This window comes from Parabacteroides timonensis, assembly GCF_900128505.1.
Taxonomy (GTDB): Bacteria; Bacteroidota; Bacteroidia; order Bacteroidales; family Tannerellaceae; genus Parabacteroides; species Parabacteroides timonensis.
Map to the genome: position 1 here is coordinate 980,416 of NZ_LT669941.1, position 57,671 is coordinate 1,038,086.

Below are 57,671 nucleotides of genomic sequence, written 5' to 3' on the forward strand. Positions count from 1 at the left end.
GTATATCCGCGGCCTGATCAAACGAAATGCTTTTTTTAAACCGTTCCGCAAACTGATTACAGTCCATACGGTAGACGGTTTTCAGGGACAGGAACGGGATGTGATCATGATCAGCCTGGTACGTGCCAACGAGCAGGGAAACATCGGTTTCCTGAACGACCTCCGGCGTATGAACGTCGCGATTACAAGAGCTCGCATGAAACTGATTATCCTGGGAGATGCCTCTACCCTGACAAAGCATGCCTTTTATAGAGAATTATACAAATATATCATAGCAAACGGTCTTGTGATAAAACAAAATATAAAATGAAATACAAGTTATTAGTCCTCGATCTGGACGGAACATTAACAAACAGTAAAAAGGAAATAACTCCTTATACCCGGGATACACTGATAAAAGCGCAGGAACAAGGTCTCCACCTCGTTTTGGCTTCGGGACGTCCGACCTACGGAATCGTTCCGCTGACTCAGACACTGGAGATGGAACGGTTCGGCGGCTTCATTCTTTCTTTCAACGGAGGCAAGGTGATCGAAGTAAAAACCGGCAAGGTTTTCTACGAACAGGCATTGCCGCCGGACATGATGCCGCTGCTGTACCAACGTTCGCACGAAGCCGGATTGACCATCCTTTCCTACAACGGAAAATATATCCTGACGGAAAACAAGGAAGACAAATATGTCAAATATGAATCTTTCCTTACTAAAATGAAAGTGAAAGAGACGGATAATTTCCTGCGCGACCTGCAGTTGCCTGCCGATAAATGTCTGATCGTTGGCGAGCCCGAAGACCTGGTTCCGCTGGAAGAAGGATTACGCCAGGAAGTCGGGGCACGTATCAATGTGTACCGCTCGGAAGCCTTTTATCTGGAAGTCGTACCCAAAGGAATAGACAAAGCAGCCTCCCTGGCTCGCCTTTTGGAACGTGTCCGTATAAAAAAGGAAGAAGTCATCGCCATCGGAGACGGATATAATGACCTTACGATGATCCAATTTGCAGGTCTCGGAGTCGCAATGGCAAACGCCCAGCCACCCGTAAAAGCAAACGCTGACCAGGTTACTCGATATACGAATGATGAAGACGGGGTTGCACATTTCATTGACGATTTAATGAAAGCGTAATCGGTATTTTCGTATATTTGTCATCTAAACAAAAAAAACAGCAAGCCATGAAGTACAAATTATTAGTTTTAGACGTAGACGGGACATTGCTCAATAGTAATAAAGAGATAACTGCCCGTACCCAGGCTGCTTTACTGAAAGTACAGCAGATGGGAATACATATTGTATTGGCATCCGGCAGACCGACCAACGGGGTCATGCCGCTGGCTAAGGCTCTGGAACTGGATCACTACGGTGGTTTCATTCTTTCATATAACGGTGGACAGATCATCAATGTACAAACAGGTGAATTGCTTTTTGAAAAACGTATCAATCCGGAAATGTTGCCCTATCTGGACAAGAAAGCAAAGAAAAACGATTTTGCCATTTTCACTTACCATAAAGATTATATCCTGACCGACAAACCCGACAACAAGCATGTGAAGGAAGAAGCAGCCCTGAACAATATGCGTGTGATCGGTGTCGATAATTTCCCGGAGGCTGTCGACTTCAGTCCCTGCAAATGTGTCCTCGCCAGTGACAACGAAGAGGAATTGGTTGGTTTGGAAAATCATTGGAAGAAACGGTTGGATGGCGTACTGGACGTATTCCGGTCGGAAGATTATTACCTGGAAGTGGTTCCCCAGTTCATCAACAAAGGGAACACCCTGGGCGTATTGATGGAAAAGCTGAAAACAACGACTGAACAGGTTGTTGCCATCGGCGACGGTATTGCCGACGTTCCGATGTTGCAGCTTGCAGGCACCAGTGTTGCGATGGGTAACGCCCGCGATTCAGTGAAGAGTTGTACGGACTTTACCACCTTGCCTAACGACATGGACGGTGTGGCAGTAGCTGTGGAGACTGCGATCCTGGCAGCCATAAAACCGACAGAGGTTCCTTTGGACCAGCTGAATATGCGTGCCAAACATGCCTTGATGGGTAACCTGGGTATTCAATATACCTATGCCTCCGAGGATCGTGTGGAAGCAACGATGCCAGTCGACGAACGTACACGCCAGCCTTTCGGCATCTTGCATGGTGGTGCCACACTGGCTCTGGCTGAAACGGTTGCCGGACTGGGTTCCATGATCCTGGCAAAACCGGACGAGATCGTTGTCGGCATGCAGGTCAGCGGCAACCACATGTCGTCGGCCCATGAAGGAGATACCGTTCGTGCCGTAGGGACTATTATCCACAAAGGCCGTTCTTCACATGTATGGAACGTGGATGTGTTTACCTCTACCGACAAACTGGTATCTTCCATACGTGTAGTGAATAGTATATTAAAAAAGAAATGATTTCAGAGGAAACAAATAAGTACCAAATTATTGATACACTGATCAGGCAGGGCCGGAGTTTTGCAATTTATCGGATTCCGGGAGAAGATTCTCCCAAGTTCGTCATGCAAGCTTCCGGTTCTGCCTGCCTTTTATATGATATCGAAGACCTGAACGAACAGCAGGGTTTCGTCATTGCTCCCTTTCGGGTAAGCCAGGACTGTCCGATCGTACTGATCCGGCGCGATTATTCCGAGTTACCGGAGAGCTGTCCGAATGACTCCATCCGAATGGATTTAGAGTTTCATCCGAATGAAACTGAAATTTCATCCGAGAGAAAGACAAAAGACAACTATACCGATTGTTTCGGTTCCTTTATCAAACCTTTGCAGGAGAAAACGCTCGATAAACTAGTCCTTTCACGCAGTCTGACACTCGACAGGAAAGCCGGCTTCTCTCCTGCCAAAGCGTTTTACAAGGCTTGTGAACAGTACATCCGTTCGTACGTCTATCTCTGTCATACTCCTCAAACAGGAACATGGTTGGGAGGAACTCCCGAAATTATTCTCTCCGGAGAGCAAGGCGAATGGCACACAGTCGCTCTTGCCGGAACACAGCCTCTGCAAAACGGGGAACTGCCGACCTATTGGGACGAAAAGAACATACGTGAACAACAGTTAGTGTCTACTTATATTCACGATCAACTGACTTCACTGGGTATCGACTCTACGATGGAAGGTCCTTATTCGGCACGTGCCGGAGCTCTATGTCATCTGAAAAGCGATTTCAGATTCAAACTGGACAGCAACCGGAAGTTGGGTAGCCTGCTCAGTCTGCTCCATCCCACTCCTGCCGTTTGCGGACTTCCCAAAAAGGACGCTTATCGCTTTATTCTCGACCATGAGGGATACGACCGACGTTACTATTCCGGTTTCATCGGTTGGCTGAATCCGGAAGGCAGAACGAATTTATATGTTAATCTGCGTTGCATGAATATCAAGGACGATACATTCACGCTTTATGCCGGTGGGGGACTACTGTCTTCATCGGAATTAAGTGACGAATGGCAAGAAACAGAAGACAAACTACAAACAATGAGAGCTTTGTTGTAAAAGTATTTATTAGCTTCAGATTACAAAAGCAATTGTTTTCATATGATGAGACAATTGTTTTTGTTTATTCTTAATTATAATATGTAGTTTTTCAGGATACTTTTATCAGAAATAAATGTATATTGCGCAAGCTTATTCACAAAAAAAGCATGCCATGAAAACTACTCCTTTTTTATATTCCTTACTATTAATGGTTATGGCCGTATGTTGCCAAACGAATGAAACAAATCTGGATTTGAATCTGGATTTTGAACAAATAAAGGAGCAAAAACCTGTTAAATGGAATAATTTCGGTAGCCACGATTACCTAGTCTCTCTGGATTCCATCAGCAAAAAAAGGGGAAAATATGCTGCTGTTATAGAATACGAAAAAGGGGAATCGGATTTTAAAGCCTTGTCACTCACACTACCTCATAATTATGAGGGGAGCAAAATAACCTTATCGGGTTATATAAAAACAGAAAATGTGACAGACGGTTACGCTGGGTTATGGATGCGAATCGATCCGAGTATTGCTTTTGACAATATGTATCAACAAGGAGTGAAAGGAACAACTGACTGGCAAAAATATGAGATAACGCTGAATATGATCCCTGACGAGACCAAACTGATTGTAGTCGGTGGGATGCTGACCGGAAAAGGAAAAATGTGGTTAGATGATCTGAAAATTACCATCGACGGGAAAGATATAAGTAAACTGAAACCTTATGAGCAAAAGCTCTTACCTGCCGAACAGGACAGGGAATTCGATCTTGGTTCGAAGATACTCATTCCAGATCCTGATGAAAACCAAATAGTTAATTTAGAATTACTCGGGAAAATATGGGGATTTTTGAAATATCATCATCCTGAAGTCGGAAAAGGTAATTATAACTGGGATTATGAGCTGTTCAGGATGTTACCCGGCTATATTGCGGTGACTGACCATGCCCAAAGAGATAAAGTTCTTTTGGAGTGGATAAAAAAATACGGTAAAGTTCCAGAAGAAAAAACAAACAAAAAAGTTACCTTCGATGCCTATATAAAACCAGATATATCCTGGATTGATGCAAGCGATATGAATGCAGAATTGAAAGAAATGCTGCATCATATCTATTCCAATAGATATCAGGGACATCATTTCTATATTCGTATGGCACTCGGTGTCGGAAATCCAGTATTCCGGCATGAGAAAGCCTACGCCAATCCTTCATACCCTGATTCTGCGTTCAGATTATTATCTTTATACAAATACTGGAATATGGTATACTATTTCTTCCCTAATACATACATTACAGATAAAGACTGGAACAGTGTTTTGAAAGAATATATTCCACTGTTCATTCAGGCAAAAGACGAACTGGAATATGAATTAGCCACCGTTCAACTTATCGGGGAAGTAAACGATACACATGCAAACCTGTGGAATGGAGCTGATAAAATATATCAATGGAAAGGAATATACTATCCCCCATTCCATACAAGATTTATTGAAGGAAAACTGGTTGTAACAGATTATTACAATTCGGAACTAGAGGAAACAGCAGGATTGAAGATCGGTGATGTGATCACACACATAAATGGAAAAACGATAGAAGATCTGATAAAAAACATAAAGAAATACTATCCTGCATCCAACGAAGCTGCAAGGTTAAGAGATATCTCTGTAGATATTTTAAGATCGAACGACCAAACAATCCGATTACAATATATTGCTTCCGGACAGTCCAAACAAAAAGACCTTAAATTATACCCGAGGAATGATCTGAAAATTTTCCATTGGTATAAAAACAGTACAGACAAAAGCTACAAGTTGCTGGATGAAAATATTGGTTACATAACACTGGCAACGATCAAAGATGAGGATATTCCGGCTATCAAAGATACATTTAATAAGACAAAAGGCATAATAATCGATATTCGCAATTACCCTGCAACTTTTGTTCCTTTCTCGCTGGGTTCTTATTTTGTTTCAGCACCAAGCCCATTCGTGAAATTTACCACCGGCAATAGTATCAACCCTGGAGAATTTGTTTTTACTCCTCCAATAGAGATACAACCGGCTGATAAAACTTATCAGGGAAAACTGGTAGTACTTGTCAATGAACTAACCCAAAGCCAGGCCGAATATACGTCGATGGCTTTCAGAGCAGGAAGGAATACAACTATTATAGGAAGTACGACAGCCGGTGCCGACGGCAATGTTTCTTCCATTATGTTACCTGGAGGTTTACAAACTATGATTTCCGGAATAGGAGTCTATTATCCAGACGGAACTCCAACCCAGCGGGTCGGGATTGTTCCCGATATTGTCGTCGAACCGACGATCAAAGGTATACGGAATAAAAAAGATGAATTATTGGAGAAAGCTATTGAAATCATCAACAAACAATAGGCAATGTAAGGTTGATTTGATACATATCCTTATTATTAAATCAGATATTATGGTTACTTTTGCATATAAACTCCAATATGAGAATTTGATATGTATTCAGATAAAAAGAATATTCTTCAACTCGTTGCTCTGTTGAAAGAGCATAACATCAGTAAAGTCGTATTGTGCCCGGGAAGCCGTAACTCTCCAATCGTTCATACATTGGCAAACCATCCGTCCTTTTCCTGTTATTCCGTTACCGACGAACGGAGTGCCGGATTCTTTGCACTCGGACTGGCCTTGCACGGAGGAAAGCCGGCAGCAGTCTGCTGTACTTCAGGTACGGCCCTGTTGAATATACACCCAGCCGTGGCGGAAGCTTTTTACCAGCAAATTCCTCTGGTGGTCATTTCCGCAGACAGACCTGCTGCCTGGATCGGACAAATGGATGGGCAGACATTACCACAGCCCGGTGTGTTCGGCTCACTGGTAAAGAAATCGGTTAACCTGCCGGAGATACACACGGATGAAGACGAATGGTATTGTAATCGTTTGGTAAATGAAGCATTACTGGAGCTGAACCATCACGGGAAAGGACCGGTACATATCAATATTCCGATCTCCGAACCTCTGTTCCGGTTCACAACGACAGAGTTGCCAGAAGTGCGCGTTATCACCCGCTATCAGGGATTGAATGTGTACGACAGAGAATATAATACGTTGATCGAACGGCTGAACAAATACAATAAACGCATGATCGTTGTCGGCCAGATGAGTCTGATCTATCTGTTTGAGAAGAAGATTTCGAAATTGCTCTATAAGCATTTCACCTGGCTGACCGAACATACAAGCAATAAGACAATACCCGGTATTCCTGTCAAAAATTTCGATGCTGCAATCTATGCACTGCCGAAAGATACACTGGATAAGATGGTTCCCGAGCTGGTAATTACCTATGGAGGACACATCGTCTCCAAACGTTTGAAGAAATTCCTCCGGGAAAATCCTCCTAAAGAGCATTGGCATGTTTCGGCCGATGGTGAGATAGCCGACCTGTATGGCTCAATGACTACTGTAATCGAGATGGACCCGTTCGAGTTTCTCGAAAAGATCGCTTATCTGTTAGAAAATAAAACGACCGAGTTTCCGCGAGTATGGGAAAACAATACCAAAGGGCTTCCGGAACCGGAGTTCGCTTATTCCGAAATGGCAGCTATCGGTACACTGATCAAGTCCTTACCCACTCCGTGTGCCTTACATTTGGCAAACAGTTCGACAGTTCGTTATGCACAATTGTTTACTTTACCGGAAGAGGTCGAAGTTTGTTGTAATCGGGGAACCAGCGGTATCGAAGGCTCTCTGTCTACTGCGATCGGCTATGCCGTAGCATCGGATAAACTGAATTTTGTCGCGATAGGCGATCTTAGTTTCTTCTATGATATGAATGCTCTTTGGAACAGTAACTTCGGCTGCAACCTGCGTATCCTGCTACTGAACAATGGCGGAGGCGAGATATTCCAGGCTTTACCCGGTTTATCCATGTCGGAAAAGACACACCGCTATGTGACTGCTACACATAAAACATCTGCACAAGGCTGGGCAACCGAGCGTGGTTTCCTTTATCAGGGCGTACATAATACGGAAGAACTGGAAGAGGCGATGAACATTTTCACAGATCCCAATCCTGTCAATCGACCGATATTGATGGAGGTCTTCACCGACAAAGATGAAGACGTTCGTCTATTGAAAGAATATTATCATCAATTAAAGCAAAAATAATATGTCAACTACAAGAGAATGGACTACAATAAAGGAATACGAAGATATTCTGTTTGATTTCTATAAAGGAATTGCCCGCATCACGATTAATCGCGAACGTTATCGCAACGCCTTCACTCCTACTACGACAACCGAAATGAGCGATGCTCTCTATATTTGTCGTGAACGTCCGGATATTTGTGTAATCGTACTGACTGGTGCAGGCGACACAGCTTTCTGTGCCGGAGGCGATATGAATGTAAAAGGTCATGGCGGTTATATCGGTAAAGACGGGGTTGCCCGGCTGAATGTACTCGATGTACAAAAACAGATCCGTTCGATGCCTAAACCGGTTATCGCGGCAGTCAATGGTTTTGCCATCGGTGGAGGCCATGTGTTGCATGTTGTTTGCGACTTGACGATTGCTTCCGAGAATGCGATCTTCGGACAGACAGGTCCTCGCGTAGGTAGTTTTGATGCAGGTTTCGGTTCCTCTTACCTGGCCCGTATCGTGGGACAGAAGAAAGCACGCGAAATCTGGTTCCTCTGTCGTAAGTATAACGCTCAGGAAGCACTTGATATGGGATTGGTGAATAAAGTTGTCCCCTTGGATAAACTGGAAGACGAATACGTTGAATGGTCTGAAACCATGATGATGCATAGCCCGCTCGCCCTCCGTATGATCAAAGCAGGCCTGAACGCCGAACTGGACGGACAAGCCGGTATACAGGAATTGGCCGGTGATGCGACCATGCTTTATTACATGACAGACGAAGCTCAGGAAGGTGGCAAAGCATTCCTTGAAAAGCGCCGCCCACGGTTTGAAGATTATCCTAAATTTCCGTAATCAACGATGTCCTATCACATACAAATTATACCGAAAGTTTTACACTTCAAACAACCGGCAGGAACCTCCCGGGGAACTTACGTCACACGCAAAAGCTGGTATCTTCTTCTAACATCTGATGAAGTTCCCGGACGATATGGTATTGGAGAATGTGCCCCATTACCTAAATTAAGTTGCGACGATCTACCGGATTATGAACATCTACTTACAGATATTTGTCGACAAACAGAGATAAACAGTGGTCCGGACCCCGAAGTTCTCCGTCCATATCCTTCTATCTTGTTCGGACTGGAAACAGCCTTCCGGCATTTTCATGCTGGAAGCTTCGCTTTATGGAATACACCCTTTTCACGAGGTGAAACTGGTATTCCCATTAACGGCCTCATCTGGATGGGTGATTATAAAAAGATGCTGGAACAGATCGAAGCGAAAATGCAATCCGGTTTTCGTTGTATCAAGCTGAAGATCGGAGCAATCAACTTTGAGGAAGAATTGGCTTTATTAAAACATATCCGTGCACATTTCTCTGCTGAAGAGATCGAACTGCGTGTGGATGCAAACGGAGCTTTCTCTCCTACAGATGCATTAAATAAACTACATAGGCTTTCCGAACTGAATTTACATTCTATCGAGCAACCTATCCGTGCCGGGCAATGGGAAGAAATGGCACGACTTACAGCCGAAACACCATTACCCATTGCATTGGATGAAGAATTGATCGGCTGCAATACCCTACAAGGAAAGAAAGAACTTTTATCTGTAATCAAACCGCAATATATTATCCTGAAGCCCTCTCTACATGGGGGAATCAGTGGCGGGCAAGAATGGATAGATGAGGCTGAAAGACAAAAGATCGGTTGGTGGATTACTTCAGCACTGGAATCCAATATCGGACTGAATGCTATTGCCCAATGGTGTGCTACATTCAATAATCCGCTACCACAAGGACTCGGTACAGGAGCTTTGTTTACAGACAATATAGAAATGCCTTTATCCATCCGTAAAGATTGCTTATGGAGTAACTCCTTCCCCTCTGGAGAGGGGGCAGGGGGTGTGTTAAAGACAGAGGCGAAAGAGTTTCTTACAGATCATAGTAAACAAAAGTTGCATTTGGAGAATGGAATGATCTGTAATGCCGATAATATACAACAACTAATTAGTGAGGTATCTGACAACACGCCCCAAATACAACGGGACCTTTATAACTTCCTGGCCGATTGGTTTAACGAATCCCCTTACATAACAGTATACACATCCGGTTCGACCGGAACGCCGAAAGAGTTCACTGTCCGTAAAGAACAAATGATGCAAAGTGCCATACTGACCTGCTCTTTCCTCCATCTATACAAGGGAGATAATGTACTGCTTTGTATGCCTTTGCAATATATTGCCGGAAAGATGGTAGTTGTTCGGGCACTTGTAGCCGGGTTAACTCTTATTTTGCGGACACCATCCGGACATCCGTTGGCAGATGTCGATATTCCGCTCCGCTTCGCTGCAATGATCCCTTTACAAGTATACAATACCCTCCAGGTAAAAGAAGAGAAAAAACGTCTTTGTCAAACAGAAATACTGATCATTGGCGGCGGAGCTATTAATAAAGAACTGGAGGAGGAGATACAACAACTGCCTAATATAGTCTACTCGACTTATGGCATGACAGAAACACTTTCACACATTGCCTTACGAAGATTGAACGGAGCAGAAGCCTCACAGGTTTACACACCGTTTTCGTCTGTGAAACTCTCTTTATCACCGGAAGGAACCCTTATCATAAATGCCCCTTTAGTCTGCGATGAAACATTGGTAACCAATGACATAGCCCAAATACATCCGGACGGGACATTCACCATTCTGGGAAGAAAAGACAATATCGTCAATACCGGAGGAATAAAAGTTCAAATTGAATGTGTAGAAGAGACACTACGTTCAATTATTTCTACTACCTTTGCGATAACGGCCATTCCACATCCCGGATTAGGAGAAGCCATCGTATTATTGGTGGAAAAAACGACAGATACAGAAAGGCTACCGGATCTGATAGCCTCTCTCCTGCCGAAATACCAACAGCCTAAATACATTCGGAAGGTAGACGCCATCCCACTTACCGGCAGTGGAAAAACAGACCGGAAGGCCTGTCGCCAGTTAGCGGCAAATCTGATCTGACTATCATTTAAAACACTATACTTATGAGGTATTTTACACTTACCGTATTATCATTTCTAGCCCTCTCGTCCGCCTACGGACAGAGTGGAGAAAGTTGCCGGTTCGCACCGGACCCGACGCTTCAAAAGCCGGAGGTTTATGCCGGATACGATTGCGTAAACCTGCTGGACAGTACTTCTGTAACCGTGCAACCGACCGGTTCCGGTTCATTCTCTGTCTGCAAAACAATCAAGATCCAAACACCCCGGGGAGCTGTCAATAACCGCATCATTAAATATGATTACGATCCGCTGACTGCTTTTGCCCGGTTCAAAAGAGCCACGGTGTATCGTGCCAATGGCGATGTGATCAATCTGGATGTTACCCAGGCCTGCGACTATGCAGCTCCTGCTCGTGCCATCTATTGGGGAGCCCGCCAGATCATGCTGGAAGTGGGCCAACTAACCCCCGGTGATATTATTGAATACGAAATCGATAAGAAAGGTTTTACTTATGCATTGTTGGCAGATGGTGGCGACGACGAATCACGCTTCATCCCTCCTATGCGCGGACAGTTCTACGACATCGTACCTTTCTGGGTAACAGAACCGACTGTTCGTAAAGTATACAAAGTATCTATCCCGATGGAAAAAGAAATGCAGTTCCAGTTCTATCAAGGTGACTGTGCTTCCTCCATGCGCTACGAAGACGGTCGGAAAGCCTACACCTTCTCGACAAACGACGTAATGCCGGCCAAACGTGAACCGAATATGGTCGATCTGTTCGATGCTGCCCCTAAACTAATGATGTCATCCACTCCGAAATGGCAGGATAAGTCATTATGGTTCAACAAAGTTAACGAAGATTACGGAAGCTTTGCTCCACTACCGGAAGCCCAGAAGAAAGTGGACGAACTGATCAAAGGAAAGAAAACAGAAATGGAAAAGATTGCCGTTCTCACCCACTGGGTAGCCGACAATATCCGGTATTCCGGTATCTCTATGGGGAAAGGCGAAGGCTATACCCTTCATAATACAAAAATGAACTATACCGATCGTTGCGGCGTATGTAAAGACATAGCCGGTACACTGATCTCCTTCCTCCGCATGGCAGGCTTCGAAGCCTATCCGGCTATGACAATGGCAGGAAGCCGGGTAGAAAGTATCCCCGCCGACCATTTCAACCATTGTGTAGCTGTCGTTAAACTTTCCAGCGGAACCTATATGCCGCTCGACCCGACCTGGGTACCTTTCTGCCGCGAATTATGGAGCAGTGCCGAGCAACAACAAAACTACCTGCCGGGGGTTCCCGAAGGATCAGACCTTTGCCTGACTCCGGTTTCCGCTCCCGAAAACCATTACTTACGCATCAAAGCAAACAATAAACTGGATGCTAAAGGAACACTGACCGGGCAATTCATAATCACAGCCGAAGGACAATCAGATAGCAATATTCGTGGGATGTTCACCCGTGGCTGGCAGTCACAATGGAAGAACATGCTCGAAAGCCAGTTATTGAATGTATCTCCCAAAGCACGCCTGATCAGTGTCGATTATGGTAAAGACCCGAAAGATTATCAAGCTGCTCCCATCAAGATCACATTCCGTTATGAAATACCGGAATATGCTATACCAGGAAAAGAAGAGTTGGTATTCAAGCCGATGGTTATGAACAATCTCTACAACCAGGTAAAGAGCTACCTCCGTATCAATACCGACCTGGCTGAACGCCAATATGGTTTCAAAGATGCCTGCTCACGCCTGGTAGAACTGGACGAAACCATTCAGCTCCCGAAAGGTTATACCTTGCTGAATGAAGCTAAACAAGACAGCAAACAAAGTGATGCTGCCGATTTCGAAGGTTCATTGCGTCAGGATGGTGATAAGATAACAATCAGTCAGAAACTGGCTCTGAAGAAACGTGTATATGAAGCTGCCGACTGGGATGGTTTCCGTTCAGCAGTCAATGCACATAAAGGTTTCGGTGATTATCTAATTATTAAAAAATAAAAGACAATGACTAATATAATAAATAAATTTACACTGCTTCTTTGTCTATTGGCTCTTACGGCATCTGTATTCGCCGCATCGGAAGCCGAATACAAGAAGTTGTCGAAAGCATATACACTGAATGCAGACGGAAGCCAGGAGTTCCGTTACAATATGGAACTTACACTCTTCACCCATACTGCCATGAATGGTACTTACGGGGAAAGTTTTATCGTTTACAACCCAGACTATCAGGTATTGAAGATCAATTCTTCTTATACAAAACAGAAAGACGGGAATATCGTAAAAACTCCCGATAATGCCTTTGTAGAGGTTCTTCCTCGTACTGCAGCCGATGCACCGGCCTACAATAATCTGAAAGAAATGGTCGTTGTCCATACCGGTCTGGAACTGGGCGCCACCATTTATCTGGATTATACATTAACTTCCAAACCGGGTTATCTGCCGGAATTGGATATCTACGACGAGTTGTTGCAGACTTCTCCCGTAAAAGAATATACGATCAGCCTGTCGGTTCCCGAAAGCAAGCCGTTATTCTACACTTTGCAGAATAGCAATACAAAGCCTGCTGTTTCTACTGTTAACGGCATGAAAACTGTTACCTGGAAACTTACTGATCTTCCGGCATCTTCCCGTGACCCGTTCGTATCAACAGCAAATGGCGATGTTCCTTTCCTCACAGCTTCTTCCTATGCATCCAACGGGGATGCTTTGAAAGCCCTGTACACACAATTTACTCCGGCAAACGATGTTCAACTAACAGCCATCGCCGAAAATATTACAGAAGGGAAGAAAAATGATACGGAAAAGTTGCAAGCGATACTGAAACATGTAAACGAGAACCTGGGGTATAGTAGACTTTCATTGCAAGATGCCGGATACAAAATCCGTTCATCCAACGATGTGATCTATTCCGCTTATGGAACGGAAGCTGAAAAGGCAAACTTACTGAATGGTCTGTTGAATGCTACCGGCATCAAAGCCGAAGCTGCTGCAGCTTATCGCGTAAAAGCCGATCCGGCCAGTTGTGGATTGAGCGCAATAAGCGGATTGTTGGTTGTAGCCTATGTAGACGGTAAACAATATATCATGTCGCCTATATCCAATAAAATGGCGGCAATAGGTTGGAACGATGCAACTCCGGTTATAAGCCTGACAAACGCAGGAACACCTGTAGCGGTCAACAGCCCGGCAACAGATATCAATTATAAGGTTAACCTTGCCGTCTCTCCGGAAAAAGCAGATGCACAAGTCAATGCTACGATCGGCAATGCTTATTTGCCTTATTATGGTTCTTATCTCTCTACTTTTGCCGGAGGAGACAAAGAGGCCACCGAGTCTAAAGCCCAAAACAATACGACAATATCTTATAAGACATCTCAGAGTCTGAAAGCGAACAATGGTTATGTGATGGTTTCGCTGCCCGATGCACCTGTCGGGATGGCTCATAGCTACTATTGCAATATGAACAGTACCCGTAAGGAAAACCTGATGATGCCTTGTAAAGTGAACGAACAGTATACCTATACAATCCAACTGCCGGCAGAAATGAAGCTATCTACTCCTGAAACAGTTAAGACTATCGAGAACGCTGCCGGCAAAGTCGTTATTTCCGTTAAACAAAATGGTAATACAGCCGAAGTAGAACGCAGTCTGCAACTGAATAAGCAGTTATATACACCTGCTGAATTCAACAACCTGCGTAATTTACTTACTGAATGGGGTAACCCATCCAGCCAGACTCTGTTATTGTCTATTAACTAATAAGACAATCTGATAAATTAAACAAGGATGGGATGACATAAATATGTCGTTTCATCCTTGTTTTTTGACTGAATCTTAATAACTTTACCCTCATAATTAATTCATAAAACCTTTGATTTATGCAAAAACTATCTAATCTACTCATTACCCTGTTACTATGTTGTCTGCCGGGGATTACTTACGCCCAGAGCCCATACCCGGACTTGTATCCGCAGCCGCAGCATATTGTAATATCCAACCAGCAACACAAACTTGTGGAAGGATATACATTGCAGGGGATCAGCAATCCGGATGCAGATGCCGTCAAGTTGCTGAAAGAAACACTTCCTTTTGCCGGCACCGGCAAATCATCACCGTTGGAAATAAAGAAACTAAAAGCAAAAACACCAGAAATGGAACGTTCAGGTGCTTACATTCTGGACATTTCCAAAAAGAAGATCGTTATTGAGATCGTAGACGACCGTTCATTGTTTTATGCAGCTCAGACACTGAAACAATTGATCAGCTATAACGACGAAGGCAAACGGATGCTTCCCCTCTGTACCATTACCGACTATCCCGATGTTCTTCATCGTGGAACCGTAGAAGGATTCTATGGTACTCCCTGGAGCCATGCAGACCGTATCAGCCAGTTGCATTTTTATGGACAGTTCAAGATGAATACATACATCTATGGTCCTAAAGACGATCCATTCCACAGTGCGAACTGGCGTGAGCCTTATCCTGCTAAGGAAGCCAGCCAAATCAAAGAGCTGACAGCCGAAGCTGCCCGTAACAAAGTAGACTTCGTTTGGGCTATCCATCCGGGACAGGATATCCAATGGAATGCAACCGACAGCAACAATATCATTACCAAATTCGAACAAATGTACGATTTGGGAGTACGTGCATTCGCCGTATTCTTCGATGATATCTCCGGTGAAGGAACCAATGCCGCCAAGCAAGCCGGCCTGATGAATTTTATTCAAAAGGAATTCATCGAAAAGAAAAACGACATCCGTCCTCTGATCATGTGTCCGACAGAATACAACCGTTCATGGGCAAGAACAGACTACCTGGATGTTCTGGGCCAACAACTGGACCAGGCGGTACAAGTTATGTGGACAGGAAACCGTGTTGTTGACGACATCACGCTTGAAGGCCTCGAATGGGTAAACAAACGTATCCAACGCCCGGCTTACGTATGGTGGAACTTTCCGGTAAACGACTATTGCCGCGATCATCTGTTGATGGGTCCGTCTTATGGCCTCGACACGCAAGCCTCTAATGTTATGTCAGGTTTTGTTTCTAATCCGATGGAACATGCCGAGGCATCCAAAGTAGCCCTGTTTGGAGTGGCTATGTATAGCTGGAACATCCATAGCTACGATCCGCAGTTTGCCTGGGAGAAAGCATGCGAGTACCTGATGCCCAAAGCTGCTATCGCCTTTAAAACATTCTGTGAAAACAATAGCGATCCGGGACCTAACGGCCATCTTTATCGTCGGAAAGAATCGGAGCGTTATGAAAAACAGGCCGACCGTTTTCTTTCCGGTTACCGCAAAGGTGCTTTCGGAGAAAGAGATGCCAACCAGTTGGGTGCCCTGTTTGCACAGATACAGGCTGCTCCGGAACTTATCTATAACCAGGGAGATAACAAGCCTATGATCGAAGAGATCAATCCCTGGCTCATGCAATTCGAATTACTCGGTAGATGCGGCACTAATGCCCTGCAGATGGCTCATTCCTGGTACGAAAAAGATCGTCAGAATACCTGGCAACGATTCCTGGAAGTTTCTGCCGTAATGGACAGTATGAAACTGATCAACCGCTCTTTCAATCAGAACCCGTATCAGAAAGGTATCAAAGTCGGAACAAGAGTTCTTATGCCGCTCATTGAAGGGTTATACAGGCAGACAAGTCGTAACTTACTCTCTACGGCCGATACTCCATCCAACGAGATCAGGGTAAGTACCGCTTCTACGATCACCAATGTCGGGCAACTTAAGAACCAACCCTGGTCAGAAGATGAAAACCTGATCGCTTATGTACCGATGCTGGAAGTGGTAAAGGTGGAACCGAACGAATACATCGGTTTGGGATGGGAAATCCAACGGGAAGGTGATTCTTTTACGTTCAACATGCCGCAAAGTAACGTGGATGGACGTATTTTCGAATGGTCGGCTGACGGTAAAACATGGACACCCCTTTCCGATATTCCTGCCGACCAGACAAAAGCCGTTGTTAAAACGATCGATCCGAAAGCCCGTTTTATCCGGATGCGTAATAACTCCGGCAAACAAATGGAACTAAAAGTCGCTTCTTTCTCTGTTAAAACGAAAGATGCACCTGAAATAAATGAAGCCCTGATGATGTACGACCTGAACCTAAGTACATATAAAACCCTGAATCCGGGTGAAAAGGTAGATGTAAAATGCGATGGCGTGGATAAATATATAGAATTCTTCCTGTCAGGCGATAACGAAAGCATGGTATCTATCACAGGAGTCAACAATGATGGTGAAACCAATATGTTGTATTGCGGATATGTTGGTTATGTGAAACTAAACAAAATCTCGTTTGACGATATACACACATTGACTATTACTCCGGCAGGTAAAACACCTGTTCTGATCCATCAGATCGTAAGGGAATAAACAGCCAGACAAATAAAGAAAAGAGCCGTAGGTTACGTAACTTACGGCTCTTTTCTTTATTTCATTATTACAACTATGGGATTATCTTCTTCCCCTATCCGCTTCAACTCTTTTACCTGCTGCGGAATATCCTTAACCTCTTCATTCTCTTCAAACCATTCAACCACATCACCTGCAGAAATCAAACCGACATACTCTCCGACTGAGGATACCGACATAGGTTGCATAGGCAAGAAATTCGTCAAGTTATCTTTCAGACCATCTGCGTACAAACTGACTTTAACCTCACCGGTCGATTTGGTAACCACAGCATTGTACAGGGTCGGTTTATGAAATAATTCCCTGATAAAACGGATGATCATCCGATCCTCACTATCGAGTATCTGTGTTATCAGGATGGCATTATCTTTATTCTTTATAAAGCGTTCCGGAAAACTCCAGTGATATTTACCCAGGTCAAGAACAATAGCAGGCACTAAGGCCCTGTCTTTTACCTGATAGATCGTATCATTGTACACTTCCTTGAAATAAATATCCTTGCCCCGAGACCACAAACTGGTATTAGCTGTAATAATAATACTACCGGTTTCCGGTTCTTTATAATCGATAACGATCGTACCTTCATAAGCAGTCGGGCCAAAAACTTCGATGCCGGTCTCGCTTTTAAAGACAGAAATCGATGCTATATCAGAAGGATCGAACGGCTCACCACTACTTGCTGTCGTAGAGCATGAATCTATCGGCATATTATCCTTAAAAAAAAGTAGATTACTTTCCCCATTCCCGAATAACCCGGACTTATGCAAAACAAATATCCCATCATTCTGGTAGCTAAAAGATGACGAAGAGACTCCCTGTACATCAAAAGGTATCTTAATCTTTCCCCGGAAGTTTCCTTCCTGGTCATAACAAACCAAGTCTTTATTCCAGCCATTGAAATAAATCATACCGGTTTCTTCATCCCCCCAGCAAAAAACGCTATTATAACCTTCCGGATCGTTTCCTATATGTCCTACTTGCTTTATGAATTTACCGGTTTTCTTATCAAACATCAGACATTGCTGTTGATTGGTAGAAACCAATATTCTGTCTTTGATGATCTGGACATAAGGGCCTTTTCCTATCAGGCTGCTATCAGTTGTTTCCAGTAAAATATAACGTATCTGGCTAAAACAATCGGAAGCATTGACATCTACCGGAGCAGAAATAGCTTTCTCCAAATGGATTACATCATTTTCCTTCTGATCTTTTTCATTACAAGATACTAAGAGAAAGGCCGGTACTAAAAGTACGGCCTTATATATCAGGTTCAGTTTCATTCTTTGTCTTTCTTTTTAGTTGTTATAAGGATCACACCATTCTTGCCTTTTTCTCCGTATAGCGTAGCAGCCGATTTGTCTTTTAATACAGAGATAGACTCGATTGTCTTCGGATTTATCTCATCCACAGATTTATCGACCAGCTCTTCACCATCTACTATAATCAGAGGACTCGCATTAACCGAAACACCGGCAGAGTCTTTCTTCATGACCCTTATATTTAGAGACTTTTCCAAATTATCCATCGTTTTATAACCCACAACACGCACTTCATCTTTCGAGACTTTACCTGAGGCTATACCTTCTTTTGTCTTTACAACAATAACCCCTTTCTTGTCTTTCGCATTAAACTTATCCAATAGATCCTGGCTATTCTTTTTCTGGTTAATAGCAAAGCTTTCTATATTTTCCGGAGAGATCTGATCTAACTGGTCGTAGCTGGAAACCTCATTATCAACAAGGATTAGATACTGGGAAGATTCTGCTCTAAACTTTCCTTTCTTCAGCCCGTCTTCAGCCGATTTGGAAAAATCATCCAACTGTTTCTGCATGCCTTCCTGAATACTTACAGCCGTCCCAACAACACGAACCGTATCATCTGATACCGTCGAAGTAGTAGCCGTCACTTTCACAACCTGAGGAGCGACCTGTGGTGCAGATACCTCTTTCACCGGTATAACGGTAGGCTCTGCTTTTTTAGGCTCGATAGCTTCCTTAACCGGAACTATTTCACTAATTTTGGCACTCGAAATCTTTTCCAATTCACGGGAGATTTCAGGACGGGCAAAAGCAACTACTGCAACAGCAGTGAGTGGAAGTACATACAGATACTTCAACCGTGCCCAGGGATTTGATTTTTGTTTTAACATCATAGTAATTCGTTTTTTTAGTTTACTGTGATTAAAGCTGTTGGCCATAGAAGTGAAGCGCTGTGAACCAACAGCTTTTTTTATTAATAATAGTTGATATTTCTTCGCATCGACACCGTGATTGATCACGCTTTCGTCCGCTTCGTATTCATGAATGTTCTGCAACTCCTGTTTCAACAACCAGACAGCCGGGTTAAACCATTGAAGTATCACACAAAAAGTACAGACCAGCATATCGATAGAATGACGGGCATGAATATGAGCCAGTTCGTGTGTCAATATCTCTTCGCCGCTTTCTTCCATATCTTTCCGGGAAATAACAATGTATCCCATCCAGCTGAACGGACAAACAGTTTTATCTGTAACTACCAGTTTACATCCACCGGGGAGCACCTGCTTCTCTCCCATCCCGATCAGGTTGAAAATACGGATTGTTGAATAAAGGAAACGGACAAAAAAGAAAATACAACCACCCAGATAAACCGCCAGCAATAACGAAAGCCAGACCGATTGCCCGGTCGGAACCAGTACATCCGTCTGCATCTCTGCCATTTGCAAAAGATATTCCAAATTCTGTAATGGACGTTGTATAACGACAGGTTCTTCTGTCACTATACGGATAAAAGGGATTACAACAGAAAGAATAATTACCCCCAGTAGGGATACACGGTTAAAACGGTGAAATGTTTCACGGCTCAACAACAGTCTGTAAAACAGATAAAATACAGCCAGGCATACAGACGATTTAAGGATATAAACAAAGAAGTCTCCCATAGCTTTACTTTTTATCGGCTTGTTCCACTTCATCCAGCAATTGCCGGAGCTCATTCACAGAGATCTCTTCTTCCTTGATCAGTGAGGATACGACTCCCAAATAAGAGTTGTTGAAATATTTGGCAATTACATTCTTCAAAGTGCCACTACTATAAGCCTCTTCGGTGACAGCGGCATAATATTGATATGTGTTACCGAAAGTATTGTGTGCAAGAAAACCTTTATCTTCCAGACCTCGCACGATAGTAGATAATGTATTGAAATGAGGTTTAGGTTCCTCATAATATTCCAGTAATTGCTTTACGAACAAAGGACCTTTCTCCCAGAAATACCCCATGATCTCTTCTTCTTTTGCAGTCAGTCGTTTCATAATTATTTATTGTTTACGACAAAGTAACTAAAACTTTTAGTTTGCAAACTAAATATATTAGTTAATAAACTAAAAGAGTTCGTTATTCTTTACGATCCTTCTTGAAGGATCTATTTATGCAAAAAACAAGAGGCTTCCGCATCAAATACGAAAGCCTCTTGAAGATTATCGTTTCGGTATATCCACCGACTTATCCGATTTACCTAACAGATGTTCTGAGAAGTAGTCGACCATTCGCCAGTAGAAATACTCGTCCATATCACCGAAACCGTGACGTTGTTGTGGCAGGAGCAACATATCGAAACGTTTGTTAGCTCGGATCAAACCGTCTACGACACGCATCGTATTGCCCGGATGAACATTGTTGTCTATATCACCATGAACCAACAACAAATGACCTTTCAACTGTTTAGCCAATTCAGGATTACTCTTGATACTGTATCTAAAGGTCGTATCGCCTTTTTCCGATACTACTTCTTTCACACCATGATGTGTTTCACTCCACCAACGATTATAGATCTTGTTATCATGATTACCGGCACAGGATACCGCCACCTTGAAGAAATCCGGATATTGCAGGATTGCTGCTGTCGACATAAATCCTCCACCCGAATGTCCGTGGATTCCGACACGATGGATATCGATAAACTTATTCTTATCAGCCAACTGGATGATGGCGGCTTTCTGATCTGCCAGTCCATAATCGCGCAGATTACCGTATCCGAAGTTATGATACCATTTCGAACGACTCGGATGACCGCCACGGTTACCGACAGAAACCACAATGAATCCGGCTTGTGCCAAACGGTCCGTACGGACACTCATACGGGTAAACGGATAGCGGGTTGCTTCCACCTGCGGACCGGGATAAACATAATCGATAATAGGATATACTTTAGTCGAGTCGAAATTGAAAGGTTTATACATCACACCGTACAGATCCGTTACGCCATCAGCTGCTTTTACCTTAAACGGTTCCGGAAACTGGTAACCGGCAGCAAACAGTTGTGAGAAATCGCTTTCTTCCAAGTCCATTACCTTCCGCCCGGTATTATCCAACAGGTCTGTCTTAGGAACCGTATTGATACGGGAATAATTATGGACAATGAATTGTGCATTATCATCTATGCGGACATCATGGAAATAATCACCGGCTGAAACCATCTGTAAGTTGCTTCCATCCAGGTTTGCCCGGTAAAGATGTTCATAATAGGGGTTCTCGTCCTTTTCCCTTCCATTAGCAAGAAAATAAACGACACGCTTGGCTTCATCCACCTTTACGATCTGGTCGACATGCCAGGGACCTGATGTGATACGGTTTTTCAGGTTACCTTTATCATCATAGAGATACAGATGTGCCCAGCCGTCGCGTTCACTCCAATGGATCAGTTCTTTTCCATTATTTACGGACGCCAGCGGACGGACTTCGATATAGGTATTCATACGCTCTTCGATAATCGGACGGATCGAATCTTCACCGATGGTATATGTACAGATGTCGATACGATGCAGGTCACGGCTGGAACGGGTAACGAAGAAACGGTTATTGTCACCCAACCAAATACTCGGCAGTTCCTTCATATCACGTTGTTTCTGCAAACGAGGTTGGTAAGCCATGCGAATAGTCTGGTCTTTGAAAGCCCAGGTGTTGATCTCTTTATAAGAGTTATTGTTCATATCGAACAGATATAGATGACTGATCGGCGCTTCTTTTTCACCCGGCATCTGGTACTTGTACGTTTCCAATGTCGGACGCGGGGTTGCCATGGCATTGATCACCCACAGGTCTTTTACCTCGCGGCTGTCCGAGATAGATACGGCAAAGTGACGTGAATCGGGTGACCACAATAAGTAACCCGGATTTTTTCTTTTGCCGTTACATAATGTATCCGTATTTAAAATGCTGTAAGGCTGTCCGAAACCAAAGTCTTTTACTCCGGTGGTTGTCAGCTGTATTTCTGTAACGGTACTGTCTTTGTCATCCTTTTTCAGTTTCTCGTAATCTTCACGCGACATGCGGTACAGATTCAGATCTTTTGCATAAACAACGGTTTTACCGTCAGGCGAAATAGAAGCCCAGTCGGGATATTCCGTGTCTTTCTTTTTATCGGCCAGATGCGTCAGTTTACGTGTCGGATAATCATAAGAGAAATAGAAAACTTCTTTCTTCGTTTTGTTATCTTTATCCGTACTATCTTTCTTCGCATCCTGTGAAGAAGTTACCTGGAACGTAAAAGTACGTCCGTCCTCTCCCGCCTCCAATTTCCGGATAGGTAACTGTTGAGCGATAAACGGATCTTTTACGATCTCCGTCAGTTCAGCCGCCAGCTTATCCTGATCGAATAGAGGACGTTTCGATTTAGCGGAAGGATTAACCACATACCATACAGTTCCGTTCCCGGTTTTATATTCATACCAGAAGCAGTTACCCGCCTTAAACCAATGCGGATCTACTGAAGTAGAAAACAACATCGTCGGCAATTTATCACCGGCAAACCGTTCCGCCTGCGTATAACCCGGCAGCGGATCGTCTGCTGAATTTGTTTGTGCACTCACGCCCTGAACAAGAAAAAGCCCTGACGCTAATAAGAGTAGATGTAAATGTTTTTTCATGTTTTACAATTGTGTTATATTGTTTGCTTGCAATTCATACAAATGTAAGTAAATATTTTTTTCTTTCGCCATATAAACTAAAAATCCCCTGTCTTATCAACCGATAAAACAGGGGATACTACTATGTTAAATACTAAATATTACACCGGAAGAGTTCCGCCGATCAGGATCACAACCAGCAAAGCCAAGATAGCATACAACTCAGGGAATACGGCCATTACCATTGTTGCACCGAATACGTTATGACCAGCACCAACACCGGCAATACCGTTTGCACAAACTTCTGCCTGACGGATGGAAGATAATAAACCTGCAAATCCTAATACCAGACCGGCACCGAATACCGCTGTTGCATTCAACATGGTAATGTCTGCAACCAGGAATTTCTGCATCATGAAATAACCTACGAATCCGTACAAACCCTGTGAAGAAGGCAACGCACTCAATGCGATGTAAGTACCCAGTGCATCCGGGTTCTTCTTCATTGCTCCTACTACTGCGTTACCGCAGATTGTTACACCATAACTACTGCCGATAAAGGTTAAACCTGTCATCAACGCAATACCAAGATAAGCTAATAAAATTGGTTCCATAATGAAATTTGTTTGTTTAATTATTTTTTTGTTATTATTTAAATCACGTTTTGTTTATGCTTTTTTGAAAGGCTGGTAAGCCTTACCGCCACCTTCGAACTCCGCATTCTTATAATACTCTACGAAGATCAGACGGAGTGGGTGAACCAGTGAACTGATGGTACACAGACCGATATTGATCGCATGGCCGACCAAAAGGATCAGCAACATACAGATCACACGCAATACGATGTTCATACCTTCCGTCATATCCACAGCCAGCGAATTGAATACGCCTCCCAGGATCGCACCGGTCAGACCGATAGCGAACAGACGGATATAAGACAATGTATCACCCAGCAGTCCGGAAGCCATATTATAGGTATTCCACAGACCTGTACCGAAGTTCAGGAAGATATTCTTACCCGGTGTATTGTAAAGGAAAGCGACAAGCAATCCCAGACCGGCTATCACCAAGAAGACATTTTTCACCACTTCCGGTAACTGTACGTCCAGCATCGGCAAACCGAAAACAAGACATAATGCCAGGATAATGAATACCCATGCCAACGGTGCAATGCCATATTTCTTGCCCTTCTGTGACATGATCTTCAGTGCAGCGATCGTCTTTCCGAACAGGATCTGTACCAATCCGATTATGATCGAGAACGTCATCAGGTTATCGCTCGAAACGAAGTAATCTTTCACCGATGCGAAAGCCGGTATATCGACCAAAGCGATACCGAAGAACGATCCTGTACAAGTACCGACGATCAGTGCCGCCAGTCCGAGATACTGGAACAGACTCAGGAACGGTTTGAAATCCGGATTGACTTTCCGTTTCAGGATCGTACAAGCGATCATTACCAGTAATCCGTATCCGCCATCTCCGAAACAAAGTCCGAAGAACAACATAAAGAACGGTGCAAAGAACGGTGTCGGGTCAAACTCGCCATAGTTAGGCAAAGAGAACATCCGTGTAATCGGTTCGTACAACTTGGCGAACTTACCATTCTTTAGCAGGATAGGAACTTTATCCCCCTCTTCGATCTCCAATGCCTGATAGAAATAGCCATCTTTTTCAAGAGCTTCCTCCATTGCCTGCGCCTTTTCAGTAGGTACCCAGCCTTCCAGCAACATCAACTTATCGCCTGCCTGACGATCGGTTTGCACAAGCACATTCGACAGATTGAATTCATTCTGCAAATTCTTGTCAAACAAATCGAGTGTATTATAATCAGACGCTGCCAGTTTTTTCATTTCAGCATCCAATACCTTCATTTCCTGCTTTAACAGGTCAAGACGCGCATTTAATTTCTGCAAGCCTCTGTCCGGCATCTTCGGACGCTCCGCATCTATATCGATCGTCGTACCGACTTTCGTTATAGTAAGGAAATAGGTAACCGACTGGAAATTGTTGATCAATATAGCATTGTACTCATCACCCCATTTCGGTTCATACTTAGCCGTCGGGCAAGTCCAGAATGTAATATCATATCCAGCCTTTTTCAGGCGATTGAAATTAGCCCAGCTAAAATCGCCCCAGATCTCCATATAAGCAATATCCTTTTCAAGGGATGCTTTCACGGACTGAAGCTGCACTTTCTTATCCTGCAACTCCTCTATCTTCTGTAATAATTTTATTCCTGCTTTCTTATCCAGTTCACGGGCCGGAGCCAACTGAAGGTCTTTCGTTGCGGCATGCTGGCTCTTGAAGAAACGCATTAACTGATTGACACGCTTACGCAAAGCCAGGATATCCTGAAGTTCTGCATTATCGAGAATAGACTTGCCCTCTTTCACATGCACGACACCCAGTTCGCGCAATTGTGCCAGGAACGAATCATATTCCCTGTGATATACCATAAAGGCATATTTACTCATTTTTACTATCATACGCCAGCCTCCTCTTTTTGTTCTTTTGCTTTACGCTTTTCCTGGTTAGCCCGCATGATCTTCTGTGACGACTTGGAAAGACTTTCTTCGTCTTCCATAAATCGTTTCACCTTACGGATCGCATCTTTATAGCCGGGGATCTGTACCTTCTCAAAGAGGTTTACCTTCTGAGTGGTCTTCTTCCTGGCATGCTCCAATAACTCCAGCTTCATTCCCGAAAACTCGGCTTCTATCCCGGTACGCGCCAACTTCTTCAGCAGCTCGACACCATCGGTAAACCAGGCAGGGGAATTAAAGAGACTGTAATGTCCGATCTCAAACTGAATCTCGTCCAATACAGGAACGATCACACCGGCAATCTTCTTCGTAGAGAGTGTCACATCCTTCACCGCAATCAGTTCGGGAGAGAACTCGTTCCACAAAGCCACCATGTTCTCGTAGCTCTGAATCTCTTTTTCCAGCTGAAGTTCCAATTTTGTCACTTCATCCTTGGTCCGCTTCACTTCGATACGCAACGCACTTTCCTTGCTTTTAATTGTAGGCAGGGAACGCTCGCGCATCTTCAGCTGCTTTTCCAATTGCTGAAGAGAGGTTTTATTATATTGAAACTTTATTGCCATATTTATATCGTTTTTTAATTCCTTTCGGATGGAATTTCGGTTTCTTCCGAGAGAAATTCTTTTTTCATCCGAATGGAACGGTTTGCGGACCGTTCTTACTTTTTCCAGTATTTGTCTACCAACTCCTGCTTGATATTCACTTCCGCCGGTTTGAAGTATTCGCCGAACAAGCCCCATGCCACGTCGAGCATTTCGGTTGTGTCGAGGTTTACGTCGATAGCCAACAGCTTTTCCGAATAATCCTTTGCAAAAGACAGTGTACGGTTGTCGTAGTCCGTCAGGTCGAAACCATTCTCCATCTTGGTCTTTGCATTGGCAGCATCGGCATACAGACGAACGGCAGCATTCATCACCTGCGGGTGATCTTCACGTGTCTTCTTTCCTGTTACCAGCTGTTTCAAACGTGACAGGCTTCGGAACGGGTCGACGATTACTTTACCGACATCGCTATCACGGCGCAGATACAACTGGCCTTCGGTGATATAACCGGTATTATCAGGCACGGCGTGTGTGATATCGCCACCGGACAAAGTCGTTACCGCAATAATGGTAATGGAACCACCTGCCGGGAACTGTACCGCCTTTTCGTAGATCTTTGCCAAATCGGAATAAAGTGAACCCGGCATAGAGTCTTTCGACGGGATCTGGTCCATACGGTTCGATACGATCGCCAGGGCATCCGCGTAGTTGGTCATGTCGGTCAACAACACCAGTACCTTTTCATTCTTTTGTACGGCGAAGTATTCAGCAGCCGACAACGCCATATCCGGAATAAGGATACGTTCTACGGACGGGTCTTCAGTTGTATTGATGAAGCTCACGATACGGTCGAGTGCACCGGCATTGCTAAATGTATTTTTAAAGAACAGGTAGTCGTCGTTGGTCATCCCCATACCGCCCAGGATGATCTTATCCGATTGGGCACGCAGGGCTACCATCGCCATCACCTGGTTGAACGGCTGGTCAGGGTCGGCGAAGAACGGGATCTTCTGTCCGGTTACCAGCGTATTGTTCAGGTCGATACCGGCAATACCCGTAGCGATCAGTTCTGACGGCTGTTTACGGCGAACCGGGTTTACAGACGGGCCACCGATTTCCACTTCCGTTCCTTCCGGGATCGGACCACCATCGATCGGGTCGCCATACGCATTGAAGAAACGTCCGGCCAACTGGTCGCCTACTTTCAGCGTAGGCGCCTTGCCCATGAATACCACCTCGGCATTCGTACGGATACCTTCCGTACCGGAGAACACCTGCAGCGTAACCTCGTCGCCGATGATCTTTACCACCTGTGCCAGCTTGCCGTCTACGGAAGCCAGCTCGTCATACCCAACTCCCGTTGCCTTCAGCGAACAGGTAGCTTTCGTGATCTGGGTAATCTTCGTATATATTTTTTGAAATGCTTTTGTTGCCATACGTTCTGTTATTTTTCCATACGCTCTGCGAGCAGGGCGTCGAGTTGATCGTTGAACTTCTTAAACTGATCGCTTTCGTATTCGGAATAGTTCATCTGCTTGAAGATGTTGATCATCTGTTTGAAATATTCCATTACTTCGAGGAAGGTGTCGAAACGGAATTCCGCATGACAGATCTTCACCACCTTGTCCAGCATAAATTCCTGACGGGCCAGCGGTGTCACGGCATCGACCGTATCGAACGCATCCTGTTGCAGGATCACGAAGTCGATCAATTCCGATTTCCAGAAAGTAACATGGTATTCTACAGGTACACCGTCGTCACCCAGGATGTTGATCTGTTCGGCAATTTCCTTACCACGCAACATACGGGTCTTGATCTCGTTCACCTTATCAAGCCATTCCGGAGAGATGTGTTTAGCGATATATTCCTGAAATTCGGGATATTCCAGATATTTTGAATAACTGTCGATCGGATTTACGGCCGGATAACGTTTACGGTCGGCACGTTCCTGCTCCAAAGCGTAGAAACAACGGGCTACCTTCTTCGTATTTTCCGTTACCGGTTCTTTCAGGTTACCACCGGCGGGCGATACCGTACCGATAAAGGTTACCGAACCTGTCGCCCCATTATTCAAATGAACGAAACCTGCACGGGCATAGAAGTTAGCCACGATTGCAGACAAGTCCATCGGGAATGCATCGGGTCCCGGAAGTTCTTCCAGACGGTTAGACATCTCACGCAAAGCCTGTGCCCAACGGGAAGTAGAGTCCGCCATCAACAATACCTTCAGTCCCATGCTACGGTAATATTCAGCCAGAGTCATCGCCGTATATACGGATGCTTCACGGGCTGCCACAGGCATGTTTGAAGTATTGGCGATAATGATGGTACGTTCCATCAATTTACGTCCTGTATGCGGGTCGATCAGTTCGGGGAACTCGGTAAAGATTTCCACTACCTCATTCGCACGTTCACCGCAGGCAGCGATGATCACGATATCGGCTTCCGCCTGTTTGGAGATAGCGTGCTGAAGCACTGTCTTACCTGTACCGAACGGGCCGGGGATAAATCCTGTACCGCCTTCGACGATCGGGTTTACCGTATCGATTGTACGAACACCTGTTTCCAGCAATTTGTATGGACGCGGTTTTTCTTTATAACAAGTGATGGCTCTCTTTACCGGCCAGCGCTGTATCATATTAATATCGATATCCTTACCATCTTCGTCTGTCAATACAGCGATCGTCTGGTTGATGGTATATTGTCCGGCTTCCACCAGGCTCTTTACAGTATAAGTGCCTTTAAACGTGAAAGGGACCATGATCTTGTGAGGCTGGAAGTTTTCATCCACTTCGCCCAACCAGTCACCGGCAGTCACTTTATCGCCAACCTTCGCCAGCGGCTTGTAATCCCACAATTTATCGTTATCGAGTGCAAATGTATATTCACCACGTTTCAGGAACACGCCGTCCATTTTATCCAGGTCATTCTGCAAACCATCGTAGTTACGCGACAGCATACCCGGCCCCAATGTCACTTCAAGCATGTGCCCTTCAAACTCGGCTTCGTCACCTACACGCATCCCACGTGTACTTTCAAATACCTGTACAAAGGCATCTTTCCCTATTACTTTAATAACCTCCGCCATCAGCTTTACGCCTCCTACGGAAATGTAACAGATTTCATTTTGAGAAACCGGCCCATCCACCTCGACGGTTACCAGGTTGGATACGATTCCTCTAACAATTCCTTTCGTAGCCATAATTATTTATTATTGTTTCTTTTAAATTCTTCCAACGCATTATCACTTCCCTTCTTCATCGCTCCTACTATTTCGCGGAAAGTCTTCTCGCCTGTCACCCTATCCAGAGTAACCCAGCGTTCGATCATTTCCAGTTTCAGCAAGTAGGCGAACACACTTTCGATATCGAAAGTCTTGAAGAACGTATTATCGTCCAGCCATTTCCATTTCAGCAAATCCACTTTCTTTTCGCGGGCCATCAGGTCGGGCTCTTCAGCAATGCGTTGCAGATCGGGCAGATAGTCTACCGTATCTCCCAATCCGAAATCACGGGCATTGGAAGTACGGATAGCCTCGGCTACCTCGTTGTTTCCCACTATATATTCTGCTTTATCAAATCCATACTTGCGGCAGGTTATGGCGGTCAGCATGTTATTGATATTGAGGTTCAGTTCAAACCAGTTACGGATGAAACCGTTGCTGCATTTCATCGCATAGTCGTAATAAAGGGCTGCCAGACGGTCTTCCCAGGAGATCGTTAGCTTTTCCTCTTTCTTCTGGCTATCCAGATACTGTTTGAAAAACTCTATGAAATAAGGAGGAATCTGTTTGTTCTTAGGCGGCTTCTCGCCATCCTTCAAAGCATCGAACAGACTTTTGTACTCGTCGTATGTTATACTTCCCTTTTCATCCGGGTCACTGTCCGGACGCTGTGAGAAACTAAGCAGGTTCTTATTATCGAATTTGAGGAAAAACAAGTCTACCAGCTTCTTATCACGGGACGTAAGAATGCCGTCCAACTCCTTTCTGAATTCAGAAACGGAATAGGTCAGCTTACTATCATCCAATGATATATTAGGGAGTCCGGCAATCAGACAGTAGTATTTACTCATATCAGAACAACATTTCTACCAGCCCGGGACGCAGGAATTCTTTAAAGAATGCAACAAACTCGTCTTCTCCGAAGCTTACTTTATAGGATCCGTCGGCAGGGACAATGGTAAAATCGGCTTTCTTTCCGCTTACTTTTTCTATTTTCACGCCACCGTCGAGCAACGATTTGGCATTTGCTTCAAAATATTTGGTTAATGCATCCGCATCGGCTGTTTGGATAGTGATCGCTTCTTTCTTAGCCCATTCTTTAGCCATTTCAAGGATCACCTTCTGCATAAATGCAGTGTCAGAAACGATCGCTTTCACATTCGAGGAAGTAATCTTTCCGGTTATAAGGTTTACCACTTCGCTCTTCAGCGCTTCTACAGCCTGGGTAGCGAATAACTTCAGTTCGGCTTCTGTATTCTTTTTCAGCTCGGCAGCTTGTTTTTGTGCTGCTGCAACAATACGTTTTGCTTCCGCTTCCGCCTCGCTAACAATCGCTTGTTTCTGAGCATTCGCATCGGCAATGATCCGTCCAGCTTCTTCGTTCCCCTTCTCTACTCCTTCTTTGTAGATCTTGTCGGTCAGTTCCTGAATCTTTGTATCCATTTCTATATAATTTATTAAATTGTATTTTTCCCTAATATTAAACGCCTACAAAGTTATTCTTTTCTGTGAATAAACATTGAAATAAATGTAAAATCAAGCTAAAAAATAAAACGCTATAAATTAATTTTTAATTTTGCTCGTCTAAAATTCGCAAAATATGTTCTCAATTAGAAAAACGACAACAGATGATGTCCTGTTAATCAGAAACTTGGCATCTCAAATATGGGAGCCTACTTATGGCTCTATCCTCTCCCGTGAGCAGCTCGACTACATGTTCGAGATGATGTATGCCCCGGAAAGTATTCTCAATCAAATGAATGAACTTCATCACGAGTTCTTCATCATATACAAAGACGGCGAGCCTTCGGGTTATCTCTCTATCGAAACGGTTGAAAAAGACCTGTACGAGTTCCAGAAAATCTATTCACTCCCCTCTTTGCATGGTTCGGGTATCGGACGTTTTATCATCGAACAGGGTGTTGCTTACCTGAAAAGTATCCATCCGGGACCATTTACTGTCGAGCTGAATGTAAACCGCGAAAACCCGGCTCTCGGTTTTTATAAGCATATGGGGTTCCATGAACATGCAACACGCGATTTCCATATTGGTAATGGGTATTATATGAATGATTATATTATGCGGATGGAGGTGGACAACTAATAATTTGTAAGCCTACAGAACTTACAAATTATCACTTTTATTCGTTAATTATTTATCATCCGAAGTGTCCCACCCTAAGTCCCGTAAAAGTCACTTCGCAAAAACATTGATTTGCAAGATATATGGCAAAGTTACGATCAGTAATGATTACAGCGGTGGTTGCAGCTCTCTTTAATATAGAATAAATATTATATATAATAAATACAAAGGGAGGATGATAAAAAATTTAAGAAAATACCCTCTCTGAAAAAAGCATAGGACTTTACAAATGTTAAGACAGGACTTTTAAAGAGAAAAGACTGGACTTTTAAAATCAAAAGACCGGTCTTTTTTTGAGGTATTATATCTCTATGAATATCAACCTTATACAACACTTCATTTATTAAGACAAAAAGGTTTGAAATCCAATTTATTTGATTATATTCGTACCAACAAATTTAATACTTAAACACCATGAAACACTTCATCGCCATTTTATGCCTCCTGGTCTGTATGACAACCAATAGTATTTTGGCTCAAACGGGCACAGCCCCGCTAGACAGCATTATCCCCACCCGAGGTCTGGCAATAGCAGCCCCTTCTGTACAGAAAATGGATCTTTTCCTGAAATTTATAGAAGAAGAACTGGCTCCCGGACATTTCAATCTGCTTATTCTGAGGGTAGACTGGAATTACGACTACCAATCGCATCCGGAATTAAATGATCCCAACCCGCTTACGCTTCAGGACGTAAAACGGATTGTCACCACCTGCCGGAAACATAACATACGGATAGCTCCACAAATAAATTTGCTCGGTCATCAGTCATGGGCAGAAACTACTTATGCCCTGCTTCGGGTGTATCCGGAATTTGATGAAACGCCTCATGTAGACACTAAGAACTATACAGGATGGCCTAATCCGGATGGTTTATACTGCAAAAGCTATTGTCCGCTCCATCCCGATGTACATAAAATTGTATTTGCTCTGGTCGACGAACTGACAGACGTTTTCGAAACCAATCTGTTTCATGCCGGCATGGATGAAGTTTTCTATATCGGCGATGATAAATGCCCTCGTTGCAGCGGTCGGGATAAAGCCGAATTATATGCAGGAGAAGTGACTAAAATACAAAATCATCTGGCACAGCAAGGCAAGCGGTTAATGATTTGGGGCGACCGGCTGATTGATGGAAAAACGACCGGTATCGGTGCCTGGGAAGCCAGCATGAATAACACCTACCGTGCAATAGACCTTATTCCCAAAGAGGTTTTCATATGCGATTGGCATTACGAGCGTCCGGAACAGACTGCCGTATATTTTGCCATGAAGGGATTCGACGTTGCCACCTGCCCCTGGCGTAAACCGGAAGTTGCCCTCAAACAACTGGACGACATGAAACGTTTCCGTCAGCAATCCGGCCCTCAAATGAGTAACCGTTTCCAGGGTATTATCGAAACCGTATGGTCAGGTGCCGATCGTTTTCTGGAAAGTTATTATAAGCCGGAAACATACCAACAGGATATATCGGAAGCTGTTGTGATCAAAAAATTGATCGAGGCTTATAAAGAAATGGATAATAAATAGATTTCCTGATAAAGTGCAATGTTAAAATAAAACATCCTTCATCATGAAAGTTTGCCCTTTTTCAACTCTTCATCCAAAAAGGCAAAGACATATTTCGGACTTTGGTAATAGAGATGAGTTCTCTCATCCATCACTCTCTGATAGGTGTCCGAATTAAATACATCGGAAAGAGCCTGTTCCATTGTTAATTCATTATTTTGCTCGATTAACAATAAGGCCAGGTTCTTTACCATATCTGCTTTCATATCCGTCTTTTCGCTCATAATCGTTGCAATAATTTTATGGCACGTTCCGTACCGAAGAAATATTGTATGGTTACACCTTTCATGTATTGTAGGTTACGTACCAGCGTAGGTAAGTCTATCGAACGATTCTCATACTTCCATAACTGTACTCCTACCCGGTCATTGGCAATTGGACCAATCACCACATCATATTCGTGCGCAGGTAAATCTGTAGAATTGTTACGGTTCAGAAGGATAAACTTAGCCCATTCTTCCGAATAATCCTCGAAATAGAGCATATGTAAATCATCCCAAGCATCATCAGCTATTTCGTATGTCAGCACCATCGGACTACCTGTCTCTAATTGCTCCACCTTCACTCGTGCCATGTTCAAAGCTTGCTCATAATCTGCCGAAAGATAAAAGCCACGCCCGAAGTCCTTGTTGGGTTTCGATTTCAACAAGTCTATCTTGTCAAAATCCTTGTTTGTGCCATGATATAGTTTCATATCAATGCTCCTCCGTGCCGATGGCAATATTCTGCTATATCATCTACCATTGAAGCAAATGACTGTGTGTGTACATACCCATAATGACGATCTATAAAGTCAATTCCTTTGAAACGGCTCAGGTAATTAAATGCCTGCTTCATCGTCAGCCCATACTTCCGTCCGAACTCCAAAACGAAGATAACCGTCCATTCCAGCTTGTCTTTTATATCATAGCTCATACTTCAGTATTTTATGTTCCGTTATTGCAAAGATAGTAAAACTGCTATAATTCAGCATATCAAGATACAAAATTATTATGGATGTTCTGACCATCTACCTGCCCCAGGTGTTAACCGAATAGATTTCCTGATAAAGCACAGGATTTAATAAACAGTAAGGCCGGACTTATTAAAAAGCCCGGCCTCTTTTTATAATATTACAATCATCGATTTATAACAGATCGGAAGCTAACTCCGACAACTGGCTTCGTTCGCCTTTGATTAGATTGATATGGGCAAACAACTCCTGCCCTTTCATCTTATCCACCATATAGGCCAGACCATTACTCTGGGCATCCAGATACGGCGAGTCGATCTGCTGGATATCACCGGTAAAGACCATTTTCGTTCCTTCTCCGGCACGGGTGATGATCGTCTTGATCTCGTGCGGTGTCAGGTTCTGTGCTTCATCGATGATACAGAATGTTTCTGACAAACTACGGCCACGGATAAAAGCCAAAGCCTCAATAACCAGCTGGTTATTCTTCTGCAGATCATCTATCTTACGAACATCCTGGCTTCCCGGAGCAAACTGGTTCTTAATTACATTCAGGTTATCGAACAAAGGCTGCATATAAGGAGCCACTTTCTGCTTCTCGTCACCCGGCAGGAATCCGATATCTTTGTTCGCCAATGCAACGATCGGACGAGCCAATAAAATCTGTTTGTATAACCCAGCCTGTTTAAGGGCAGCAGCCAAGGCCAGCAACGTCTTTCCGGTTCCGGCTTTACCTGTCAGTCCAACCAGCTTAACATCCGGATCATTCAATATTTCAAAAGCGAAACTCTGCTCCGCATTACGGGGTTGTATCCCATAATTCGAACTCTTTTCCACCTTCTTTATCTTCCCTGTAAACGGATTATAACGAGCTAAAACAGAAGCACGTATACTCTTTAATATAAAGCATTCGTTCGGCTCCAGTTTCGACTTAAATTCAAACAGATCCGCATCGAGTCCTTCGGGTGTCGAATAGATCTTGTCGATCAGGTCAGGATCAATATTTTCATAGGTATCCTGTGCCCGTTCAAAGATGTCGACATTGACCACTTTATCGGTGATATAGTCTTCCACCTGAATACCCAAAGCACGGGCTTTCATACGAAGATTGACATCCTTCGTTACCAGGATAGTCTGTACTTTCGGATTCTTTTCCGCAACGGAAAGTGTACAGGATAAAATCCGGTGATCCGGTGTCTTTTCCGGGAAAGACAATGCAATCTTTTCCTGATACTTATCGCCGGTTACCACATGTAATGTTCCTAAACCTGCTCCCAACGAAGCACCTTTCAGGAAGAGATCATTGCTGGTTATCAGATCCAACTCGCGTACAAATTCACGGGCGTTATAATTAATCTGGTCGCTCCCCTTTTTAAACTTATCCAACTCTTCCAACACGACGATAGGAAGATAGATATCATTCTCCTGAAAATTTTCGATACACTTGTAGTCATGCAAGATAACGTTCGTATCCAATACAAAATTCTTCTTTGCTCCCATGATCATTTCGATTTAATGATTATTGATTATCAGCGTCTTAACTTTTATCCTGTTTACCGAAACCCCTCCAAATTGCCACTTCGGTTACTTTTCGGCAAACACTCCATATAAAATTCAAAACTCTTTTCTCATCATATGACTTCATCACAAAGATACATTTTTATATGAACTAGCAATGTTCAAAACAAAATCTTTTTTAGGTTATAATGAATCGAATAAAAAGAGGATACTATTTCTAGTACCCTCTCTCAATAATACCCCTAGTCTGATTATCAAACAACGTCTATTTCCCCAGAACCGGATTGCTCGCTACTTAATTCGCATATTGTTCAACCGGAAACGTAAGAGTATTTAATATAATAGGCTTGCTTAACTTACTTAAAATATCTTGCAGGACTTCTGTGATCCATTCAGTTGGAACATGAGTCAATAAAAAGTCTTTACAGTACTCTCCTCTTTCATTCATATCCAATTTCCTATATTGTCAATCATCCTTACAATTAAGGTACTGAAACTTATCTCATATCAATCACCATTTTCTTTGAGAAAAACTTTACTTGAAACCAGATCTCAGTAATTTATTTTTAAATAGTTATATGCCCAATGATACTTCTTGCTCCTCTGAAGATCCTTTTCATCCACTGTATCAAGTCGAAGTACATTAATATTGTCCATTATGTCCGCCATCTTCACTTTACGGGCAACAAGATTCTTAGCAACTTCACAAATATAGGCCTCATAATCTATATAATTATGTCTGTTAAGTACAATTAACGTGTTTACTATATCTTCTACAAAACCTTCTTTTTTCAAATAATACGCCGTGATCCCCTTACAATCTTTCATTATATCATGTAATACAGCAATAATCATCTCAGACTCAGTATCCATTTTAAACATCACCCTTAAAAGATGAAGTATATATGGTTTCCCAGCTTTGTTTACTTGGTTAGCAGGAGCCTTTGTTGCTATTTGTATGGCCTTATCTAAGTAATTCATTGTTTCTTTATCATAATATTATAAACACAATTTATTTCATCATCTGAGAGAACATTAAGATTTTCTAGGATGATCTTACTATATCAATATTAGATAACCCGAATGAGTATAATAGGCTATTTGATAAACTAAAGGAAGAACTAAAAAAAGAACTAAGCGACAATAAGAATAACATACGCGTACATATTAAAAGAAAAAAAGTAACTGGAACGACACAAACAAACTGGTACAAAGAAACATAGCATATAGAAATAATCAGCAAACAAAGATTAATTTAATAAGGAGCAATAAAAATAAAGGGATGTACCCTCTTTGCGTAGCGGATTCCATACATGTTGCCGGCCCTTAATTTCAAGTCCTGTTTTTAAGGCTTCTCTCCTATTCAAAACTGATGGTTTATACCCACTTCCTCCAGACTGTTCCTGAGTGCGTTTAAAAGAGTTAGGCAACAATTAAAAACATATCCACAAAGATTGCCTAACAGATTATGATTCATTTAAATACATCATCTCCTATATATAAAAAAAACAATACACTTTCCAGAAAATTTTCTGGGATCTAAATCTCAAGTCTCATTTTATTTCTATTTATTATTTTTAAAATAAATTTCTTTCATTATTTTATAAGTATAACTTACAAGATAAATTAATACATTTGTAAATATTAATTATTAAAAATATGGATTACAGTCTAGATAACACTATTCACTCATGTATTGATAAATATTTTGAGAACCAACAGTATGATGATATTATCAACATTGTTGATGATGTCAAAAAAATAATAAATGATCTAAACCTAGAAGAATATTCTTTTTTTTCGACAATTGAAAAAAGGAATTATTTATATTCTTTAATGATGACAAAAGGAATTAATGATTTTAAGCGTATATATCAGCCTTTTATAGATGAAAGTATTGCTGATTATACAAATGTAATTAAGAATAATATTCCTATAGATGAAATGTCTGATATAACAAAAGGAACAGTTCGCACTAAAATATATTACGATTCTACTATTATTAGGTGGGGAAAATATAATGGTATGAGTATATCACAAATAAAAAGTATAGATCTACAATATCTAACTTTTTGTATAAGATCCATTGTCCATTTTTGTGTTTCATTCGATATCTTGTTTGATCTATCAACTTATTGTTACTCAGACACCATAGTATATAACTTTGCGAAACATGATTTTTTAAAAGAAAAACAACGTATATATATTGAATATAGTAAAACACTATACGAGACAAACAAATACAGCATCGATAGTCAGACAGATAGCGATATATATAATAACCCATATTATAATGATGATCTGGATATGGATCAGCAAAGTCTTGAATTTTGGGATAATCTATAATACATAAAACGTTATCTCAGAATTAGAATATCAAATAATAAATATAATAATATAAACCAAACTTAGTATTAGTAAATAGTATCAATAAATATTTACTGACACTTTTTGCTTTTACATACTCTACTAAGGACTGGAAATCTTTTAACATACTGACATCCTCTTAATATAACTATTTTCTATTTGTAAGTATTCGGTGAACTCCTTCCTTCTTCTATAGTCTACACCCTCTATCTTTGCAAGTTTCCCAGAGATATCAAAATAACACTGCAAAAGTATAGATAAAGGTTTATAGTAAGAATACAAGGTTCACCGAATGCTTACTATATATTCTATGAGTTGATAAAATGAAAAAAAAATAATTCATTAAATCTTGAATTCTGGATTATTAAATCATTAACTAACTCATTTTTATTCTTTTAAAAATCCGATTTGATTCTTTCTAAAGACATAATTTTAGTAAGTAACAAATCAATTTTATCAGGTAAGCATTTGTCTTTAAAGTACCTTCTAACAAATTTGATCATCGTTGGTATTTCAGATTCTTTATTTACTAATATATAGGTAATATCATCAATGCTAAATCGTAAACGATATTTTTCTTCTTTCAAAATCTCATTACGCTGTGTTATTAAATCATTTTTATCGGGTGTAAAAATATTTAAAATAAAATCGTCTGAATCTACTACATATCTCCATTCTCTTTCTTTGTAATAATCATATCTTTCATAAACTAATTTCCCCTTTCTATATAAGGGACCACTCTCATGTTTTATGTAATGCAATATAGTATTTGCGTGATATAATATATCTAACATATCATATTTTGTTTCTCCTTTAAGGCTATTAGCTACTTTTGCGATTAAAGGGATCATGTCATATAAGCCAGCTTTCAATAATGAATTTTCAGTTAAATAATTTACTGGATTTAACTTCATGGCTCTAGCCCATTGTTTGGAAAGACCTATTGCGTAAGGGCCATACGATTGGGTATGCTCAGATATCAAAGTAAGAGGTATATCACAAAAAGATATTTCAGGAACAAAAAAAGAAGTTTCGTATTCATTGTGAAATATCGTCTCCATACAACATTTTGCAATAAACCCCTCACTTATAATCTTCTGTAAAATATCAAGTCCAGATAAACCAGTGTGTATATTATCATTAGTATAATGAACAACAGAATTTGTACAAACAGTCATATAAGCAATTTATTAAAGTGTTTTTTTAAATAATGTAAAGGTATGAATTTATCTTTTAGCAAACACTTTCCACACCTTAATATAATCATTTATTATGATTCAAATGCTAGATCCGCAAGTGTGGCAAGAGACTAACACTAACCAAAACAAATAAGCAAAGCTTCAACAAATACAATTATCACGTATAGAGCTTATCATTGTAATCATTTGCAACAATTTGTCAAAGCTAAACTCTGCGAAGATAGTACAACTGCCAAAGCATATTTACAAAGTAAAGCAATGGAATATTGCACCGACCCAGCTGATAAACAGTAGCAAGTTATCGAAAATCTTTTATGGAACAAAATACATAAGCGTAAACATTCTCTTCGTTCTATATTTATACTCAAGCAGGAATGCAAAAATATGGATTAATTATAAAAATTATTGGATAAAAGAAAAATAGTTCTTGCCGTAAGGCAACTGTCTATGTATACAAGTTTTCGGCAAAGCTAATATAGCAAAACATAAATATCTGCAGCCTCCATTGAATATGCTTTTTATTGCGGTGGTGCAATAAGAGGCAGCTTCATAACAAACTGTGGAAATATAAATAGCGGAGCCTGTGGCGGCATTGTAACAAACCGTGGATGTGCAGGTAGTGGATTTGTTGCGTTCCTTACAAGTACTCTATAGCGATATCTGCATTGACAATCAGTACGATTCCCCATTTTATTTGCAATTAGAGTCCAATTCTTATCACCATACAGCCCAACAAGTTGTTTTAAAACTTCATCTTCGGCTGGCATCCATGGGCTTTTACTTATCCTGGGATTTAGATGTCTACTCCATCTTTCGAAGCACTCAGATCTCGACCTGTTACCCACAATAAGAGCAATGACAGACCAATTTCCCTCGCCATAACTTCTCACAGCATTAAATAAAAATCCGTCCTCCACAACCGACCAGGGTCTTTTCTTCACCTTGCCCTCCCTCATTGGATAATTCTCCGGCAGATTCGGTTGTTGCATTTCGTGCATAGTTGAATGAACATTCATCAAGTCTTGAATATCAGTTTCCACAAGTCCTTTAGGCAAAGAAAAACGCTCGCTATAGCAATGTATTAATTGTCCCGTTTCTTTGGCATATAGATTGACATTAATTCCTTTCGGAAAACCCGGTTCTTCAACAGGTATCGAATAATATCCCAATACTTCGGCATTAAACACTAAATCTTCTACCTGGCTATCGTATTTCATATATTCTTCTAAATCTCTCCACAGTGCACTCTGGTTTACATGGTGTGTAGTGGGTATCAAGTTTGCCTCATCATCACCATGACCACCCATATATTGGTTTAAGATGTGGAATCTTACCCATTTCCCACTAAGATCACCGAATGTACGCTGTAGCCATCTCCATCCTACAGGCTCAACAGAGGGGCTACCACCATCTAAATTTGCAGAACCATTTCGTTTTATATAGGCATGCACTGTCTTTGCCCTACCCATTCCGTCAGGTGTAGATTCATATTCTAAGTATGCCGTTTTATCATACATAAGTTGTATCATATTCTTCCGGTTATCTTTCATCTGAAACAACTGCCCATTCGTATTTTTTGCTTGCTGAATCGTTCTTGATGTACCTTTTTTAGATTGTATGTCCGTGTACATACTCGTATATTTTAAGATTATTATTACTAATGTCTCATCACCGACACTTTTTTCTTCATAATTCCTAGTCTATTATTAACAAACTTCAACCTTCCATTTTCTTATTTTAGCTAAATTGTTCTAGAAGAGGATTTTCCATACTGTTTTTCTGCGTTCATAAGCAAATGGGGTTAATTATTTTACAAGATATCAAAGATACAGAAATCAACAAAACTTAATTTGCAGACAACAAATATAGCACGATGAAATGCAGAATATAGAGTATGAACGTAAAAAGAACATCCAAATGACTACAAGTATATCGATAACAGGAAAACTAACTTTAAAGATCTATTCAAATCATTATAAACAATTTATTAATTTACATGTTCCTCAACATACTTTCTAAATTTATCATCCATAATAGCTAATGAGAAATCAGCTCCTCTCAACTTCATTCCATCATACTTTATTCCACATAAATTAGCCCCCCTTAAATCAGCATCACAAACATTTGCATATTTCATATTGGCACCTCTTAAATCAGCAACTCGTAGGTTACATCCTGTTAAATCGGCCTCTATTAAGTTAGCTGATCTCAAAATAGTCCCTTGAAAATTTATACCACAAAGTAAAATGTCTCTTCCTACCAAAGTTTTATTTACCAAATAATAATAACTCAAATCAGCAGGTTTACCATACCCTTGAATATACTTCAAATGATTATTTAGAATCACACTCAATTCTTTATTACTAATCCTTTTTATCTCAGAAGGAGTATTCAAGAAATTTTTCAGATCAGTTTTTTCAATAATAGCTTTATATTTAGTTGACCATAAATCTTCTGGGAAACACAATAAATGATCCTTCAATTCAAATAAAAAGTCTGTTATATCCTGGGTTATAGTTCTTTCTATCTGGAGATCTTTCCATTCAAGTGCACCGTTACAAGGATCTACATTTCGTAAGCGTTGCTCCTTGGATGCTATTTTATTTTCCCAAAATTCTAAATACTTCAACCTATTATCACTAAAAATATCAGTATCTTTTATGAGTATTGGTAATAAAACATTCCATCTATAATCATCTTTTTTCAATTCAACTATTTCTTTCATACAACCAGGCGATTGTAGAAAATTATCACTGATTATTAAAAGCACAAACTTTTCAATTCGTATACGCTTCATATATTCAGAAATAGACTGGGTAAAACCAATACGATCTTTATCTCTAATAACTTTAAAACCCAAAGCTTTGAGATCGCTACATATTCTATCTACATAATACATATCCTCCCAAGAATAAGAAACAAATACTGTTAATTCTTCCATAATACATAATTACTAATTAAATTTTACTTCAACCAACTAGCCGAACATTTGATCCACTCCATCACATCAACCACCCTATTACCTCCAGTCCTCATATCTTTTACAGCCTGATCCAGATACTTCAAAATTTCTTTGAAATCAGTTTCATTCTCAGCGTATCCAAAGTTCAACCTGGCAGAATAAAGCTCATCTAGGGCTTTTCTGAGCTCCTTTTGTCCAGATGAGCATACTCCGACTCACTAAAACCTGCTAAGTCTCGGAAATAGCTTTATCAAGGTAATCATCAACCTTGTCAATATACGTTTCAGATTCAGCCACTAATTTTCTCATCACATAAACAATCCTGAAGATCTGGGTGTTGGTCATGCTAGATTGATCCCGGTTAAGAGATAGACTTTCTTCTATACCAATCCAATACTCTCCGGCTTCATTTATATTATCAGCTGCTTTAATGGAAGTATCGATAGCATACTGAAGTTGCTCCAGTGTTGCAGCGTATTTTTGTGCGGTTAACAATACTGGGGAGAAGAATAAAATCAAAGTGACAAACATCTTCTTCATATCAGCAAAAGTAAAAATAATAAATACATTTTCAAACCTTTTCATCTTTATTTTCTTATTCTTTTATAAACTTCCTCTATTAGGAGGAAAAAAGGATACCTTATACCCTATCTCATGCCCCAACGATATTCTTAGATAACCCTGGCAGTTGTCAAGGAATCAGTAGTCAAGATGAAGATATAAGCATGAAAAAATCCTCACCAGTAATCAGTTACTTCACTTACACGCACATTGTTAAGTTGCAAATTTTCCTCTTTCCCATATCTAATATCATACTTTACAATACCACTCATCAACCTGCTCTTTTTTCGATTCATCAAACTTTCCGACCCATATTTTGTTACCTCTTTCCTCACATATACAAGAACTTTGAGTCATCAGGACGATATTCAGAAAAGCGTAGTTTGTTATAGTGTTTGTACCTCTCGTATAGAAAGATAGCATAAACATGTCTCTGATGAAATTTATAAGACTTCTTGGTGGGTCATTATAATATGGATCATCAGGTATATTGGCTATTGCTTTAATCAATTCAGAAGGTAAAGCTCTTTTCTTTGATATTGGCAAAGGAGGCATCTTATATCTCTCAAATAGATTATATGGAATTACGACTACTCCTATTTCAAGGTTATTATATTTAGCTCTTATTTTATTTATAGAAGCTTTAAAATTAGTCATATAAATATATACAGATGCTGGAGACATCTTTCCATTTTGTAAATAAGAAGTGTAATTATTTAGAAAAATTAGCGTTATTTTATTGATATTCAAAACACTATAATTAATATATTTCATTAATGATGAACGAGTTGTTAGATAATTAAATTTTGTATTTTCGCTAGATAACGTTCGTATCCAATACAAAATTCATCTTTGCTCCCATGATCATTTCGATTTAATGATTATCGCTTCTAAGTTAAAAACATTTTTGAGACTTATTTAGTTTAAAAGGTAAAATAAAGTTGAAAGACCAATTTATTCCGTTTTTAGGCGAATTGCATAATACCTATCCAAATAACAATATCTCTCCTCTCAATTCATTCAAATTTAAATCTTGTATGTATATTTGCCGCACAATGATTTTTTACAAACAATAAAATCTAACACTTATGATCTTTAGTACTAAAAAACTCAAACTCGTATCTCTGTTTCTATTAACAGCGGCCTGCTCATTCGGGCAAAGTAACACATCCGCATTATTGCCTTTGCCCAATCACATCGAACAGGTTACAGGCAAGAAAAATTTCACTATCACTCCGCAGACAACCGTAAAAACAAATTTACCGAAACAGGCTTTTTGTTTGTTCGAGTTGCAGCGTATATTAAGGAATAGAGTTGGCCAACCAGCGATTATGGGAGGTTTTACCGCCAGTGGAAACTCCCTGATCGAATTATCGACAGACCCCGGAATAAAAGGGAAAGAACATTATATTCTCGATATATCGGAGAATAAAGTCTCCATCAAAGGAGCCACACAAGATGCTCTCTTCTACGGATTAAAGACGTTGGATCAAATATTATTGGGAGATGTTTGTAACACGGCAAATAAACAGATCGCCCCCATTCGTATCGACGACGAACCTCGTTTCGGCTACCGTGCCCTTATGCTCGATCCGGCCCGTCACTTCCTTCCTGTCGAAGATGTAAAATTCTACATCGATCAGATGGCTAAATACAAATATAATGTACTGCAACTTCACCTGACAGATGATCAGGGTTGGCGTGTCGAAATAAAGAAGCATCCGGGATTGACTGAAACCGGTGCCTTCCGTAATCCCCAAACCGGACCTAACGGACCGGATAACGGCTATTATACCCAGCAACAACTGAAAGACCTTATCCAATATGCAGCCGACAGGAACGTAGAGATCATCCCGGAACTGGATATACCAGGACATACGGTTGCCGTACTGGCCACTTATCCGGAACTCGGCTGTACCCATACCGATACGATTCAAAAAATCATGGGTAAGACGGTCGACCTGATGCTTTGTGCCAATAACGACAAGGTATATACCGTATACGACGATGTCATCAAAGAGATAGCCGAACTTTTCCCTTCCTCCAAAATACACCTGGGAGGCGACGAAGCCGTTATCGAAAAGAACTGGACGAAATGCGACCGTTGTCAGTCATTAATGAAGCAGTTAGGCTATACCAAGGAATCGCAGTTGATGAATTATTTCTTCGATAAGATACTGGCCTCTGTCCGCAAATACGGAAAAGAACCGGTTTTATGGTGCGAGTTGGACAATATCCGTATGCCGGCCAATGAATATCTGTTTGACTATCCCAAAGATGCCACACTGATAACCTGGCGTGCCGGACTTACTCCTAAATGTATTGAACTGACAGCCAAACACGGCAACTCGCTAATCATGGCTCCGGGTGAATACACCTACCTGGATTATCCTCAGTTCAAAGGCGACCTTCCGGAATTTAATAATTGGGGAATGCCTGTTACCACACTGGAAACCTGTTATCAATTCGATCCGGGTTACGGACTTCCGACAGCACAACAGGCACATATCCTGGGTATCTCCGGCACATTATGGGGAGAAGCGATAAAAGATATCAACCGGGTAACCTATATGACTTATCCGCGCGGGCTGGCTCTGGCAGAAGCCGGATGGACGCAAATGGAGTATCGCAGCTGGGATTCGTTCAAAGAACGGATGTACCCCAATTTGATGAATCTGATGAAACAGGGCGTATCAATCAGGGTTCCTTTTGAAATCGTACCCAGATAAAATAAAAAGCGTAGACCGGAATTTATCGATCTACGCTTTTTTATTATTTTTCTCCTGCTTTATAAACCACCTCAAGAACTGTCTGACCAACCGCCTTCAATGTATTGAGATCTATATTATCCAGATTATCAGCATGTGTATGCCAGTAAGAGCCAAAGCTGTGAGAGCTTTCCGGATCATTATTTATAATATCGATACACGGTATATTACGTCCTTCTATAACAAAGGTATGATCATCCAGTACACCACCACCTTCTTCATTAATAAAGAACTTACCATATCCGAGATCACGTGCCGCACCCCAAACCTTTTCCACTATCTGAGGAGCCGATTCCATAGATGTCATTTCTTTAAAGAATGACGCATTACGACTACCCACCATATCCAGCAAGATACCATATTCCGCCCGATAATTTATTACGTGAGGATTAGCTGCCCAATATTGCGACCCCAAGCACCAGCTTTCTCTCGGACTATTAGCTGTAATAAAACGGGGTGTCCCATAATCTTCCGCATCGAAAAATATGACATCGATACCGACACCCGGATTACTCATACCCAACTGACGACAAATCTCCAACAAGACACCTACTCCACTGGCTCCGTCATCCGCACCGTCAATAGGGACACGCCATTTAGCAGGATCGGGATCGTGATCTGCATACGGACGGGTATCTCAATGGGCAAAAAGAAGTATTCGCCGGGAGTTCTCCGGATTATATGAACCAATAATGTTGCGGGCATTCAGACGGTCTCCATTATATGCAGTAAGTTTTGCTTCCTGTACATGCACGGCTGCTCCAAAACGTTTCAGGGCATCCACCAAATAATCTCCACAATGCAGATGTGCTTCCGTATTCGGAACACGGGGTCCAAAATCAACCTGAGCTGCTACATAAGTATAAGCACTATCTGAATTGAAGTCCGGCACAGATACTGACAACGTAGATTGCCCTTCTCCTTCCAATGTATTTCCGGTATTTCTGTTTTTACAGGAAAAACAAGAAAGAAAAATAAATAATAAGAGAGATGCCTTCAAGCCTGTCATTTGCATAAGATTAAAATGGTTCTAATTTATTCACTTACAAAACTATAAAATAAATGCTAAAATCAATCACATTTTACACAAAGCTTAAAATACAGGACTATGCATATTCATCAGACACCGGAATATTAATCAAACTATTCCTTTTATTTTCCAAACCGGGAAGTATCTACCTTATCATGTTGTTTGCTCTTATAACCACCGAACTTCCAGATAAAGGAAACCGTCACACAACGTGTATCGTCAATCTTCGTCAAACGGCTATATTGGTTTGCCTGATTGATCTCTACCTTTTTCGGAAGATTGCTTCGGAAGATATTATCGCACTTCAAGAGAACCGTCGCTTTATCATTAGCAAACTGCCATTTCAAACCGGCTGAAACATTATATACGGAACCCAGGTCGTAAATACCCTGCACTGCACCTGTTATATAATAACCATTCAAATCCAGCTTCAGGTTCGGACGCGATTTGGATAGCGTGAACGTATTATTCAGAAAGAATTGTCCCAGATATTTACTGTTATCAAAAGAAATATCATTGAAATGATCCAGTTTCTGACGCATCCTGATTCCCTGTGCCGTAAACTGGCTATTCATGAACTCACCAATACGGAACGGAATAACAGCCCCTATTCCTGCCGTTAAATTATAATCCATATTCTCATAACGGAACACATTTTTCAGCTCCGTAGAACTTTGATATGGCAACTGGGCAAAGTAATCCGGTTCGTACTGCGCGAAAACCATAAAGGTATACTTCTGTTTAAAAATATAAAGTAACTGTCCTTCATATGAACAATAGGGTTTCAGAGCCGGATTTCCTACAATTTCCGAATAAGAATTCATAGGTGTAGACTGTGGCGTTATATCCCAGTAAGAAGGATAGGTTTTATCGCTGTTCACATTCAGTTGCATTATATGCTGTGGAGTAAATGTATAGGTTAACGATGCATTCGGGAAGAAAGTCCAGTCATTCCAAAGAGTCGACTTCTTTCCATTCGAAGTATAATCCGATTTAAAATACTCCCCTTTTACAGATACAGTTGCAGAGAAATGATCTCCAAAATTTTTAGACGCTTCCAGAAAGACATTCCCGGTATATTCTTTCTGTAAATTATTTTCAAGCGATTCCGGATCAAGTTCATACCCATTACCTTTATTATATAGATAATCATTATACGTTTTGGAAGAGGTGTAGCCACCGTGGACACCGTAATTCAGTGTCCACCCGGTAGCAAAAGTGTGTGTATGGTTGGCAAATAGTGCCCATTGTGAAATATTTTGACGGGAATTATTATTCATATCCGTCAATGTTTCCTCATCACGTTTTTCCAGGAAATGTTGGAAAGAAGGCGAACGATACTTAGTAAAATCAACCCCTGCCATTAAACCGCTATGACTGTCGTATTGAAAACGAACATTATGCAATGTCGCATCGTCATCCCCATTCGTACTACTGAAACGCTGATCGGTAGAAAACGACTGCTCCGGAGTCAGAAAAGACGTTTCTGCAGAACGATGTGTTTTGGTATTGCTACCTCCCAGATAATAAGTAGCAGAGAGTTTATCTTTATTTTTAAATGTATAGTCCATGCCCAACCGCATATCTCCATTCATAATATTACTGTTTCCACGTCCGGTCTGGTTGATCTCAGTCACTTTATCTTTAAGCGTATGACGGGCCATGATATCCTCCCCCACAAACCCACGTCCTTTACCTCCGGTCATCAGGAAATCGATATTCAGATTCGAAGTGGTGTATAACAAATTAGCATGCGCCTTACCTGCAGCGTAATGCTTCTGAAGATAATCAGCTCCTACTTCACCCTGCAAGGCGGTACCGTCAGTAACTCCGCTATCCAGCACGACGTTAATCAAAGCTCCCCGGATATTGTATTTAGCCGGAGCATTATACATCACTTCCACATTCTTTACCCGTGAAGAGGGAACACTCTTCAGAAGTGTGATAAGCTGGTCGAGCGACATAGTTGTAAGTTGTCCGTTCAAAACAATCTGTGGCGCCCCGGCTCCCAACAATTGTATCTCGTCGGATCCTCCGATAATTCCGGGCAATTGCTTCACGACTTCAAAAGCATTACTGACTGATTTATCTTTCATCAGTTGCGGAACATCGTATTTCAATGCGCCATTCTCCACTTTGACCTTCGGGCGTTCGGCTTTTACCACCACTCCGTCCAGCTCATAATCTTTAGCTGTCAAACGAATTGTTCCGGCATCCGCCTGTGAAATCTCCTGCTGGAAAGGTTCGTATAAGAGATGTTGGAAAAGAAGCCGGTAAGCCTGATCTGCTGCCCGATTCAGGTTAAACTGTCCAAGACTATCGGTCACCACAGCATCTACATAAACAGAATCCAATGTCTGAAGTACGACAGCTACGCCATCTACCGGAACATTATCCATATCGGTTACCTTTCCGTGAATCGTATTTTGAGCGATCAACATCCCATTACCAGTAACCAGCAAAAACATCATGTAGTAAAGTATTCGTTTCATATCCATCGATTTTATTAGTTTCTCATTGCAAAGGAAAGGAGTTACAATGAGAAACTGTGTTACCGTTGGCTTATGAAGTGTTATTTAGTCTTACCGTCCGAAAAAGCATCTTTTATCTTTTCGCGCTAATTGTACCTTGCAAACATTATTTTGGAGTTTTTTATCTTTAATAATAATACCACACATGGCGGCGGAAACTCGTTTTCGCCCGATATATCTTCAGGCTGCAATTTCACGGGTGCCTATCTGCTCGGCTCTAAAAAAGAATATACCAAGTTTTGGGAAGACTATCATTTTGTTATGACAAACGTTCAGAACAATATATTACCCATATTGCTTCACAAAAATACCTGAATGCTTTCGAGATCATTGGAGACACCTTGCTTCAGAACGAAGACATTCAGTAGACCCAGCTTCGGCACTATCTCTCTCTAGCAACAGTCTGAAAGACCGGCACGCAATCCCAAAACAGGTAGCCCTTGTCTGATCACTCCACGTACAAGCGTAAAATTCAAACCAGGAAAATTCTTATTGGAAAAGGAACTGATCAGAAACTTAAATTACTTTGTTACCAGTCAGACGTTCAAAATTTGCGTTAACCCAACAAAAATGAAATAAATAGTGAGTATTTTTCTCTTTATACAAAGAAAAACATTACATTGCGAACATTATTTAAAGACTAAATTTTGTAATCTGATTAATTCTATGATTGATAATACCTATAAGGTTGTCTATGACACCGATACATATATAGTATATTCCCCTTTACGATCCGCAGCCTTTATGGCAAACCAAAGAGCAATGGAAGAAATAGTAAGCCATATGACCTCTTCAAAAGTAATGCCAGTTTCTGAAAAAAGCCTGCAAGCGATATCTTGGCTGGAAGCCAAGCCTGTTATAGATACATTGAAATGGTTTCCAAACATTTCAAGATTTTGTGATTTGGTAATATTACCTAATTTCAAATGTAACTTTCACTGTAGTTATTGTTATTCAGCGATGGGACGTTCAAATAAAGAAATCACTTATGAAAGTATTAAATCGGCTATAGATTATTGCATTGAAAAGGCACAAGAGATTAAAAGAAAATATATACGCATAACTTTTCTTGGAGGTGGAGAACCTTTATTATCTTGGGAGTTAGTACAACAATGCATGAAATATATAAAAAATAGATCCAACGAGTGCCATATAAAAATCAAAATAGGCATAACAACAAATGGTTCTTTAATAACATCAACTATTATAGATATATTAAAATCATATAATTGTTCTGTCAATATTTCTTTCGATATTTTGCCGGAAATACAGAATCAACAACGAGGACAATTCAAAAAAGTACATACTAATATCTTATTACTTAATAATAAAGGAATATCTCCTAGTTTACGTTCTACCATAACTAAACAAAATGTACATTTAATGGAGCAAATGGTTGAATTTGTGCATTCACATTATCCTCATGTCCGAAAATTACATTTTGAACCAGTAACAGATGAAGAGACAACTATTTCCTTTTATAATGATTTTATTTCTAATTTTTTTCAGGCTAAGCACAAATGCCATCAATATGAAATAGAATTAATATGTTCAATAAGTAAAAGCTTTGAAAATATGCGTATGCGTTTTTGCAGTGGAGAATTATGCTTAACACCGAATGCACATTTTACGATTTGCCATCGAGCATCCTCTCCTAATGAGAGTTTGTATGAATCCAGTGAATATGGATGGATTGAAAACGGTAAAGTAAAATTAGACATGGATAAAGCAAGTCAACTCATTTCTCAAACATCTATTTTAAACCCACGTTGCCAAAATTGCTTTGCACGTTGGCACTGTGGAGGAGGATGCTACTTCCAACAAGAAATGTTTACTGAAAAGCAAAAAATATCATACTGTCATTTTGTACGTAGTTTTATTAAGTTATTACTTTTCGAATTTATAAATGGGAAGCCATATAATGCCCCTAATCAATTGATAAAAAAAGAAATGCAAACTCAATTTTTTGATGATTGCATTGGATAAATAATATATAAACATTTTTAAAGAAAGGAGTTTTTATGGAAGCTGTAATTAGTCAGATGAAAGATTTACCTTTTTGGAGGGCATTTGCTCCATCATGCGGTTGTGATGATGATGTTTTTTGTGAAGGTGGAGAGAACTGTTGCGGTTGCGACGATTCCTGTTTAGGTGACTCACCCTGTGAAAATTGCGATTATGGTTGTTGCAATGAATGTGGGTGTGATGATTAAAGATAGAAAGGGTGTGCACACTTCAATGTGACACACCCTTTCTATCAATATTTGTACAGATTCACGTTCAAGATAGCACATAAATACAACGTTCCCTGCTTAATAATTGAATATAAAATAATTCCAAGAATACTCTTTTTAATATTTAATTTATATCTTTGAGTCTATTAATAACATAGCGCCTTAGATTTAAAGCTACAAAAAGCAATCACACAGTTAAGATGCGCTACATAAATATAATCTGCAATGGAAAGTAGCGATAAAACCTCCAAGAGTTTCAACGGCACTGTTCATTTGGAATATTTGCCATGTGTCAATTATGCAATGATACATAACCATGTACCAGCATTCAGTTTTTGTGAATTGATAAATAATGACGAGATAGATTGGAACGAGGTAAAGATCTCCATAAGCGGAGAACTCATCAAATATTCCGATTGTGTTCTTGATATCGTACCACAGGGGCAAAATATACAAATCGTTTCACTCGAAATATCCCCCGAAGTTGAGAGATTAATCGAACTTACGGAAGGAATCGATACTACTTTTAACCTGATCATCTCAACTGGTGGCGAAGTCCTTTATCAACAGGCTTATCCCATCAAATTAATGGCGTACGACCAATGGCCCGGCGTCAGCATCATGCCTGAACTCCTGGCCTCTTTCGTAACCCCTAACCATCCGTTGCTATCGAGGGTTAGCGTAAACGCGTCACGATTCCTTGAAGAATGGACCGGCAATTCCGCATTAGATGAATACCAGACACAAGATCCGAATCGTGTGCGTGCCCAAGTTGCCGCCATATATGAAGCCCTCCGATCCGAATCCCTCATCTACGCAACGATACCAGCTAGCTTCGAACAGCTGGGACAGCGCGTCCGTATGGTCGACAACGTATTAACAAATAAATTGGGGACTTGCATGGATCTGACCCTGCTATATGCCTCCTGTCTGGAAGCGAACGGTATCCATCCCCTCTTGGTCTTGTTGAAAGGGCATATATTTGTGGGTGCATGGTTAACGGATGAGTCTTATCATCAAACAGTAGGCGATGACGCATCATTTTTGCTTAAAGGAAGCTCCGATGGTATCAATGATATTGTACTGGTAGAATCAACAGCACTTACTTCCTCAAACAATATAGCATTTGATGATGCGGTCTTATTAGCGCAGAATGAGCTGAAGGACGAGAATAGGTTCGATTTATTCATAGACGTCTACCGTTGTCGGTTGAATAAAATCAGACCACTCCCCCAGCGCATTGAAAATAACGGGAAATGGCAAGTAGAAAATGAAGGCATTGAACATGAAAATGCCACAAAAAAGGTAAACAGCCTGGACCGATTTGAGATAAAACTGGATACTGCCAAACAAGAAACTACCAAACAAATTATCTGGGAACGAAAATTATTAGATTTTTCCTTGCGAAATAACCTGATCAACGTGAAGCTGGGCAAAAGAGTCATACCGTTTATCTCTTTTGAGATCGACCATTTGGAAGACCGATTGCAGGCCGGAGAGAATTATCAGATACTGTCCTGCCCCATCAAAGGAAAATTAGAGCCGAGAGATACCGGCATGTATGATTCCTCACTCTTGAAAAACGAACTTGAAGAATTGGTGATCAGCGAGCTGAAGAACAAAAGAATCCGTTCTTACCTAACCGAGAGCGAGCTCCAGGATGCACTGAAGTTTGTATACAGGACATCCCGTACAGCGATAGAGGAAAATGGGGCAAATTCATTATTTCTGGTACTGGGCATTCTCAAATGGTATGAGACTCCCAAAAGTATAAAGCCTCGTTTCGCTCCTATTTTATTGTTACCGATTGATATTATACGGCGAGGAGGTACAAATGGATATGTAATTCGAACCAGGGACGAAGAGATCATATTGAATATCACTTTGGTAGAGTTACTAAAACAACAATTCGACATCAATCTTTCCGGACTTAATTCACTACCCAAGGATGACAGTGGAGTAGATGTGAAAAAGATATTTGCTGCAATCCGTACCTGTATCCGCAATCAAAAGCGCTGGGATGTGGTAGAGGAATCCATGATCGGACTGTTCTCATTCAACAAGTTTGTTATGTGGAATGATATCCATACTAATGCTGACAAGCTGAAAGAGAACCTTATTCTAGCCAGTCTGATGGAGAATCGTATTAAATGGCAGGATACTAGCCAAGATGTTGACGCGAGGAAAATTGACAAATATACAGAACCTTCCAGTTTCGCGATTCCAATTGATGTGGACTCTTCCCAACTGGAAGCAGTTATCGAATCGGGAGAAGGAAAAAGCTTTATCTTGCACGGGCCTCCAGGAACCGGGAAGTCCCAGACTATCACCAATATGATAGCTAATGCTTTATACAAAGGGAAACGTGTTTTATTTGTCGCAGAGAAAATGGCTGCACTCTCAGTCGTCCAGAACCGATTAGCCAAGATCGGCTTGGAGCCATTCTGTCTGGAACTACATTCCAATAAAGTAACTAAAACTCATTTCCTTGCACAGCTTCAGAAAGCGATCGAGGTTGTACATATCCAGTCTCCTCATGAATTCGAGAGTATTTCCCAGCAATTATTTGAACGTAGGCGAAAATTAATCGATTATATGGAGGCCTTGCATAACCCTCATGCATACGGTTATTCCCTTTTTGACTGTATTACAAATTATTTATCCATTCAGGGTGATGAGTTAGCTGCCGATTTTACTCTATTGGACTCCATCACGAAAGACGAGCTTACCACCCTTACAGAAAAAATTAAAGAGTTCGATACAATCTTTCAGATAATAGGACAGCCGGAAACACATCCGCTAAAAGGATTGGAGCCATATGATATTTCACTTGAGAGTAACCAAAAGTTAGAGAATAGCATCAGCCGTCTTATGGATCTACTGCCGATAATATCCACCGGAAGAACTTTTTTCTCCGACAATTGGGATTTCGTAATCCCTGACAGCTGGGAAGGGATTGAGTTAATGGCCCAGATGAGCAGCAGACTGGTCGCTATCCCCTATCTGAACAAAGGCTTACTGGAACTGGGAGGCAAAGAGGAACTGATTGGGGAATGGCAGGAGATCATTAACTCCGGACAAGAACGTGACAGAATATTGGCAGAACTTTCCAAAGATTACGCGCCGGAAATATTGGATGAAAACGTGTTTACCCTCCAACAAGAATGGAAAGCCATCGAAATGAAATGGTTCCTCCCTAAATACTTTGCCAAACGCTCTTACCTAAAAAAGTTGAGATTTTATAGCCCCAGCCTGCAAGAGACAAAGATCCCGAATCTCCTCGATCAACTTGGGACCTATCAAAAACAGAATAAGATCGTCCAAGAACATTCATCGGAACTACAATCTCTTTTTGGACATTTGGGGAGACGTAATAAAGAGAAATGGGATGAGATTACCTCTATTTTATCGGCTATCCCAGGGGTTTATCAGAATTTATTAGAATACGCACGACTCACCCAAAGAAGCTTGCCGGAGACACTTAACCGTTTTTCCGATAAAATGGGTGATGACTGGAACCTATTCTTACAGACCAACAAAAGTTTACTGGACCAGTTGATACAAACATCCGATCAGATGAATCAAGTTCTCCATGACTTGAGAGGATTATGCAATATCGAATTGCCGGAAAATAACCTTGAAACGCAACTGCCAGTACTGCTCAGAAATTGGAAGGAGCACCTAAATATGACTAAAGACTGGTATCAATGGTGCATCCGGAAAAGAGAACTTGAAACACGAGGTTTATCCATGGTTACGAATTATATCCTAAACGAGCATAAGAACGGTACCGAAGCTTCTAATGCACTTCTTAAAGGTATCTATCATAAACTCGCCTTAAAGGCTGTTGACGCTGACGAAACCTTGCGCCTGTTCAATGGCTTGCTTTTTGAGGAGATAATTACCAAATACAAACAACTAACCCACGAGTTTCAAGAATTAAGCAAAAAAGAGTTGTATAGCAGATTGGCCTCACGCATACCCTCATTAACTATGGAGGCGACCTCCAATTCTGCGGTTGGCATTTTGAAACGAAACATATCCAACGGAGGACGCGGCACATCGATCCGTAAGCTCATAGACCAAATACCGACATTACTTCCGAAGCTATGTCCATGTATGTTAATGAGCCCGATATCTGTTGCCCAATACATTGATTTAAGCGCTGAGAAATTCGATCTGGTGATTTTCGACGAGGCCTCACAAATGCCCACCAATGAGGCTGTTGGAGCAATAGCACGAGGCAAAGCCCTGGTTGTTGTCGGAGACCCCAAGCAGATGCCACCAACGAGTTTCTTCTCTTCCACTCAAGTGAATGAGGAAGATGCCGCGTTCGATGACATGGAAAGTATCCTGGATGACTGCATATCGCTTTCCATACCATCACGTTATCTGACATGGCACTATCGTAGTAAACACGAAAGTCTTATCGCTTTTAGTAATGCCCAGTATTACGGGGCCAAATTATATACTTTCCCTTCTGTTGACGACCGGATATCCAAAGTCCGCCTGGTTAGGGTCGACGGCTCATATGACAAAGGGCGCACGCGCAGTAACCGTGCGGAAAGCGAAGCTATAGTAAATGAAATACTTCGCCGTCTAAGAACACCGGAGCTTTCCGGAAAAAGTATAGGTGTTGTTTCTTTCAGCCAGGTTCAACAGAACTTGATAGAAGATATGCTCCTCGAAGAATTAAGTAAATATCCGGAACTGGAAGAAAAAGCATACCAATGTGATGAGCCTATTTTCATAAAAAATTTAGAAAATGTACAAGGGGATGAGCGTGATATAATTCTATTCTCTATTGGATATGGTCCGGACAAAAACGGAAATGTATCCATGAACTTTGGTCCTTTAAATAATAAAGGAGGTGAACGACGACTGAATGTGGCTGTATCCCGTGCCCGATATGAGATGATCATTTTCTCTACCCTCAGGTCTGATCAGATTGACTTAAAGCGCACCAAGGCAAAAGGTGTGGAAGGATTGAAAAAATTCCTCGAATTTGCTGAACGTGGAGCATCTACAATATCCATGACACAAATCCAACATCATAAAGAAAGCAATCTGGTCACGCTGATCGCCAACGAACTAGTCTCATGCGGATATAAGGTAGACACAATGGTTGGTCGATCTAATTTCAAAGTCGACTTAGCTATTATTGACCCGAAGCAACCAGATAAATATATTTTAGGGATATTATGTGATGGCAAGAATTACTATGAAACCAAGACTACACGCGACCGCGAAATAGTCCAACCCAGCGTCTTACAGATGCTAGACTGGCAAATCATGCGCGTGTGGTCCATTGACTGGTTCGAAAATAAGGATAAGGTAGTGAAGCGTATTATTGATAAATTGGAGAGTCTTAAGAATGAGGAAACAGAGAAGGATATATCCCCTACCTTTATTACACCTAACGCAATAAAAGCATTCAGTGTAACGGATGAACCTCTTATCGAAGTCATAAATAACCGGGAGAAAGATTATACTTTCGCGGACCTCCCTGATGTTGGTTATAATGCAGATATTGATCATGTAATGTCTCAACCCCGAGAAGTAACAAAACAACTTGAACAGATAATAAGCATCGAACAACCCATAACAAATACCCTATTATATAAAAGGATATTGCGTATATGGAATCTAACGAGGGTTACTACCCGTTTACAGATATTCATTGATAATCTCATTCATAACCAATATAAGGATCCGCTTTCAACCAGCAATTCCGTTATCTTTTGGGAAAGTAAAGATCAAGCCGAAAATTACAGTTTTTATCGAATCAATTCCAAACGGGATATCCAAGATATTCCTATACTGGAAGTTATGAACGCAGCACGTTACGCCATAGAGCAACAGTTATCCATGCCTATGGAAGACCTTAAAAAAACGACATCCCAACTTCTTGGGTTCAGTAAAAAAGGGGCAAACATCGATCAAGCGACAGAGCTAGCTATACGCAATTTGATAAAAATGGGGATATTTAACGATATGAATGATATGATTTCAATGAACAATTAATATTTGTATTTCAACTATGCATAGGGGAAACCAATTTCTGTTTCCCCTTACGTTTGTTCCAGTTAAAATCGTTTCCTAGTCAAGACTCACTTTATGTAACATTAAGATTATAGAACAAAACGAAGAAGAATAAGGTAATATTCCGGTAGCAATCTGAATATAACATTCTCTTGTTAACTTTTAATTTTTTAATACGTTTCCACTAAAGTTTTATGTATGTAGTGTTTTTCAATTCACGTATTGTAATTGAACTGTTTATTTTGGCAATACCGTTTATGCGTGTCAGTTTTTCGAATCTGAATTTATCATAGGCATCCAAGTCTTCAAGAACGATTTTGATTAAAAGTTCGTATTCACCCCCAATGGAATAACATTCGACAACTTCTTCCAATTGAACGATTTCATTTACGAAACGGGCGTAGTTCTCATGCTCATGAACCAATAGCGCAAGACGGCAAAACACAACTAACGGTTTACCGATTTTGTCTTTATTTACGATAGCGGCATAGTGAGAGATATATCCATCGCTTTCCAAACGCTTTACCCTGTCATATAAAGGGCTTTTGGATAGGTTTAACT

At 41.2% G+C, this 57,671-nt stretch carries 40 protein-coding genes and 3 pseudogenes (2 of these 43 only partly in view); 19 read left to right on the forward strand and 24 right to left on the reverse strand.

The genetic code is table 11. The features are described 5' to 3' along the window. The 12 genes and pseudogenes from BQ7394_RS11585 to BQ7394_RS11635 form a co-directional block, all read left to right on the forward strand. Positions 1-310, forward strand: the 3' portion of a protein-coding gene (locus tag BQ7394_RS11585) for an AAA domain-containing protein (protein WP_075557582.1). It extends 1,607 nt beyond the left edge of the window; only the last 310 of its 1,917 coding nucleotides appear in the window; its start codon lies off the left edge, out of view; the stop codon is at positions 308-310. Further along, the gene (locus BQ7394_RS11590) at positions 307-1,119 is read left to right on the forward strand and encodes a Cof-type HAD-IIB family hydrolase (RefSeq protein ID WP_075557583.1); all 813 of its coding nucleotides are present in this window, start codon (positions 307-309) and stop codon (positions 1,117-1,119) included. The genes BQ7394_RS11585 and BQ7394_RS11590 overlap by 4 nt, the downstream gene beginning before the upstream one ends. A gap of 47 nt (positions 1,120-1,166) precedes the next feature. After that, positions 1,167-2,399 carry a Cof-type HAD-IIB family hydrolase gene (locus BQ7394_RS11595; protein ID WP_075557584.1) on the forward strand — a complete coding sequence of 411 codons (1,233 nt, stop codon included), beginning with the start codon at positions 1,167-1,169 and terminating at the stop codon, positions 2,397-2,399. After that, positions 2,396-3,490: an isochorismate synthase gene (locus BQ7394_RS11600; protein WP_075557585.1), complete on the forward strand. Its 1,095-nt coding sequence runs from the start codon at positions 2,396-2,398 to the stop codon at positions 3,488-3,490. The genes BQ7394_RS11595 and BQ7394_RS11600 overlap by 4 nt, the downstream gene beginning before the upstream one ends. Positions 3,491-3,644: 154 nt before the next feature. Further along, on the forward strand, positions 3,645-5,864 hold the full coding sequence (locus BQ7394_RS11605) for a S41 family peptidase (RefSeq protein WP_082212214.1): 2,220 nt from the start codon (positions 3,645-3,647) through the stop codon (positions 5,862-5,864). A gap of 90 nt (positions 5,865-5,954) precedes the next feature. Next, entirely contained in the window at positions 5,955-7,622 is a 1,668-nt protein-coding gene (menD, locus tag BQ7394_RS11610; RefSeq protein WP_075557586.1) for a 2-succinyl-5-enolpyruvyl-6-hydroxy-3-cyclohexene-1-carboxylic-acid synthase, read from the forward strand. 1 nt (position 7,623) lies between these two features. Continuing rightward, positions 7,624-8,448 carry a 1,4-dihydroxy-2-naphthoyl-CoA synthase gene (gene menB, locus BQ7394_RS11615; RefSeq protein WP_028729173.1) on the forward strand — a complete coding sequence of 275 codons (825 nt, stop codon included), beginning with the start codon at positions 7,624-7,626 and terminating at the stop codon, positions 8,446-8,448. A 6-nt stretch (positions 8,449-8,454) separates the two neighbouring features. After that, positions 8,455-9,465, forward strand: a pseudogene (locus tag BQ7394_RS26275) (o-succinylbenzoate synthase); the annotation flags it as partial. A 105-nt stretch (positions 9,466-9,570) separates the two neighbouring features. Next, complete coding sequence (locus tag BQ7394_RS26280; protein WP_235848832.1) at positions 9,571-10,614, forward strand: AMP-binding protein; 1,044 nt, start codon at positions 9,571-9,573, stop codon at positions 10,612-10,614. Positions 10,615-10,637: 23 nt separating this feature from the next. Then, complete coding sequence (locus BQ7394_RS11625) at positions 10,638-12,602, forward strand: DUF3857 domain-containing protein (protein WP_075557588.1); 1,965 nt, start codon at positions 10,638-10,640, stop codon at positions 12,600-12,602. A 6-nt stretch (positions 12,603-12,608) separates the two neighbouring features. Beyond that, positions 12,609-14,366: a DUF3857 domain-containing protein gene (locus tag BQ7394_RS11630; RefSeq protein ID WP_075557589.1), complete on the forward strand. Its 1,758-nt coding sequence runs from the start codon at positions 12,609-12,611 to the stop codon at positions 14,364-14,366. A gap of 119 nt (positions 14,367-14,485) precedes the next feature. After that, complete coding sequence (locus BQ7394_RS11635) at positions 14,486-17,002, forward strand: beta-N-acetylglucosaminidase domain-containing protein (protein WP_075557590.1); 2,517 nt, start codon at positions 14,486-14,488, stop codon at positions 17,000-17,002. A gap of 56 nt (positions 17,003-17,058) precedes the next feature. Here the strand turns inward: BQ7394_RS11635 and BQ7394_RS11640 are convergent, their stop codons facing one another. The 11 genes from BQ7394_RS11640 to BQ7394_RS11690 form a co-directional block, all read right to left on the reverse strand. Continuing rightward, positions 17,059-18,321 (reverse strand): 6-bladed beta-propeller, encoded by a 1,263-nt coding sequence (locus BQ7394_RS11640; RefSeq protein WP_075557591.1) that lies wholly within the window; start codon positions 18,319-18,321, stop codon positions 17,059-17,061. Continuing rightward, positions 18,318-19,964 (reverse strand): M56 family metallopeptidase, encoded by a 1,647-nt coding sequence (locus BQ7394_RS11645; protein ID WP_075559995.1) that lies wholly within the window; start codon positions 19,962-19,964, stop codon positions 18,318-18,320. Before BQ7394_RS11645 ends, BQ7394_RS11640 begins: the two co-directional genes overlap by 4 nt. Before the next feature lie 4 nt (positions 19,965-19,968). Then, positions 19,969-20,334, reverse strand: coding sequence for a BlaI/MecI/CopY family transcriptional regulator (locus BQ7394_RS11650; RefSeq protein WP_075557592.1), 366 nt, complete (start codon positions 20,332-20,334; stop codon positions 19,969-19,971). Positions 20,335-20,499: 165 nt separating this feature from the next. Next, on the reverse strand, positions 20,500-22,947 hold the full coding sequence (locus tag BQ7394_RS11655; RefSeq protein WP_075557593.1) for a S9 family peptidase: 2,448 nt from the start codon (positions 22,945-22,947) through the stop codon (positions 20,500-20,502). Positions 22,948-23,087: 140 nt separating this feature from the next. Next, complete coding sequence (locus tag BQ7394_RS11660; protein WP_028729164.1) at positions 23,088-23,540, reverse strand: ATPase; 453 nt, start codon at positions 23,538-23,540, stop codon at positions 23,088-23,090. Positions 23,541-23,594: 54 nt separating this feature from the next. Then, positions 23,595-25,415, reverse strand: a complete 1,821-nt coding sequence (locus BQ7394_RS11665; protein ID WP_075557594.1) for a V-type ATP synthase subunit I — start codon at positions 25,413-25,415, stop codon at positions 23,595-23,597. After that, positions 25,412-26,035 (reverse strand): V-type ATP synthase subunit D, encoded by a 624-nt coding sequence (locus BQ7394_RS11670; protein ID WP_075557595.1) that lies wholly within the window; start codon positions 26,033-26,035, stop codon positions 25,412-25,414. Before BQ7394_RS11670 ends, BQ7394_RS11665 begins: the two co-directional genes overlap by 4 nt. A gap of 95 nt (positions 26,036-26,130) precedes the next feature. After that, positions 26,131-27,450 carry a V-type ATP synthase subunit B gene (locus tag BQ7394_RS11675; RefSeq protein WP_075557596.1) on the reverse strand — a complete coding sequence of 440 codons (1,320 nt, stop codon included), beginning with the start codon at positions 27,448-27,450 and terminating at the stop codon, positions 26,131-26,133. An 8-nt stretch (positions 27,451-27,458) separates the two neighbouring features. After that, a complete protein-coding gene (locus tag BQ7394_RS11680) occupies positions 27,459-29,216 on the reverse strand; it encodes a V-type ATP synthase subunit A (protein ID WP_075557597.1) in 1,758 nt (585 codons plus the stop codon). Positions 29,217-29,218: 2 nt separating this feature from the next. Continuing rightward, positions 29,219-30,088, reverse strand: a complete 870-nt coding sequence (locus tag BQ7394_RS11685; protein WP_075557598.1) for a DUF2764 domain-containing protein — start codon at positions 30,086-30,088, stop codon at positions 29,219-29,221. 1 nt (position 30,089) lies between these two features. Then, positions 30,090-30,680, reverse strand: coding sequence for a hypothetical protein (locus BQ7394_RS11690; protein WP_075557599.1), 591 nt, complete (start codon positions 30,678-30,680; stop codon positions 30,090-30,092). A gap of 157 nt (positions 30,681-30,837) precedes the next feature. On the opposite strand from BQ7394_RS11690, the gene BQ7394_RS11695 reads away from it, so the two are divergent. Beyond that, positions 30,838-31,341: a GNAT family N-acetyltransferase gene (locus BQ7394_RS11695; protein WP_075557600.1), complete on the forward strand. Its 504-nt coding sequence runs from the start codon at positions 30,838-30,840 to the stop codon at positions 31,339-31,341. Between the two features lie 453 nt (positions 31,342-31,794). Then, positions 31,795-32,907 (forward strand): family 20 glycosylhydrolase, encoded by a 1,113-nt coding sequence (locus BQ7394_RS11700; protein ID WP_075557601.1) that lies wholly within the window; start codon positions 31,795-31,797, stop codon positions 32,905-32,907. A gap of 41 nt (positions 32,908-32,948) precedes the next feature. On the opposite strand, the gene BQ7394_RS11705 is transcribed toward BQ7394_RS11700, so the two are convergent. The 5 genes from BQ7394_RS11705 to BQ7394_RS11725 all read right to left on the reverse strand — a co-directional run bounded on the left by BQ7394_RS11705 (position 32,949) and on the right by BQ7394_RS11725 (position 36,397). Then, complete coding sequence (locus tag BQ7394_RS11705; protein WP_075557602.1) at positions 32,949-33,170, reverse strand: hypothetical protein; 222 nt, start codon at positions 33,168-33,170, stop codon at positions 32,949-32,951. After that, positions 33,167-33,640 carry a DUF3990 domain-containing protein gene (locus BQ7394_RS11710; RefSeq protein WP_075557603.1) on the reverse strand — a complete coding sequence of 158 codons (474 nt, stop codon included), beginning with the start codon at positions 33,638-33,640 and terminating at the stop codon, positions 33,167-33,169. The genes BQ7394_RS11705 and BQ7394_RS11710 overlap by 4 nt, the downstream gene beginning before the upstream one ends. Next, complete coding sequence (locus tag BQ7394_RS11715) at positions 33,637-33,861, reverse strand: DUF3791 domain-containing protein (RefSeq protein WP_075557604.1); 225 nt, start codon at positions 33,859-33,861, stop codon at positions 33,637-33,639. Before BQ7394_RS11715 ends, BQ7394_RS11710 begins: the two co-directional genes overlap by 4 nt. A 211-nt stretch (positions 33,862-34,072) precedes the next feature. Beyond that, the gene (locus BQ7394_RS11720; protein ID WP_075559996.1) at positions 34,073-35,398 is read right to left on the reverse strand and encodes a PhoH family protein; all 1,326 of its coding nucleotides are present in this window, start codon (positions 35,396-35,398) and stop codon (positions 34,073-34,075) included. Positions 35,399-35,968: 570 nt separating this feature from the next. After that, on the reverse strand, positions 35,969-36,397 hold the full coding sequence (locus tag BQ7394_RS11725) for an HD domain-containing protein (protein ID WP_075557605.1): 429 nt from the start codon (positions 36,395-36,397) through the stop codon (positions 35,969-35,971). A 678-nt stretch (positions 36,398-37,075) separates the two neighbouring features. Between BQ7394_RS11725 and BQ7394_RS11730 the strand changes: the two genes are divergently transcribed. Then, entirely contained in the window at positions 37,076-37,762 is a 687-nt protein-coding gene (locus BQ7394_RS11730; RefSeq protein ID WP_075557606.1) for a hypothetical protein, read from the forward strand. Between the two features lie 416 nt (positions 37,763-38,178). Here BQ7394_RS11730 and BQ7394_RS11735 read toward each other — a convergent pair whose 3' ends face one another. The 5 genes from BQ7394_RS11735 to BQ7394_RS11755 all read right to left on the reverse strand — a co-directional run bounded on the left by BQ7394_RS11735 (position 38,179) and on the right by BQ7394_RS11755 (position 43,348). Further along, positions 38,179-38,961 (reverse strand): abortive infection system antitoxin AbiGi family protein, encoded by a 783-nt coding sequence (locus tag BQ7394_RS11735; protein ID WP_075557607.1) that lies wholly within the window; start codon positions 38,959-38,961, stop codon positions 38,179-38,181. Between the two features lie 539 nt (positions 38,962-39,500). Then, positions 39,501-40,613, reverse strand: coding sequence for an SANT/Myb-like DNA-binding domain-containing protein (locus tag BQ7394_RS11740; RefSeq protein ID WP_075557608.1), 1,113 nt, complete (start codon positions 40,611-40,613; stop codon positions 39,501-39,503). A 356-nt stretch (positions 40,614-40,969) separates the two neighbouring features. Beyond that, on the reverse strand, positions 40,970-41,923 hold the full coding sequence (locus tag BQ7394_RS11745; RefSeq protein WP_210436532.1) for a TIR domain-containing protein: 954 nt from the start codon (positions 41,921-41,923) through the stop codon (positions 40,970-40,972). A gap of 249 nt (positions 41,924-42,172) precedes the next feature. After that, positions 42,173-42,529 (reverse strand): hypothetical protein, encoded by a 357-nt coding sequence (locus BQ7394_RS11750; protein ID WP_075557610.1) that lies wholly within the window; start codon positions 42,527-42,529, stop codon positions 42,173-42,175. Positions 42,530-42,754: 225 nt separating this feature from the next. After that, the gene (locus BQ7394_RS11755; protein ID WP_161951792.1) at positions 42,755-43,348 is read right to left on the reverse strand and encodes a phage integrase SAM-like domain-containing protein; all 594 of its coding nucleotides are present in this window, start codon (positions 43,346-43,348) and stop codon (positions 42,755-42,757) included. A 245-nt stretch (positions 43,349-43,593) separates the two neighbouring features. Here BQ7394_RS11755 and BQ7394_RS11760 point away from each other — a divergent pair, with 245 nt between their 5' ends. Then, positions 43,594-45,234 carry a beta-N-acetylhexosaminidase gene (locus tag BQ7394_RS11760; protein WP_075557612.1) on the forward strand — a complete coding sequence of 547 codons (1,641 nt, stop codon included), beginning with the start codon at positions 43,594-43,596 and terminating at the stop codon, positions 45,232-45,234. Between the two features lie 43 nt (positions 45,235-45,277). On the opposite strand, the pseudogene BQ7394_RS11765 reads toward BQ7394_RS11760, so the two are convergent. Continuing rightward, positions 45,278-46,282: pseudogene (locus BQ7394_RS11765) on the reverse strand (M28 family peptidase). A gap of 143 nt (positions 46,283-46,425) precedes the next feature. Then, positions 46,426-48,795, reverse strand: a complete 2,370-nt coding sequence (locus BQ7394_RS11770) for an outer membrane beta-barrel family protein (RefSeq protein ID WP_075559997.1) — start codon at positions 48,793-48,795, stop codon at positions 46,426-46,428. A gap of 438 nt (positions 48,796-49,233) precedes the next feature. Here BQ7394_RS11770 and BQ7394_RS26635 point away from each other — a divergent pair. From BQ7394_RS26635 to BQ7394_RS11785, 3 genes and pseudogenes are all read left to right on the forward strand, one after another. Beyond that, positions 49,234-49,413, forward strand: a pseudogene (locus tag BQ7394_RS26635) (HU family DNA-binding protein); the annotation flags it as partial. A 183-nt stretch (positions 49,414-49,596) separates the two neighbouring features. Next, positions 49,597-50,820, forward strand: a complete 1,224-nt coding sequence (locus BQ7394_RS11780) for a radical SAM protein (RefSeq protein WP_161951793.1) — start codon at positions 49,597-49,599, stop codon at positions 50,818-50,820. Positions 50,821-51,293: 473 nt separating this feature from the next. Next, positions 51,294-57,092, forward strand: a complete 5,799-nt coding sequence (locus BQ7394_RS11785; RefSeq protein WP_075557614.1) for a DUF3320 domain-containing protein — start codon at positions 51,294-51,296, stop codon at positions 57,090-57,092. Positions 57,093-57,294: 202 nt separating this feature from the next. Here the strand turns inward: BQ7394_RS11785 and BQ7394_RS11790 are convergent, their stop codons facing one another. After that, a protein-coding gene (locus BQ7394_RS11790) for an Lrp/AsnC family transcriptional regulator (RefSeq protein WP_235848734.1) crosses the window boundary here: on the reverse strand, positions 57,295-57,671 show its 3' portion. The gene runs 181 nt beyond the window's last position; 377 of the gene's 558 nt are visible here — the last part of the coding sequence; its start codon lies beyond the right edge, outside the window; it ends in the stop codon at positions 57,295-57,297.

Bases quoted from the DNA above. Each gene is read 5' to 3' on its own strand.
- BQ7394_RS11590 (WP_075557583.1), top strand. From the start codon at position 307: ATGAAATACAAGTTATTAGTCCTCGATCTGGACGGAACATTAACAAAC.
- BQ7394_RS11595 (WP_075557584.1), top strand. From the start codon at position 1,167: ATGAAGTACAAATTATTAGTTTTAGACGTAGACGGGACATTGCTCAAT.
- BQ7394_RS11600 (WP_075557585.1), top strand. From the start codon at position 2,396: ATGATTTCAGAGGAAACAAATAAGTACCAAATTATTGATACACTGATC.
- BQ7394_RS11605 (WP_082212214.1), top strand. From the start codon at position 3,645: ATGAAAACTACTCCTTTTTTATATTCCTTACTATTAATGGTTATGGCC.
- menD (WP_075557586.1), top strand. From the start codon at position 5,955: ATGTATTCAGATAAAAAGAATATTCTTCAACTCGTTGCTCTGTTGAAA.
- menB (WP_028729173.1), top strand. From the start codon at position 7,624: ATGTCAACTACAAGAGAATGGACTACAATAAAGGAATACGAAGATATT.
- BQ7394_RS26280 (WP_235848832.1), top strand. From the start codon at position 9,571: ATGATCTGTAATGCCGATAATATACAACAACTAATTAGTGAGGTATCT.
- BQ7394_RS11625 (WP_075557588.1), top strand. From the start codon at position 10,638: ATGAGGTATTTTACACTTACCGTATTATCATTTCTAGCCCTCTCGTCC.
- BQ7394_RS11630 (WP_075557589.1), top strand. From the start codon at position 12,609: ATGACTAATATAATAAATAAATTTACACTGCTTCTTTGTCTATTGGCT.
- BQ7394_RS11635 (WP_075557590.1), top strand. From the start codon at position 14,486: ATGCAAAAACTATCTAATCTACTCATTACCCTGTTACTATGTTGTCTG.
- BQ7394_RS11640 (WP_075557591.1), bottom strand. From the start codon at position 18,321: ATGAAACTGAACCTGATATATAAGGCCGTACTTTTAGTACCGGCCTTT.
- BQ7394_RS11645 (WP_075559995.1), bottom strand. From the start codon at position 19,964: ATGGGAGACTTCTTTGTTTATATCCTTAAATCGTCTGTATGCCTGGCT.
- BQ7394_RS11650 (WP_075557592.1), bottom strand. From the start codon at position 20,334: ATGAAACGACTGACTGCAAAAGAAGAAGAGATCATGGGGTATTTCTGG.
- BQ7394_RS11655 (WP_075557593.1), bottom strand. From the start codon at position 22,947: ATGAAAAAACATTTACATCTACTCTTATTAGCGTCAGGGCTTTTTCTT.
- BQ7394_RS11660 (WP_028729164.1), bottom strand. From the start codon at position 23,540: ATGGAACCAATTTTATTAGCTTATCTTGGTATTGCGTTGATGACAGGT.
- BQ7394_RS11665 (WP_075557594.1), bottom strand. From the start codon at position 25,415: ATGATAGTAAAAATGAGTAAATATGCCTTTATGGTATATCACAGGGAA.
- BQ7394_RS11670 (WP_075557595.1), bottom strand. From the start codon at position 26,035: ATGGCAATAAAGTTTCAATATAATAAAACCTCTCTTCAGCAATTGGAA.
- BQ7394_RS11675 (WP_075557596.1), bottom strand. From the start codon at position 27,450: ATGGCAACAAAAGCATTTCAAAAAATATATACGAAGATTACCCAGATC.
- BQ7394_RS11680 (WP_075557597.1), bottom strand. From the start codon at position 29,216: ATGGCTACGAAAGGAATTGTTAGAGGAATCGTATCCAACCTGGTAACC.
- BQ7394_RS11685 (WP_075557598.1), bottom strand. From the start codon at position 30,088: ATGAGTAAATACTACTGTCTGATTGCCGGACTCCCTAATATATCATTG.
- BQ7394_RS11690 (WP_075557599.1), bottom strand. From the start codon at position 30,680: ATGGATACAAAGATTCAGGAACTGACCGACAAGATCTACAAAGAAGGA.
- BQ7394_RS11695 (WP_075557600.1), top strand. From the start codon at position 30,838: ATGTTCTCAATTAGAAAAACGACAACAGATGATGTCCTGTTAATCAGA.
- BQ7394_RS11700 (WP_075557601.1), top strand. From the start codon at position 31,795: ATGAAACACTTCATCGCCATTTTATGCCTCCTGGTCTGTATGACAACC.
- BQ7394_RS11705 (WP_075557602.1), bottom strand. From the start codon at position 33,170: ATGAGCGAAAAGACGGATATGAAAGCAGATATGGTAAAGAACCTGGCC.
- BQ7394_RS11710 (WP_075557603.1), bottom strand. From the start codon at position 33,640: ATGAAACTATATCATGGCACAAACAAGGATTTTGACAAGATAGACTTG.
- BQ7394_RS11715 (WP_075557604.1), bottom strand. From the start codon at position 33,861: ATGAGCTATGATATAAAAGACAAGCTGGAATGGACGGTTATCTTCGTT.
- BQ7394_RS11720 (WP_075559996.1), bottom strand. From the start codon at position 35,398: ATGGGAGCAAAGAAGAATTTTGTATTGGATACGAACGTTATCTTGCAT.
- BQ7394_RS11725 (WP_075557605.1), bottom strand. From the start codon at position 36,397: ATGAATTACTTAGATAAGGCCATACAAATAGCAACAAAGGCTCCTGCT.
- BQ7394_RS11730 (WP_075557606.1), top strand. From the start codon at position 37,076: ATGGATTACAGTCTAGATAACACTATTCACTCATGTATTGATAAATAT.
- BQ7394_RS11735 (WP_075557607.1), bottom strand. From the start codon at position 38,961: ATGACTGTTTGTACAAATTCTGTTGTTCATTATACTAATGATAATATA.
- BQ7394_RS11740 (WP_075557608.1), bottom strand. From the start codon at position 40,613: ATGTACACGGACATACAATCTAAAAAAGGTACATCAAGAACGATTCAG.
- BQ7394_RS11745 (WP_210436532.1), bottom strand. From the start codon at position 41,923: ATGGAAGAATTAACAGTATTTGTTTCTTATTCTTGGGAGGATATGTAT.
- BQ7394_RS11750 (WP_075557610.1), bottom strand. From the start codon at position 42,529: ATGAAAAGGTTTGAAAATGTATTTATTATTTTTACTTTTGCTGATATG.
- BQ7394_RS11760 (WP_075557612.1), top strand. From the start codon at position 43,594: ATGATCTTTAGTACTAAAAAACTCAAACTCGTATCTCTGTTTCTATTA.
- BQ7394_RS11770 (WP_075559997.1), bottom strand. From the start codon at position 48,795: ATGAAACGAATACTTTACTACATGATGTTTTTGCTGGTTACTGGTAAT.
- BQ7394_RS11780 (WP_161951793.1), top strand. From the start codon at position 49,597: ATGGAAGAAATAGTAAGCCATATGACCTCTTCAAAAGTAATGCCAGTT.
- BQ7394_RS11785 (WP_075557614.1), top strand. From the start codon at position 51,294: ATGGAAAGTAGCGATAAAACCTCCAAGAGTTTCAACGGCACTGTTCAT.